Here is a 46557-nt window from a genome sequence, read left to right as displayed (position 1 = left end):
CGATAAATCCCATAGGGATTTACGCTGGTAACGCGGGGTGGAGCAGCCCGGTAGCTCGTCAGGCTCATAACCTGAAGGCCGCAGGTTCAAATCCTGCCCCCGCAACCAAAACTTATATGACTATCAAAGGGCTCCGAGGAAACGCGGAGCCTTTTTTGCTTTCGTTGTGGCTGGTAAAAAATCAATCACGCTATCTACTGCCACGGCCAAATCCATCTTCGGCATTGCCATGGGCTGCAAAACCGTGATGATGCACCATCATCCCACTTCGGACAAAAACCGCCGTGACCGCTGATCCCTTGCATATCCTCAAGACCGTCTATGGCTACGATGCGTTTCGCGGAAGGCAGGCAGACATCATTCGGCATGTAATGGCGGGAAACAATGCCTTCGTTTTGATGCCGACCGGCGGCGGAAAGTCGCTTTGTTACCAGATCCCTGCGCTTGCTCGTAATGGCATGGGATTGATCGTTTCGCCGCTCATCGCACTGATGGTCGATCAGGTCGCTGCCCTGCGTCAGGCCGGGGTGCGGGCCGAAGCCCTCAATTCCGATCTTTCCCCGGAAGAGCGGCGCGCGCTATGGCGGGACATGCGGGCCGGCAAGGTCGATATTCTTTATGCCGCGCCGGAAACCCTGCTCAAGCCGGATGTACTCGATGCGTTGCAATCCATCGACCTGTCGTTGATCGCCATCGACGAGGCCCATTGCCTGTCGCAATGGGGGCATGATTTCCGGCCGCCCTACCGCCAGCTCGACGCGCTGATCGAGCGTTTTCCCGATACGCCGCGCATGGCGCTGACGGCGACGGCCGACGAACCCACGCGCGCCGAAATTCTCGGTCACCTGGGGATTGAAGAACACGATGCCTTCATTGCTGGGTTCGACCGGCCTAATATCCGCTATGCGATCATGGAAAAGGACAATCCGCGTGCGCAGCTGAAGCGCTTTTTGAAGGATCGCGACGGTGAGAGCGGTATCGTCTATTGCCTTTCCAAACGCAAGGTGGACGAAACGGCGGCATGGCTGCGGGAGGAGGGGCGCGATGCGTTGCCCTATCACGCCGGCATGGACAAGGCCGCCCGTGAGGAAAACCAGACCCGTTTCCAGCACGGCGAGGCGGTCATCATCGTCGCGACCGTCGCTTTCGGCATGGGTATAGACAAGCCGGATGTGCGCTTCGTGGTGCATGTCGACCTGCCCGGCAGTATCGAGGCCTATTATCAGGAAACAGGCCGAGCCGGTCGTGATGGTTTGCCGTCGGACGTGCTCATGCTCTATGGCTATGAAGATATTGCCCTGCGCAATCGTTTCATCGAAGAATCTGATGCCGCGGACCAACGCAAATATATGGAGCGCCAGAAGCTCGATGCGCTGCTCGGCCTCGCAGAAACGGCCAGTTGCCGCCGGCAGGTTCTGCTCTCCTATTTCGGCGACCGGTGCGAGCCCTGCGGCAATTGCGATACCTGCGCCGAGCCGCCGGACCTGTTTGACGGGGCCATCGCCGCGCAGAAACTTCTGTCCTGTATTTATCGCACGGGTGAACGTTTTGGCCAGGCCTATGTCATCCGCGTATTGCTGGGTGTCGAGGACGAGCGGATTTCCCGCTTCGGCCATGACCGCATTACCACCTACGGGATAGGGAAGGAGCACGACAACCGCACGTGGCGCGCCATCCTGCGTCAGCTGGTTGCGTTACGCATGATTGAAGTGGATCTGTCCGGACATGGCGGCCTGTCCATCTCCGAGGATGGACGGCGGTTCCTGCGTGAAAAACCGGCATTAATGCTGAGGATACCATCCGCTCCCCGTTCCGCACGGCAGCAGACGCCGCGCAACACGGTATCGACGGTCTTGCCGGAATCCGATCGCAGCCTTTTTGAGGCGCTGCGTGCCAAGCGTATGGAGATCGCCCGGGCACAGAACGTTCCGCCCTATGTGATTTTCCACGACAAGACCCTCATGGAACTCGCGGCGATAAAACCGGCCTCGGCGAAGGAAATGGCTGAGATTCCCGGCGTCGGGGACACCAAGCTGGAACGATACGGGCCTGCCTTTCTGGCGGCGATCATGCAGCACGCCGCTGGCGAGTGACCTGAAGATATCCAAATTGATAGCCTATTCATGAAATCACAGAGCGCTGCGAAGGCTCAGCCGGTCGTGTCCTTGAACAGAACGTTCTGATCGATGAGATAGCGCGAAAATAGGGGCAAGCTGGCGCCGCCGATTGCCCGCGCCTGGCTACCGACCGCGCCTTCGATGATGTCAGGCACCGTGACGCCCTGCAGATCGTGGTGTTTAAGGGCAAGGCGGGTGGCGGCGACGATCCTTGTTCTGACCCAGTCGGGAAAACCGCCATCGATGATGACGCTTGAAAAATCGATGATGGAGGCTGCGGCAATGACGGCCTGCGCCAGCGCCGCGGCGGTTTTCCTGATCCAGCTTTCCAGCGGTTCGCCGAAATCGATCCACTCGTCCGGGGAAAACCACAGGGGTCGCGGATCGATGCCCTTTTCGCGCAACATGTTTTCCAGAACGAAGATCGACGCGATTTTCAGAAGCTGGACGGTATTGCCGTCCTGCCCCTGCACCGGCAGGGGGCCGATGGCGCCGGCCGTTCCCGTCTTTCCGGAAAACAGCGCCGAATTCAAAACGACGCCGCCGCCTATGAAAGAGCCGATGAAGACGTAAAGAAAATCCGGATAGTGCTGGCCTGCACCAAAAACCAGTTCGGCGCCGCAGGCGCTAGTGGCGTCGTTCTGCAGAAAAACCGGATAGCTGACGTTTTCAGCAATTTCCGACCGGATATCGACGCCCCGCCACCGCTCCATTTCAATCTGCGGTGCACCCACTTCCTGCGCCCAGTTCCACAATTCAAATGGAGCGGCGACGCCGACGCCGGCAATTTTCTCCCGCTCCGCAGGGGAAAGCTTCGATTCGAGTTCCGTTATGCCGTCGATCACGAACGGCAATATCCATTCCGGCAGGGGGTAGGGGTAGGTTCTGCGCAGCTTGAGCCTGATCCGGCCGACAAAATCCATCAGCACGAGATCGACGCTGCGTCGGCCGATCTTCACACCGAAAGAAAAAACGGCGTCGGGATTAAGCCGCATCGGCGTCGATGGCTGGCCGACTTTGCCGCGCAGTCTTTCACCGCGAATGAGAAGCCCGTCCTTTTCAAGTGAGCGCATGATAACCGAGACGGTCTGTGCTGAAAGGCCGCAAAGTCTTGATATCTCAGCTTTTGACAGTCCGCCGTGGCGACGAACGAGAGACAGCACGAGCCGCTCATTATAAGCGCGCACGCCGACCTGGTTGGCGCCGCCGCTTATATCCATGGTGGTGGGCGCCGCCGGGGGCGCCGTCTCGACAGATTGTCTCATAATGTCATCCTCCCGCCCGCAATATCCGCCGCGACCGATACAGCAGGCTTTATGGCAATCGTGCTATCGCAACGTTAAACGACGTGGCGATATTCCTCCCTGCCGCATATTAGAATGCCATAGGGAATTAATAATTCAATCGGATTTATTTATTGACAGGCGTTTCCTTTGGTGGTTCCATCTGAGCCAACGGTCGTCGATCTCGGAGGAGACGGGATCGTCGGGTAACCGTCACGGTGCTCAAATATCCATTGGGAGGATCTCATGAAGACCACTGTTTCCGCTCTTCTGGGCGCGCTTGCGCTTGGCGTTTCTTTCGCGTCCGTTGCGTCTGCGGCCGATACCTCGGTTTGCCTCATCACCAAAACCGATACCAATCCCTTTTTCGTCAAGATGAAAGAAGGCGCGACCGCCAAGGCCAAGGAACTTGGCGTGACGCTGAAATCCTATGCCGGGAAGATCGATGGCGATTCCGAAAGCCAGGTGGCCGCCATCGAAACCTGCATTGCCGATGGTGCCAAGGGTATCCTGATTACCGCATCGGATACCAAGGGCATCGTTCCAGCAGTACAGAAGGCGCGTGATGCCGGCCTTCTGGTCATTGCCCTCGATACGCCACTCGAACCCGTTGATGCTGCCGATTCCACCTTCGCCACCGACAATCTTCTTGCCGGTGAACTGATCGGCAAATGGGCTGCCGGTACGCTTGGCGACAAGGCCAAGGATGCGAAAATCGCCTTCCTCAACCTCACCCCCTCCCAGCCGACAGTGGACGTGCTGCGCAACCAGGGCTTCATGAAGGGCTTTGGCATCGACGTGAAGGACATCAACAAGATCGGCGACGAGGACGATCCGCGCATCGTTGGCCATGACGTCACCAATGGTAACGAAGAAGGCGGCCGCGCTGCGATGGAAAATCTGCTGCAGAAGGATCCGACTATCAATGTCGTCCACACCATCAACGAGCCCGCAGCAGCCGGTGCTTATGAGGCGCTGAAAGCGGTCGGCCGTGAAAAGGATGTTCTGATCGTTTCTGTCGACGGCGGTTGCCCGGGCGTCAAGAACGTGGCGGAAGGCGTGATCGGGGCGACCTCGCAGCAATACCCGCTGCTGATGGCGGCTCTCGGCGTCGAAGCCGTCAAGAAGTTTGCCGACACGGGTGAAAAGCCGAAGCCGACCGAAGGCAAGAACTTCGTCGATACCGGCGTGACGCTGGTGACCGACAAGCCGGTCAAGGGCCTCGATTCGATCGATACGAAGGAAGGTCTCAACAAGTGCTGGGGCTGATGCCTCGCCGTTGAAACCCGCGGGGGCATTCGTGCCCCCGCCCTTGGACCGAATGAATATCAGGCACGATCCGGGGGATCGGACAAAGGAACAAACGAGCGCGTCACGCGTCCTGCGGGGATGATAAGGGCCGCTTCACAACACTTTGAAATCTACGCGTCATTCTCTTTGGAGATAGGACCCCGGCGTCAGGGCGGGCGCGATAGAGCGATCGGGAGGAAAATCCATGAGCGATCAACCGGTGCGGCCTCAGCCGCATAATGAATTTGAAAAGGTGCTTTCGGGAAGTTCGACGCAGGTCGCCGCTTTCGATACGCACGACAAGAGTGTGCTGGAAAAACTGCAGCACTTTCTCCATTCCAGCCCGGCGGCCGTTCCGCTTATCGTTTTGGTGCTGTCGCTGATAGTTTTCGGCCTGCTTCTCGGCGGCAAGTTTTTCTCGGCCTTCACGCTGACCCTTATTCTGCAGCAGGTCGCCATCGTCGGTATTGTCGGCGCGGCGCAGTCGCTGGTCATCCTGACGGCGGGCATCGATCTGTCGGTTGGCGCGATCATGGTCCTGTCCTCCGTCATCATGGGGCAGTTCACCTTCCGTTACGGCTTGCCGGCGGAACTCGCCATTCTCTGTGGCCTTGCCGTCGGCGCATTTTGCGGTTTCATCAACGGTATTCTGGTGTCGCGCATGCGGCTGCCTCCCTTCATCGTCACGCTCGGCATGTGGCAGATCGTGCTGGCCACCAATTTTCTCTACTCCGCCAACGAAACAATCCGCGCCCAGGACATTGCCCAGCAAGCGCCTATCCTGCAATTTTTCGGTAGCAGCGTCCGCTTCGGCAGTGCGGTCTTCACCTATGGCGTCATCGCCATGGTCCTGCTCGTCGCCCTGCTTTGGTACGTGCTGAATCGCACCGCCTGGGGTCGCCATCTTTATGCGGTGGGTGACGATCCGGATGCCGCCGAACTTGCCGGTGTCAACGTAAAGCGCATGCTGACGACCGTTTACACCCTGTCCGGCCTCATATGCGCCTTTGCCGGCTGGGCCTTGATCGGGCGCATCGGCTCGGTTTCACCGACGGCTGGCCAATTCGCCAATATCGAATCCATCACTGCGGTGGTTATCGGCGGCCTTTCGCTGTTCGGCGGGCGCGGCTCGATTATGGGTATGATTTTCGGTGCGTTGATCGTCGGCGTCTTTTCGCTCGGCCTCCGGCTTATCGGAACAGATCCGCAATGGACCTATCTCTTGATCGGCGTCCTCATCATCATGGCTGTAGCAATCGACCAGTGGATCAGAAAGGTAGCAGGCTGATGGCAAAAGAACCCATTCTCACAGCACGCAGTCTCGTCAAGCGCTATGGTCGTGTGACCGCCCTCGACCATGCCGATTTCGATCTCTATCCCGGAGAAATCCTGGCCGTGATCGGCGACAACGGCGCCGGCAAATCCTCTCTCATCAAGGCGATTTCCGGTGCCGTGACACCCGATGAAGGGGAGATCAGACTAGAAGGCCAGCCCGTCCAGTTCCGCTCGCCAATCGAGGCGCGAAAGGCCGGCATCGAGACGGTCTATCAGAACCTCGCGCTTTCGCCGGCGCTTTCCATAGCCGACAATATGTTTCTCGGGCGGGAAATCCGTAAATCCGGCATTCAGGGCAGTTTGTTCCGGGCGCTGGACCGCCCGGCCATGGAAAAATTCGCCCGCGAGAAACTGTCGGAACTCGGCCTGATGACGATTCAGAACATCAATCAGGCGGTGGAAACCCTTTCCGGCGGTCAGCGTCAGGGTGTGGCGGTGGCGCGTGCGGCAGCCTTTGGCTCCAAGGTCGTCATCCTCGACGAACCGACGGCGGCACTTGGTGTCAAGGAAAGCCGACGTGTTCTGGAGCTTATCCTCGACGTGCGCTCCCGCGGCCTGCCGATCGTCCTGATCTCGCATAACATGCCGCATGTCTTCGAGGTCGCGGATCGCATCCATATCCACCGGCTGGGCAAGCGCCTGTGCGTCATCAATCCGAAGGACTATTCGATGTCGGATGCCGTCGCCTTCATGACCGGTGCCAAGGAAGCGCCGAAGGAAACGCTTGCCGCATGACGCTGAAGCTTGAAACGATCGCCGAGGATGTTCTTCGGCGGGCAGAAGGTAAATCCCGTTTTATCGTCGCCATTGCCGGTCCCCCTGGGGCCGGCAAATCCACGCTGGCAGATGCGCTTTGTGATGCTTTGCTCGCACGAGGCGAAACGGCCGCCGTCCTGCCCATGGACGGCTTCCATATGGACAATGGCATTCTTGAAGAACGGGGGCTGCTGCCGCGAAAGGGTGCGCCCGAAACATTCGACGTTCGCGGCTTCCTTGATATCGTCTCCGCCGTCCGCAACGGCGGGCAGGAAGTTCTTGTCCCGGTTTTCGACCGCTCCCGCGAAATCGCCATTGCCTCGGCCCGAGCGATTGCGCCGGACACGCGCCTGATCCTTGCCGAAGGCAATTATCTGCTGCTCAATGAGGCGCCCTGGACCGTGCTTTCCGAGAGTTTCGATCTCACCATCTTCGTGGGTCCATCCGTGGCGGTGCTTGAAGAGAGGCTGCGAAACAGATGGGAGGGCTATGGCCTCGATGCCGCTCAAATCCACGCCAAACTGTTCGAAAACGATCTTCCCAACGGAAAAAGGGTGATCGAAAACGCCCGTCCCGCCGATATTCGCATCGATATCTGGGAATAGATTAACGCTTTTCTCTCTTTGAGCGACGGCACGCATGTGCTGTTAAGCCGTTGTTAACCATGTGTTGAATCTTTTTGATCCACAGGGTAGGGCTTTCCTGTGTCTATTCATTGACGCAAAAAAATCCTCATATACTATATGTGGTGTTCGAGGTTCTTCCGATTCGCAAGGATTGGGAGCTAAGACGGGAATTCGGTGCGTGACGCCATCAGGGCGAAGCAAGGCCGAAACTGCCCCCGCAACTGTAAGCGGCGAGCATCGTTCCGATTTGGGTCACTGGAGCTTAGCGCACCGGGAAGGCTGGAATAGATGTTGTGACCCGCAAGTCAGGAGACCTGCCTTGAGCGCAAACGTCCACGGGCGGGGTGTCCGGAGGAAGGTGTCTGACGCAAATGATTTGCGTGCGCCCTTTTCTGCCCCCCTCCAGAACAAGCTTCGGGGTGAAGTCATGCCAGTGCATTTGTTTGAGTTGCTGCGCTCGTCGGCGTAGAGAGTGATTTTACGCGGCTAAAAGCTGCGCACGCCCACCCTAATGAAAGATCCATCGCCGCCCGATTGCGATTGCAATCGGCAATGTTGAGCCGTGTCCGCAACCGGCTTCGAGAGAGGAAATTATGACCGTCACCGTTTACAGCAAGCCGGCCTGCGTCCAATGCACTGCCACTTACCGCGCCCTCGACCGCATCGGCGTTCCCTATGAGATCATCGATATTTCCGAAGATGCTGACGCGCTCGATCATGTTCGTGGCCTCGGTTACATGCAGGTTCCGGTTGTCGTTGCCGGCGAACGCCATTGGGCGGGTTTCCGGCCGGATATGATCGGCGCAATCAGCTGAGGCGGCAGGGCGATGGGCCTGATCGTCTATTATTCCAGCCGTTCTGAAAACACCCATCGTTTCCTTCTGAAACTGGGACGGCGTTTGTTGCGCCTGCCGCTCGGCGCCGAGGATGACGTGCCTCAGGTGTCGGAGCCCTATGTGCTCGTTACCCCCACCTATGGGGGTGGGGGTACCAAAGGTGCCGTGCCGAAACCGGTCATCCGGTTTTTGAACGAACCCTCCAACCGAAATCTCATTCGCGGTGTCATCGCGGCGGGCAATACGAATTTTGGCGCAGCTTTCGCATCCGCCGGAGATATCGTCTCGCGCAAATGCGCTGTGCCGTTTCTCTATCGTTTCGAGCTTCTCGGCACGGAAGAAGATGTCGCCAACGTCAAACATGGATTGGAACGATTTTGGACACGCTGACCTCAAGCGCGCTGCGCAAGGATGCCAAACAGCCCGTAGCCGCAAGCCAGAAACCGGTTGATGCGGCTCTGGACTACCACGCGCTGAACGCGATGTTGAACCTTTATGACGAGAACGGGAAAATCCAGCTCGACAAGGATCGCCTGGCTGCCCGGCAATATTTTCTCCAGCACGTCAACCAGAACACTGTGTTTTTCCATAATCTCAGGGAAAAGCTCGATTATCTGGTGGCGGAGGGATATTACGAGCAGGAGGTACTGGACCAGTACTCCTTCAATTTCGTTCGCGACCTCTATGACGAAGCCTATGCCCGGAAATTCCGCTTTCCGACATTTCTTGGGGCGTTCAAATATTATACCTCCTACACGCTGAAGACTTTCGACGGAAAACGTTACCTCGAGCGTTACGAGGATCGCGTCTGCATGGTGGCGCTGGCCCTTGCGCGCGGTGATGAGCAGCTTGCCCGCAATCTGGTCGATGAGATCATTTCCGGCCGCTTCCAGCCGGCAACCCCAACATTCCTCAACGCCGGCAAGAAGAGCCGCGGCGAGCTGGTCTCGTGTTTTCTGCTGCGTGTGGAAGACAATATGGAAAGCATCGGCCGCTCCATCAATTCGGCGTTGCAGCTTTCCAAGCGCGGCGGCGGCGTGGCCCTGTCCTTGACCAATATTCGCGAAGCCGGCGCGCCGATCAAGCAGATCGAAAACCAGTCATCCGGCGTCATTCCCGTGATGAAGCTGCTGGAAGACAGCTTTTCCTATGCCAACCAGCTTGGCGCGCGCCAGGGTGCCGGCGCGGTCTATCTGCACGCCCACCACCCGGATATCATGCGCTTCCTCGATACCAAGCGCGAAAATGCCGACGAGAAAATCCGCATCAAGACGCTGTCGCTCGGCGTGGTGATCCCCGATATCACCTTCGAACTCGCCCGCAATAATGAGGATATGTATCTGTTTTCGCCCTATGATGTGGAGCGGATCTATGGCGTGCCTTTCACCGAAATCTCGGTCACCGAAAAATACCATGAAATGGTAGCCGACAGCCGCATCCGTAAGAAGAAGATCAAGGCGCGCGAATTCTTTCAGGTGATCGCCGAAATCCAGTTCGAGAGCGGTTACCCCTACATCATGTTCGAAGATACGGTGAACCGCGCCAATCCGATTGCCGGCCGTATCAGCATGAGCAATCTCTGCTCGGAAATCCTGCAGGTCAGCGAAGCCAGCGAGTTCAACGCCGATCTCTCCTATAGCCAAATGGGCAAGGATATTTCCTGCAATCTCGGCTCGCTCAACATTGCTGCGGCAATGGATTCGGCCGATTTCGGCAAGACCATCGAGACCTCCATCCGGGCGCTGACGGCGGTATCGGATATGAGCCACATTTCCTCCGTTCCCTCGGTGGAAAAGGGCAATGATGCGAGCCACGCTATCGGCCTCGGCCAGATGAACCTGCACGGTTATCTGGCGCGCGAACGCATCTTTTATGGCTCCGAAGAAGGCGTCGATTTCACCAATATCTACTTCTACACCGTCACCTATCACGCCATCCGTGCCAGCAATCGGCTGGCCGTAGAACGGGGCCAGAGCTTCAAGGGCTTTGAGAACTCCAAATATGCCTCGGGCGACTATTTCGACAAATATACCGAAAAGGAATGGCTGCCCGCGACGGAAAAGGTCCGTGAGCTCTTCGAAAAGGCCGGCATTGCCATTCCGACACAGGACGACTGGAAGGCACTGAAGCAGAACGTGATGGCATCAGGTCTCTATAACCAGAACCTGCAGGCCGTACCGCCAACGGGTTCGATCTCCTATATCAACCACTCCACCTCTTCCATTCATCCGATCGTCTCGAAAATCGAGATCCGTAAAGAGGGCAAGATCGGCCGCGTTTATTATCCGGCTTCCTATCTCTCGAACGACAATCTTGAATATTATCAGGATGCCTATGAGATCGGCCCGGAAAAGATCATCGACACCTATGCGGCGGCCACCCAGCATGTCGATCAGGGCCTGTCGCTGACGCTGTTCTTCCGCGATACGGCCACGACGCGCGATATCAACCGGGCGCAGATCTACGCCTGGAAGAAGGGCATCAAGACCATCTACTACATTCGGTTGCGCCAGATGGCGCTGGAAGGCACGCAGGTTCAGGGCTGCGTTTCCTGCACGCTCTGATTTGAGGGACAAAAGAATGAATATCGCCGTAAAACCCGCGTCCCGTATCCGCGCGGTCAACTGGAACCGCATTGAGGACGAAAAAGACCTCGAAGTCTGGAACCGCCTGACCTCGAACTTCTGGCTGCCGGAAAAGGTGCCGCTTTCCAATGACATCCCCTCCTGGGGGACGTTGAAGCCGGAAGAGCAGAAACTGACGATCCGTGTCTTCACCGGGCTGACATTGCTCGACACTATTCAGAACGGCGTCGGCGCCGTGCGCCTGATGCCGGATTCGGCGACGCCGCATGAGGAGGCCGTGCTTTCGAATATCTCCTTCATGGAGGCAGTGCATGCCCGTTCCTATTCGTCGATTTTCTCGACTCTGTGCTCCACGCCTGACGTTGACGACGCCTATCGCTGGTCGGAGGAAAACGAGTTTCTGCAACGCAAGTCCGCGATCATCATGCGGGAATATGACAACGGCGATCCGCTGAAGAAAAAGATCGCCAGCGTCTTTCTGGAAAGCTTCCTGTTCTATTCCGGCTTCTACCTGCCCATGTTCTGGTCAAGCCGTGCCAAACTCACCAACACGGCAGACCTCATCCGCCTCATCATCCGCGATGAGGCCGTGCACGGCTATTATATCGGTTACAAGTTCCAGCGGGCGTTGGACCGTCTTGGCGAGGCGCAAAGACAGGAGATCAAGGATTTTGCTTTCGATCTCCTGCTCGAGCTCTACGACAACGAGGCAAAATACACCGAAGACCTCTATGACGGTGTCGGCCTGACCGAAGACGTCAAGCAGTTCCTGCATTACAACGCCAACAAGGCCCTGATGAATCTGGGTTATGAAGCGCTGTTTCCCGCCGAGGCCTGCCGGGTCAATCCGGCGATCCTTTCGGCGCTCTCGCCCAATGCCGATGAAAATCACGACTTCTTCTCAGGCTCCGGTTCGTCCTATGTCATCGGCAAGGCGGTCGCCACCGAGGATGAAGACTGGGATTTCTGAAGCCGGAACTGTCAGCACGAGCCCGCACACTATTGCGGGTTCACCACCTGGCTCGCAAGCCGGAAGGGGCTGGAGACGGTTGCGCCGATTGCATCGAACACGAAGGCGCCGGCGCGACCGAGGCCGTTTTGTCCATTGCTGTTGCGGCTCGTCTCCAGTTGCGGCACGAGCGACGCCAGTGCGGCATAGCGGTCATGATTGAGCGGGTCCGAGGCTTTCAGGTTGGAAATATCCACGAACTGGACACGTTCCTTCAACGCCGCGTCCTGCACCTTGGGATCGGTGACATCAAGTGCGCCAATCCGTGTCACGTCCGCACCCAGGATGGACGAAGCCTTGAGGGCGCGGTCATCCTTGGAGACCAGGACCGTGAGCGGCGGATTGAGCCTTCCGACCACCTCGATCTGCTTGCGGAAAACATCGGCATCGATATCGGGTGCGGCCAGCACCACCTGCAGCTTTGCGATGACGTCGTTTCTGCCCTCGAAGCGCAGCTGTCGCAGCGCCTCCATGACCAGCCAACCGCCCATACTATGGCCGAAGACGACAATGTTCCTGCGCGAAGAGTGGCGCGTGAGATCGGTCAGCAGATTGGCAAGGGCATCGCGCGAATAAGTCGCCGATTCCTTGTCCGCCACATAGCCTGTGACATTGGCCTGCGATGGCCAGGAAAAAACCAACGGTACGCCATCGAGATTGGCATCGGCAGCCATCTGCGCTGCGCGGAAAAGCGCCTCCTGATAGCTGTAGTTATAACCGTGCACAAAAAGCGCGATCTGCTTGCGGGATCGCGTAATATCGCCGAGGTCGCTGTTGAAACTCGCCCTATCCAGCATCTGCGCCTGTGTGACGACGAAATCCTTCTTGGCATCCGGTTTTCCAGTCGACCATTCGATTTTTCCGCTCTTGTGGGTCGGCGGTATCGAAATATCGAAGCGGGCATAATTTGGGTCGGTCGCCCGCAGGGTGCTGAACCCCTTTTTCGCTTCTTCATTTTTCTCACGGGTGCTGGCAACATAGGCGGTCACGATTTTTGTATCTTTGACCTGGGTGTTGACGGCTTGCAGCACGTCCGCTCCCGGCCGTCCGGCGCAGGATGAAAGAAGGCTGACCGTCAGAAGCAGGGAAATAAAGAAGCGCATGGATGATTACCGGTGACAACGAACCGCCCATAAATAGCCGTCCGCTAAAAAAGTTGCCACTACTGAATAATTTGCCTGGTTTTGACGCTCGCTGATGGTCGCGGGACGTTCGCCGCCTTGCTATCCATCTACGTTCGTTTTAGGCCGTAAAAATGACGAACAAGGTGTCGCTTTTACGGCTGAAACTCACGGACTTCCGCAATTATGCGGCGGCTGCACTCACGCTTGATGAACGCCATGTCGTGCTGACGGGCGACAACGGTTCCGGCAAGACCAATCTTCTGGAGGCCGTCTCTTTCCTCTCTCCCGGAAGGGGCCTGCGCCGCGCCACCCTGTCTGATGTGACGCGGGTAGGGGCCGAAGCCGGCTTCTCGATCTTCGCCGATGTCGAGGGCATGGATGGTGAGGTCGCGATCGGCACCGGGATCGAAGGTGATGGCGAGGTGGTATCGCGTCGCCTGCGGCTGAACGGCACGCCGGTGAAGTCCGTCGATGAATTGACCGACCATTTGCGGGTTCTGTGGCTGACGCCTGCCATGGATGGCCTCTTTACCGGTTCGTCATCGGACCGCCGGCGTTTTCTCGACCGGCTGGTCCTGTCGCTCGATCCGGGTCACGGCCGGCGCGCAAGCGATTTCGAAAAGGCCATGCGTGGCCGCAACCGCCTGCTTTCGGAAGGTCGTTTCGATCCGGTCTGGCTGGACGGTATCGAAAAGCAGATGGCCGAACTCGGCATCTCAATGGCGATTGCGCGTTATGAGATGCTTGGCCTCTTGAAGAGCCTGATCGAGGGGCGGGCGGGCGATGCCGTTTTCCCTTCTGCGGCGCTTTCTCTCTCCGGTTTCATGGACGATGGGCTCAATCGCCCCGCCGTCGATCTGGAGGATGAATACAGGCTTATGCTGCGTGATGGCCGGTATCGTGACGCCGCTGCCGGCCGCACACTGGATGGGCCGCACCGCGTCGATCTGTTCGTGCGCCATGCGGAAAAGGATATGGAGGCCGAGCGCTGTTCAACCGGGGAACAGAAGGCGTTGCTGGTGGGGCTGGTGCTTGCGCATGCGCAACTGACCGCCAACATGACCGGCCACGCGCCGGTCCTGCTGCTGGACGAGATCGCCGCCCATCTGGATGAAGGCAGGCGGGCGGCTCTGTTCGATCTCATTCATGCACTTGGCGGCCAGAGTTTTATGACCGGAACGGATACGGCGATGTTCTCCGCCCTCGGCGACAGGGCGCAATTCTTCAACGTTTCCCACGGGAGCATCACCGCATGACGGCTAAGAAATGGAGGGCGATATGGACCCGCTGAGCCCGGAAGAAATCGAACGCTACAAGCGCCATATCCTGTTGCCGGAAATCGGCGGCGTGGGTCAGCAGCGGCTGAAGGCGGCGCGCGTGCTGGTTATCGGGGCCGGCGGTCTCGGCGCCCCTGTGCTGCATTATCTTGCCGCTGCCGGTGTCGGCACGCTCGGCATGATCGATGACGATGTGGTTTCCCTGTCCAATCTGCAGCGACAGGTCATCCACGATACCGGTACGATTGGGGAGTTGAAGACGGAGAGCGCGCGCAAGGCCGTCGCCCGGCTCAATCCGCATGTTCGAACGCTTGTTTATGAAGAGCGCTTTTCGCAGGTCTGGGCGCATGACCATCTGCAATCCTTCGATCTCCTTATAGACGGCTCGGATAATTTCGATACGCGTTATACGGCCGCCGATGCCGCGGAGGCTGCGAAAAGACCATTGGTAACGGGAGCTGTCGGCCGTTTTGATGGTTCGGTGACGGTGCTGAAACCCTATGGGACAAATACCGAGGGCGCTCGGCTGCCCGGCTATCGTGACCTGTTTCCGGAACCGCCGCCGCAGGGCCTCATTCCCAGTTGCGCGGAAACAGGCATTGTCGGCGCGCTGACGGGGGTTATCGGTACGCTTATGGCCATGGAGGCGATCAAGGTTATCACCGGTGCCGGAGAGCCGTTGATCGGCCGCCTGCTCCTCTATGACGCCCTGTCGGCCCGTTTCGAAACCGTGCGATACAAGCGGCGTCCAGGAGGGAAAAAACCATGACGGAGATTGTCAGGATCGGGGAGGAGTTCGATCGCTGGCAGGAATTGCTGGCGCTTATCGTGTCCTCCTTCGCTTATATGGATGGCGTCATCGACCCGCCGTCTTCGGCTCATCGCCTGACGCTGGAAAATCTTGCCGAGAAGGCGAGGGCGGAGATCGCTTTCGTGGCGCTTGATGGCGATGAGATTGTCGGTTGCCTATTTTGCCGACCGGAGCCGCCGGCCTGTCTTTATGTCGGCAAACTCTGTGTTTCCCCCAAAGCGCAGGGAAAGGGTATAGGCGGGATGCTGCTGGAGCAGGCCGAAGCGCTCGCCCGCGAATTGGCGTTACCGGCGCTGCGGCTGGAAACTCGCATCGAGCTTATCGCTAATCATACCAAATTCGCCGCCTGGGGTTTCGTCAAGACCGCCGAAAACGCCCATGCCGGCTATAATCGCACGACCTCGATCGAAATGACCAAATTCATCGGCTGAACCGGCTCAGTTCCGCCCCGGCAGCACCCGGTTCGGCGGACGGTGGCCGTCGAATAGCGTGCGGATGTTGATGATGACCTTATCACCCATCTCGATACGGCCCTCGATTGTTGCAGAGCCCATATGCGGAAGCAGCACGACCTTGCCTTCCTTGGCCAGCTTGATGAGCTTGGGGTTTACGGCAGGCTCGTTCTCATAGACATCGAGACCGGCGCCTGCGATCTTGTCTTCGCGCAGGCACTGGATCATCGCCGCCTCGTCGATAATATCGCCGCGCGCGGTATTGACGATGTAGCTGGTGGGCTGCATCAGGGCCAGCCGCCGGGCCGAGATCAGGTGATAGGTCGCGGGCGTCGAGGGGCAATTGACGGAGACGATATCCACCCGCGCCAGCATCTGGTCGAGACTGTCCCAATAGGTCGCTTCAAGCTCTGCTTCCGTTGCCGGATTGACGCGTTTGCGATTGTGATAATGAATGGAGAGGCCAAAGGCCTTGGCGCGCCGTGCCACCGCCGTTCCGATGCGGCCCATCCCGACAATGCCGATGCGCTTGCCGGAAATGCGCCGTCCCAGCATCCATGTCGGCGACCAGCCGAGCCACTCGTCCGCGCCATTGGCAAGCACCCGCGTGCCTTCGATCATGCGGCGCGGCACGGCGAGCACGAGAGCCATGGTGATGTCGGCGCTGTCCTCAGTCAGCACATTGGGCGTGTTGGTGACGGTAATGCCCTTTCGGGCCGCGGCATCCACATCCACATGGTCGATACCGTTGGAGAAGCTGGCGATGAGTTTCAGTTGCGGTCCTGCCTGCTCAATCATCGCTGCGGTGATGCGGTCGGTAACGGTGGGCACGAGCACGTCTACCCTTTGCATGGCGGCGACAAGCTCCGTCTCGCTGCGCGGCGTATCGTCTATATTCAGTTCGGCATCGAAGAGTTCGCGCATTCTGGTTTCGACGACGTCAGGCAATTTGCGGGTTATATAGACTGTCGGTCTCTTCTTGTGGGTCATCGTTTGCCGCTGCCTTGTTCAGAAGTCATTAACCAGAAAGAGCGATAATTTCTTTCAATCAGGGCGTTTCTACCAGACCCACCGGCGAAGACAAACAAAACTCGCTGAAGCTTGAGGCATGTGGAAACGAGCCTCCTTAAATATCATCCGGTTTGCAGAAGGCGGGAAACGGAAATGGGCATGCGCAGTGTGGTTTCTATCGTTTGCATTGCATTGTCTTTGGGCCTCTTCGGTGCGGCAACCGAAGTCATGGCGCAGGGCGCCGCCAAAGGCGCAAGCGGCCTGCCGCTGCCGCGTTTTGTCAGCCTGAAATCAAAGCGCGTCAATATGCGCATCGGCCCGAGTACGGATTATGCCGTGTCCTGGATGTATTTGAAATCGGGAATGCCGGTCGAAATCATCCAGGAATATGAAAACTGGCGGCGCATCCGCGATGCCGATGGTACGGAAGGCTGGGTCAATCAGGCCCTGCTCTCCGGTGAGCGAACGGCCGTTGCGGCCCCGTGGATGCGTGGCAAGGGCAAGGAAGTTTACGTGAACATGCGCCGCGAGGCGCAGTCGGGCGCTGCCGTTGTGGCGCGGCTTGAGCCGGGCGTCGTCTTCAGGATCGGCGAATGCAATGGCGACTGGTGCCGCGCCGAGGCCGGTCAGGCCTCGGGCTGGGTTTCGCAGGGCGAAATCTGGGGCGCTTACCCGGGCGAGGCCTTTAAATAAGGCCGTGCTTTTCGCCAAGCGCCTTGAGCGATGACATGGGGCGCGGGCCGATCTGCTGAATGACGGCGGCAGCCGCAAGGCAGCCAAGCTTGCCGCAATCTTCGAGCGAACGGTCCTGCGTATAGCCGAACAGGAAGCCTGCGGCGAAAAGATCGCCGGCGCCCGTCGTGTCGACAACGTCATGCACCGGATAGGCTTCAACCTTCACACGTTCCGTTCCGCGCAGGATGACGGCGCCTTCTTCGCTCATCGTCACCGCGGCGATCTTGCAGTCGGCGGCGATTCTGGTCAGTGCAAGCTCGAAGTCGTTGGTTTCGTAAAGCGAAAGCGCTTCCTGCTTGTTGGCGAAAACGATGTCCACCGTGCCGGAGCGCATCAGGTCCAGAAACTCGTCGCGATAGCGGCCGACGCAGAAGCTGTCGGAGAGAGTCATGGAGACTTCACGGCCATTCTCATGCGCAATGCGGGCGCATTCGCGAATGGCGTCCTTGGCACGCGGCGGGTCCCACAGGTAACCTTCGAAATAGGTAACCTTTGTCTCAGCCACCACATCTTCTTCCACGTCTTCCGGGCCGAGATCGACACAGGCGCCGAGATAGGTGTTCATCGAACGCTCGCCGTCTTCGGTCACGAAGATCATTGAGCGGGCGGTCGGCGGGAACGTGCCTTCCGGCTTGGTTTCGAAATAAACACCCTGTGCGCGGATATCGTGCTGGAAAATTTCCCCGAGCTGGTCTTCGGCCACCTTGCCGAAATAGGCGGCTCTGCCGCCGAAATTCGCCACGCCCGCCGCCGTGTTGCCAGCACTGCCGCCGGAGGCTTCAAGAGCCGGCCCCATCAGCGAATAAAGCAGCTCCGCCCGTTCCGCATCGATGAGGTTCATCGCGCCTTTGGTAATGGCGTTGTCGTTGAGAAAGCGATCGTCGCAGCGGGAAATGATGTCGACGATGGCATTGCCGACAGTCAGTACGTCGAATTTCGTCATAGGCCCTATCCGTTTCGCACGGGGTGTGCGTATTTTTCGAAAGGTCTTAAACATTTCTGGCGGCAAGAAAAGCCCAAACAGAAAATATGTGGTTCCGCGCGAGGAGCGAAAACGCGTCATCTGCTTGTAATGTAGGTAGGTTATTTCATTTGTCAGAGCAAAAGGTGTGTGAATGCATACCGGAATGGAAGACATGATGGTCTTCTGGCTCAACCGTTATCTCCGCCACGGATGTACTGGCGGCATATAACGGACATAAAAGGCGGGGGTGACCCCGCTTTTTCTTTTTTAGTAACGTTAGGCCTTGCGGATTTTACGGGCCAAGATGAGCTTTCTACCCAAAGCGGCTCAAGAGTTTTGTCTTTCTTGGGCGCCATGTGGAGAAAACAAAGAGTGGGAGCGTTTTCGCGATTCCATTCCCGTGGAAAACGCTCTAAAGCGGATTATCTCCCGCAAAAGCCGCGAAAGCTTTCCCTCCATGTCTGCCGTTGCCGCGAATGTCGCCCCGATTTTCATTCTCATCCTTATCGGGTGGCTCACCGTCAAGGCGGGTCTGTTCAGGGCCGATGCCGGCGATATTCTCAGTGACTTCGTGTTCAAGATCGCGGTGCCGACATTGATCTTCCGCACGCTTGCGGAAGCGAATTTTCACGGCGCATCGCCGTTCCGGCTCTGGATCACCTATTTCGCCGGCGTGACCGTCACCTGGACGGTCGGGCATATCGTCACCCGTTATGTCTTCAGGCAGGATATGCGCATTGCCGTCATTGCCGGCATTTCCTCAGCATTTGCGAACAATATCTTCATCGGCCTGCCGTTGGTCGGACGCTCCGTCGGCGATGAGGGGCTGGTGGCTCTCTCCATCCTGCTCGCCATTCACCTGCCGGTGATGATGATCGCCGGCACGATCCTCATGGAAAACGCCACACACAAGGCGGTCGGCGGCGAAAGGCGCAGCATGGCTGCGGTGTTCAGGCAGGTGGGCCGCAATCTCATCACCAATCCGCTGGTGATCGGCCTTGTCATCGGGCTTTCGACCAATGTCTCCGGCGTCGCATTAACGCCCATTCTGAAAACCGTGGTCGATCAGATCGCGTCTATGGCGGGGCCGGCGGCGCTTATTTCGCTTGGCATGGCGCTGACCAAATACACCATTCTCGGCAATATGGGTATTGCCGTCACCATGACGGTGTTCAAGCTCCTGCTGCTGCCCGCCTGTGTGTGGGCAATGGGTCATGCGCTCGGTCTCAGCCGGGAATGGACGGCGGCGCTCGTGCTCACCTCGTCGGTGCCGACGGGAGTGAATGCCTGGCTTATCGCCAACCGCTTCGGCATCGGCCACAGCGTTGCCGCCTCCACCATCAGCATTTCCACAGCGACCGGCGTTCTTTCCGTGTCGCTATGGGCATGGCTGTTGAGCTGATTATTCCGCGGCCTTGATTATTTCTGGGCGCTCAGAATCTTGAAGCGGGCGTTGCGGCACACTTCAGTGCTGGTGCGGAATTCAGCCGCGAGCACCGGCTCATAGGGCATGCCGCGATTGGCGACCATCAGCAGCTTGCCGCCGCTGCGCAGCGCGCCGGCGGCAGCCTTGATGAAGGCCTGACCGAGGGCAGGTTCTGCTGCCTGTCCCGCCGCATGGAAAGGCGGGTTCATGATGATGAGGTCGTATTTTTCCTTCGGCGGCTCGTTTGCCAGATCCTGCCAGAAGAAGCGCGCCGTCAGCCGCGGATTGTTTTCGAGAAGATTGGTCTTTGCAAATTCCAGCGCGTTCCAGTCTGCTTCGAACAGATCGATACGGGCCGTGCGCGGCGATTTCTCGGCCAGCATGACGGAGAGGTAACCCCAGCCCGCGCCGAAATCGGCGGCGTTGCCGTCAAAATCGGTCGGCAGGCGCGATGCGAGCAGTTCCGAGCCGTCATCCACGCGGTCATGGGAAAACATGCCGGGGAGGGCGGTGAAGCGGCCTTCAACCGTTACCGGCCTCTGGGCGAGCTTCGATACGACGGCCGCAACATCGTCCGGTCGTTTGAACCAGAGCGCGACGCCATGGTATTTTGGTGTCGATTCCGCTTCGATGCCAAGTTTCGCCAGCGTCTTGCGCAGCGTCACGATACCGTCTTCTTTCGATCCGGCGGCGACGATGAGGCCGCCGGCCTTTACGCGCGAAAGCGCTTCGGCGACGCGGTTTTCATTCTCGCCGCGATGTTTGCCGCAAAGCAGCAGAGCCACATCGTAATCTTCGCCCGAAATATCAGGAGTCACTTCTGCGCCTTGAGCCTGCAGAGCACGATAAAGCGGACGTAGATGTTGAACCGCGACGATCTCCGCGTCGAATCCATCCAGCCGCGGACCGGCTTCCGCTCCCAGAAACAGAACGCGTTCGCCCTCCTTCGGCATGGAAAGCATGTCCGAGGCAAAGGGGTGGAAAAGGGTTTTCACGGCGTCACGGCTCATGGGAGCATCCTCAAGGTCAAATAGAAAAAAGGCGCGGGCAAAACCCGCGCCTCGATAGGGTCTTGCGGGGCTGCCTTATTCGGCAGCGGCTTCGCCGTCTTCCTTCTTCTTGTCTGCAACGACTTCCTTGCCGGTCGCCTGGTCGACAACCTTCATGGACAGGCGAACCTTGCCGCGCTCGTCGAAGCCCATCAGCTTGACCCAGACCTTGTCGCCTTCCTTGACGACGTCGGAGGTCTTGGCAACACGCTCGGAAGCGAGCTGCGAGATGTGGACGAGGCCGTCACGCGCGCCGAAGAAGTTGACGAAAGCGCCGAAGTCAGCGGTCTTGACAACAGTGCCTTCATAGATGGCGCCGACTTCCGGTTCCGCAACGATCGAGTGGATCCACTTGCGGGCCGCTTCGATTTCCTTGCCGGAAGAAGAGGCGATCTTGACGGTGCCGTCGTCTTCGATGTTGATCTTCGCGCCGGTCTTTTCGACGATTTCGCGAATGACCTTGCCGCCGGAGCCGATGACTTCACGGATCTTGTCGACCGGAATGTTCATGACTTCGATGCGCGGTGCAAATTCGCCGAGCTGGCCGCGGCTCTCGGTGATGGCGTTGGCCATTTCGCCGAGAATGTGCTTGCGGCCACCCTGTGCCTGCTCGAGAGCGATCTTCATGATCTCTTCGGTGATACCGGCGATCTTGATGTCCATCTGAAGCGAGGTGATGCCGTCGGCCGTACCTGCGACCTTGAAGTCCATGTCGCCGAGGTGGTCTTCGTCACCGAGGATGTCGGAGAGAACCGCAAAGCGCTCGCCTTCGAGGATCAGGCCCATGGCGATACCGGCAACCGGCTTTGCCAGCGGAACGCCGGCGTCCATCAGTGCAAGCGAGGTGCCGCAAACGGTTGCCATCGACGAGGAGCCGTTGGACTCGGTGATTTCGGAAACAACGCGTAGCGTGTATGGGAACTGCTCTGCAGTCGGCAGCATCGGGCGGATAGCGCGCCATGCGAGCTTGCCGTGACCGATTTCGCGACGGCCCGGGGAACCCATGCGGCCTGTTTCGCCGACCGAGTAGGGCGGGAAGTTATAGTGCAGCAGGAAGCGTTCCTTGTACATGCCGGTGAGGCTGTCGACATACTGCTCGTCTTCGCCGGTGCCGAGGGTCGCAACAACGATCGCCTGGGTCTCGCCGCGGGTGAACAGCGCCGAACCGTGGGTACGCGGCAGCAGGCCAACTTCCGAAACGATCGGACGAACGGTCGACAGGTCGCGGCCGTCGATGCGGCTCTTGGTGTCCAGAACGTTCCAGCGAACGATCTTGGCCTGAAGGTGCTTGAAGACAGCGCCGATTTCTTCCGGCGTGTACTTGGCTTCGCCTTCTTCCGGCAGGAAGTGTGCCTTCACCTTGGCCTTGACGGCGTCGACGGCGGCGTAACGGGCGGCCTTTTCGGTGATCTTGTAGGCGGCGCGCAGTTCGGTTTCAGCAAGACCGAGCATTTCGTTTTCGAGAGCGGAAAAATCTTCCGGTTCGAATTCGCGCGGTTCCTTGGCGGCAACTTCGGCGAGCTTGATGATCGCGTCGATAACCGGCTGGAAGCCGCGATGACCGAACATGACGGCGCCGAGCATGATTTCTTCGTTGAGTTCCTTGGCCTCGGACTCAACCATCAAAACGGCGTCCTGCGTACCGGCAACGACGAGATCGAGAACAGACTCGTCCATTTCGTCCAGATGCGGGTTAAGGACATATTCACCGTTGATGTAGCCAACGCGCGCGCCGCCAACCGGGCCCATGAAGGGAACGCCAGAGAGCGTCAGCGCTGCGGAAGCCGCAACCATCGATAGGACGTCCGGATTGTTTTCCAGATCGTGCTGGATAACGGTGACGACGACCTGCGTGTCGTTCTTGTAGCCTTCAGGGAAGAGCGGGCGGATCGGGCGGTCGATCAGGCGCGAAACGAGGGTCTCGTTTTCGCTCGGGCGGCCTTCGCGCTTGAAGTAGCCGCCGGGGATCTTGCCGGCTGCGTAGGTCTTTTCCTGGTAGTTGACGGTGAGCGGGAAGAAGTCCTGGCCGGGCTTCGGAGACTTTGCGGAAACCACGGTCGCGAGAACCATCGTCTCGCCGTAGGTTGCGATGACGGCGCCGTCAGCCTGACGGGCAACCTTGCCGGTCTCGAGCTTCAGCGGGCGGCCTGCCCATTCGATTTCCACGGAGTGTTGATTGAACATATCTTGTCCTTGGTTGTGGCTGCCGCACCGGTATCGTGCCGGCGGTGGCAGCGCGGTGACGCAATCACGGGCAAGACAGCGGGAGGCTTTCGACAAGCAAGCATCCGGCAATCCTGCCCCATGACAGGTCTGCGGTTGAAAAAGGCGGCACCGGCCCATCCGGGTCACCCTTATCGTCCGGGGGCCACATCAGCGGCAAGCGCCCGGAAATTCATGTGGCCTCAAAAGACCGGATATAAAAACCGGCGGGCATCGTTGCGAAACCCGCCGGAGAAGTTATTAGCGGCGAATGCCGAGAGCACCGATCAGCTTGGAGTAACGGGCTTCGTCCTTCTTCTTCAGATAGTCGAGAAGCGAACGACGGCTCGAAACCAGCGTCAGAAGGCCACGACGGGAGTGGTTGTCCTTCTTGTGGTCCTTGAAGTGACCGGTCAGGTTGTTGATCCGCTCGGTCAGGATAGCGACCTGAACTTCCGGAGAACCGGTGTCGCCTTCCTTCGTGGCATATTCCTTGATGAGGGCGGCTTTGCGCTCTGCAGTAATCGACATCGGACGATCCTTTCTATTTTAAGGAAAAATGGGACGCCAAAGAGCCGGGATGTCGTCCAGCTCTGGCCATTCAGTAGCGCAGGCAAAGCCTAAGCTGGCGCTGCCTATAAACTATTCCGGGTGCAATGGAAAGAGGCGATTGATTCCCGCCCGCGCCGCCCGGCTCAGCCGAAAACCCGCTTCGGCCGGAACTCGCCTTCGCCGATCTCGCCAATGGCGACGAGCTTGCCATGCGCAGTGGCATAGGCTTCCGGATGGTTGGCGGGCGCGTCGCGCCCGCGCAGCAAGATGGGGTTGCCCATCTTCAGCCGGTGCGCCTGGTCGTCGTTGATGATGAGGCGGGGAAGGGCGGAAAGCGCCTCCGCCGTATCGATCAGATAGGCATCCAGCGCTTCCAACCGCTCGTCGCGGTCTTCCATGGCTTCCAGTGCCGTCAGCGTTTCGAGCGGCACCATCATCTCTTCGCCGAAGGGTGCGACCATGGTGCGGCGCAGTTCCGAGATATGGCCGAAACAGCCGAGATCGCGGCCCATGTCGCGCGCCAGCGCCCGCACATAGGTGCCCTTGCCGCACTCCACTTCAAAATGCGCTGTATCGGCATCGGGGCAGGCCAGCAGCGTCAGGCGATGGATTTCCACCTCGCGTGCGGGAATTTCCACGGTCTCGCCGTCTCGCGCCAGATCATAGGCACGCTCGCCGGCGATCTTGATGGCGGAAAATTGCGGCGGAGTCTGCATGATCACGCCGGTATAATGGGGTAGAATATCGCGGATTGCCTGTTCGTCCGGGCGCCGATCAGAGGAATCGACCACCTCGCCTTCCAGATCGTCGGTCGCGCGTTGCTCGCCCCAGGTCACGGTGAATTCGTAGATCTTCCGGCCGTCCATGACGTAAGGCACCGTCTTGGTGGCGTCACCGAGCGCGATCGGCAGCATGCCGGACGCGAGCGGATCGAGCGTGCCGGCATGGCCGGCCTTCTGGGCGTTGAACAGCCACTTGATCTTGGAAACGGCCTCGGTGGAGCCGAAATCGAGCGGTTTGTCGAGGATCAGCCAGCCCGAAATCGGACGGCCCTTGGGTTTGCGGTTCTGCTGTTTGCGTGGTTTGGACATGCTTCAGTTCTGTTCGTCGTCTTTTTCGTTTGAAGGCCCAAGATCGCGCTGCACTTCGGGTGAGCGCAGGAGCGCGTCGATCTTCTGGTAATTGTCGAAACTCGTATCGTCGCGGAAACGCAGTTCCGGCATGTATTTCATCTGCCGAAGCTGCGGTCCGAGGCGACCACGCATGAACTTGGCGTGGCGGTTGAGTGCCGTGATGATGTCGGTGTGATCGGCAACGCCAAGCGGCGTCACGTAGGCGGTAGCGATCTTGAGATCGGGAGACATTCGCACTTCCGAAATGGAAATGACGGTGCTTTCGATCAGATCGTCGCGGACTTCGCCGCGCTGGAGAATTTGTGTCAGGGCGGCGCGCACCTGTTCGCCAACGCGCAGCATGCGTTGGGAAGGGGCCGATGATGTAGCTTTTGCCATGGGTTATGCCTCAAACGGAGCGAGCGCCGGTTAAGCCGGCGCCCGACAGTAAAGTCCTGTTTTGCGGCGAGAACGCTCTTTGTTCTATCGCATTTCCGGACGGAAAACCGGGGGTCCACTTTTCCTGGAAATGCTTTAGAGCGTTCTCGTGATGTGTTCGACGCGGAAGCACTCGATGGTGTCGCCGGCGCGGATGTCTTCGTAGTTTTCGAAGGCCATACCGCATTCCTGACCGACCGGCACTTCTGCCACTTCGTCCTTGAAGCGCTTGAGGGTCTTGAGCTTGCCTTCGTGGATGACGACGTTGTCGCGAACCAGACGAACACCTGCACCACGCTCCACCTTGCCTTCGACGACGCGGCAACCCGCGACCTTGCCGACCTTCGTGATGTTGAACACCTCGAGGATTTCGGCATTGCCGAGGAAGGTCTCGCGACGTTCCGGCGAAAGCAGGCCCGACATCGCCGCCTTCACGTCATCCACCAGATCGTAGATGATGTTGTAGTAGCGGATTTCGATACCGGCGCGTTCGGAGGCCGTACGGGCCTGTGCGTTGGCGCGAACGTTGAAGCCGATGATCGCGGCGTTGGAGGCCTCGGCAAGCGAGATATCCGATTCCGTGATGGCACCAGCGCCCGAGTGAACGATACGAGCGCGGACCTCGTCGGTGCCGAGCTTGTCGAGCGAAGCGATAATGGCTTCGACCGAGCCTTGCACGTCGGCCTTGATGACCAGCGGGAATTCCTTCATTCCCGAAGTCTGCAACTGGCTCATCATCTGTTCCAGCGAACCGCGCTGGCCCGTCTGACGGGCGACAGCCTTGTCGCGTGCCAGACGCTGGCGGTACTCGGAAATCTCGCGAGCACGGCTTTCGTTTTCGACAACCGCGAAACGGTCACCGGCAGATGGCGTGCCGGAAAGACCGAGAATCTCGACAGGCATAGCCGGACCGGCTTCCTTGACGTGTTCGCCCTTGTCGTTGACGAGGGCGCGAACGCGGCCCCACTGGTCACCGGCCACGATGATCTGACCGGGCTTCAGCGTGCCCTTCTGCACGAGAACTGTAGCGACGGCGCCACGGCCGCGGTCGAGTTCCGCTTCGATGACGGTGCCTTCCGCGGTACGGTTCGGATCTGCCTTGAGGTCGAGAATTTCAGCCTGCAGCAGGATCGCTTCGAGCAGTTTGTCGAGACCAAGCAGTTTCTTGGCCGACACTTCCACGTCAAGCACTTCACCGCCCATCGATTCCACGAAGACTTCGTGCTGCAGGAGCTGCTGACGAACCTTTTCAGGGTTTGCCTCGTGCTTGTCGATCTTGTTGATCGCCACGACGATCGGAACACCCGCCGCCTTGGCATGGTTGATGGATTCGATCGTCTGCGGCATGACGCTGTCGTCTGCGGCGACCACCAGAACGGCGATATCCGTCGCCTGTGCACCACGGGCACGCATGGCCGTGAAGGCGGCGTGGCCGGGGGTGTCGATGAAGGTGATCTTCTGGCCGTTCTTCTCGACCTGATAAGCACCGATATGCTGGGTGATGCCACCGGCTTCACCGGCAACCACATTCGCCTGACGGATGGCGTCGAGCAGCGAGGTCTTGCCGTGGTCGACGTGACCCATGATGGTGACGACGGGCGGGCGGGAAACCATTTCGCCTTCATCGTCCGTCTGGTTGAAGATGCCTTCTTCGACGTCGGATTCGGAAACGCGCTTGACGGTATGGCCGAATTCGACCGCGATCAGTTCCGCCAGATCGGCGTCGATCACGTCGCCCGGCTTCATCATCTGGCCTTCCTTCATCAGGAACTTGATGACGTCGACGGCGCGTTCGGACATGCGCTGTGACAGTTCCTGAATGGTAATGGTTTCCGGCAGGATCACTTCGCGCATAACCTTTTCACGGGTTTCCTGCATCTGGCTGCGGCGGAATTTCTCCTGACGGCGGCGCATGGATGCCATGGAGCGGCCGCGCGGTGTGCCGTCTTCATCCAGATTGGACGAGGTGACCGTAAGCTTGCCGCGACGGCGTTCTTCTTCGGTCTTCAGGCGGGCGGCGGGCTTCGCAGGTGCAGGTGCTGCAACCTTGCCACGGACCGGCAGGTTACCACGGCGTGCACCGCGATCATCCTCATCGTCGCCATCGGTGCGACGCCCACGCGGAGCGACGGTTTCCGTGGTTGCGCGACCAGGTGCGGCAGCGGCGGACTGAGGGCGAGCATCCGAGCGCGGCGCCGGCTGAGTGGCGACTGCCGGCTTTTCAGCGGCCTGTTCGGATTTCGCTTCCACGGCCGGCTGGCTTGCCGCCACCTTGGCGGCTTCGGCTTCCTCGGCGGCACGGCGCGCAGCTTCTTCCTTTTCGGCGGCAATGCGGCGTTCTTCCTCGACCTTGCGGCGGGCTTCGTCTTCGGCCCGCTGCTTGGCTTCGATCACGTCACGAGCCTGCGCTTCCATCAGCGCGCGGCGGCGGGCTTCCATCTCGCCTGCGGACAGATCGTGCAGGACGTTCCCGCGCGGACGCTCAGGCTGGCGCTGCTGCGGTGCGGACGAGCCGGGACGCTGCTGCGACTGGGAGGAACCTGGACGTTGCTGCTGGCCGCTGGGCTGGTGGATGCGCGGCTGCGGAGCCTGCGGACGCGGTGCTGCCGCAGGGGCAGGGGCGGCCGGCTTCGGAGCGGGCGCTGCGGTCGAATGAACCTGCTTCTCGTCTTCCGGACGCAGGGGGCGGCGCTTGCGTGTTTCCACGACAACCGCGTTCGTGCGACCTCGACCCATATCCTGCCGCACGGTGCCCTGATTCATCCCGCCCGGCTTGAGGGTGAGAGTCTTCTTAGGCTGTGCGTTAAGTGTCTTGTCGTCGTTGTTGTCGGTCATTCCGTTCCCGTTCCTTCGGACGAGAACCGGATGACGTCCATCAGGTCTCGTCGTTCAATTGCTGCATCGGAACGCGGCGACCGTTGATGTCGGTTAACCGCGTCATTGTTCTGTCCGGGCAGCGTCGCGTTCCGCCTGAGATTGGCCGCCAAGGCGGTACTGCTCAAGCATCGTTGCGCGCTTCACTACACCCTCACCCGCCTGCCCTGCAAGCGCGCAGGCATGGATAAAAGCATTCTGGCCCATCAACTCGTCCATTTCGGCTTCGCTAAAGAGCCGGAAGGACGGAATTTCATTGCCGGCATCGCTGCCGAGCGCCCAGGCCTTGCGGGCCTGGTCCAGTTTTCTGACGCCATCGGCCGCAGCATCGGTCGCGTGAAACACGGCAATCGCGTTCCCGGACCGGACGGCAGCATCGACCTTCGTCGCGCCGCTGATGAACTGGCCCGCCTTGCGCGCCATATTCATCATACCAGCCACATGCTGCGCCATCAGCCGGTCGAGAAGAGTAAGAAGCTCGGCCCCGGCCTTGACGTCGCGTTTGAGAGCCCGCGCGAAGAGCTTCTTCGCGATGGCCTTCTCGATCAGGGCGCGCTCGGGTGTCACCCAGCAACCGCGCCCCGGCAATTGGCGTTTCAGGTCCGGCACGACGTTGCCGTCCGGTCCTGCGACGAAGCGGATCAGCTCATCCGGCGATCCGCTCTGCCTTGTCACAATGCACATACGTCCATTGACGTCGCCCTTGATCCGCCCGTCGTCATCCGTTTCGGGCAGATCGTCCGGCTCATGCGCCTGCGATGTCATTCCTGTTCGGCGGTATCCGCCTCCTCGGCAGCTTCCGCATCGGCTTCCTGTTCGGAAGCGAGCTCTTCGGCGGTGATCCAGCCTGCCAGAAGGCGAGCCTGCACCACCATGTTTTCGGCCTCGACGCGCGAAACGTCGAGCTTGGAGAAGATGCCTTCGAACTTCTTCGTCTCGCCGTCCTTGCGCTCGCTCCAGCCAACCAGATCGTCCGCTGCACAGCCGGCAAAGTCCTCGATGGTCTTGATGCCGTCTTCACCGAGCGCAACCATCATCTGCGAAGTCAGGCCATCGATCTGGCGCAGCTCGTCGGAAACGCCGAGTTCCTTGCGCTTGGCATCCATTTCGGCTTCCAGGCGCTCCAGATATTCGCGGGCGCGGGTCTGGATCTCATCGGCGGTGTCTTCATCGAAGCCATCGATCGAGGTAATTTCGTCGAGATCGACATAAGCGAGTTCTTCAACCTGCGCGAAGCCTTCCGAAGCCAGAACCTGGCCGACCATTTCGTCGACGTCGAGGGCTTCCATGAAGAGGGCCGTGCGCTCGTTGAATTCCTTCTGGCGACGCTCGGATTCTTCCTGCTCGGTCATGATGTCGATATCCCAGCCGGTCAACTGCGATGCCAGACGCACGTTCTGACCGCGGCGGCCGATGGCGAGCGACAGCTGCTCGTCGGGAACAACCACTTCGATACGCTCGGATTCTTCATCCAGAACGACCTTGGCGACTTCCGCCGGCTGCAGGGCGTTGACGATGAAGGACGCCGGCTCCTGGCTCCACGGAATGATGTCGATCTTCTCACCCTGAAGTTCGCCGACAACGGCCTGGACGCGCGAACCGCGCATACCGACGCAGGCGCCGACCGGATCGATCGACGAATCGTTCGAGATGACGGCGATCTTGGCGCGCGAACCCGGATCACGGGCAACCGACTTGATCTGGATAATGCCGTCGTAGATTTCCGGGACTTCCATGGTGAAGAGCTTCACCATGAATTGCGGATGCGTACGCGACAGGAAAATCTGCGGGCCACGCTGTTCGCGGCGAACGTCGTAGACATAGGCGCGCACACGGTCGCCATAACGCATGTTTTCGCGCGGGATCATCTCGTCGCGACGGATGATGCCTTCGCCACGGCCGAGATCGACGATGACATTGCCGTATTCGACGCGCTTGACGGTGCCGTTGACGATTTCGCCGATACGGTCCTTGAATTCGTCATACTGACGGTCGCGCTCGGCTTCACGTACCTTCTGCACGATCACCTGCTTGGCGGACTGGGCGGCGATACGGCCGAAATCCATCGGCGGCAGCGGATCGGCGATGAAGTCGCCGAGCTTGGCGTCGGGGTTGCGGTCGCGGGCGAGCTCCAGCGGGATCTGGGTCGAATAGTCCTCAGCCGCTTCGACCACTTCCAGAAGACGCTGCAGGCGGATTTCGCCGGTCTTGGAGTTGATGTCGGCGCGGATGTTGGTTTCCGAACCATAGCGCGAGCGGGCGGCTTTCTGGATAGCGTCGGCCATTGCGGCAAGCACGATTTCGCGGTCGATGACCTTTTCGCGCGCCACAGCATCGGCGATCTGCAGAAGCTCAAGCCGGTTAGCACTCACTGCCATTTTTTTATCTCCGTAAGTCGCATAATTGCGGGGATCGCCCGTTTCCCGGGCTTTACGTTGGAATTAGTCTTCGTCTGCTTCGTTTTCGTCGTTCTGGTTTGCGGCGGCGGCCTTTGCCGCCTTGTCTGCCCGCAGCGCATCACGAATAAGGTCGTCCGTCAGAATGAGCTTCGCATCCGAAAGCGCGGTGAACGGAACAATGACTGTCGGCTCTTCGCCATAAGCGATCTGGTCGCGTTCCAGCTTGAAACCGTCAGCATCAACCTCAACGATCTTGCCGCGAAACCGCTTGCGGTTCTCGACCAGAATGGAGGTTTCGACCTTCACCAGATGGCCCTGCCAGCGGGTGAAATCCGATTTGCGAACCATCGGCCGGTCGATACCGGGCGAGGAAACTTCGAGATGATACGCTTTATCGACCGGATCTTCCACATCAAGAACCGGTGAAATCGCCATCGAAATGGCTTCGCAGTCCTGAACGGTCATGGTTCCGTCTTCGCGCTCGGCCATCACCTGCAGCGTCATGCCGTTCTGGTTGGAGAGCCGCACGCGCACCAGAAGATAGCCCATGCCCGTCAGAACAGGCTCGATGATCTCGGCAATGCGCTGGTCGATGCCTGTTTCGGTTATCAGTCGCGGTTCTTGTGCGGTATCTGCCATCTGGCCTTCCGGTCTTTGATGTTCATCGGGCAGTCAGCCCGTGGTTTCCGGTTCGCCTAACGAAAAAGAGCGGAGCCTTGCGGCCCCACTCTTCATCAAGCGATCAAGAATTTCAAAGGTCATATAGACCTATTGGGGCAGGATTGCAAGGTTTTCGCAGGCGTCTGCGTTTCAGTAACGGTCCGGCCACATTTTCACCCTTACCATGCCGGAAAGGCTGGCATGATCGCCGGCGCTGTCTATAGTTGCCGTTTGACAAATCGCAGTTGCATCAAGTGGACAGAGCGTGCCTGACCGTAAATCGCCACTCGCGCCTTTAAGGCATTTGACTTACAGACGAATCTGGATCGCCAGCCTCGCCTCGAATTTCGGCGGACTGATCCAGGCGGTGGGTGCCGCATGGATGATGACCTCGCTTTCGAGTTCGGAAAACATGATCGCGCTGGTGCAGGCCTCCACCTCTTTGCCGATCATGCTGTTCTCGCTGATTTCAGGCGCGCTGGCCGACAGTTTCGACCGTCGCCGCATTATGATTTCGGCGCAGCTGCTGATGCTGACGGCCTCCGTGCTGCTCACCGTCTTTGCCTGGTCTGGCTGGCTCACGCCCTGGCTGTTGCTGTTCTTCACCTTCATGATCGGTTGCGGCACGGCGCTCAACAATCCCTCTTGGCAGGCGTCGGTCGGCGAAATGGTGCCGCGTGAGGATCTGCCCGCCGCCGTGACGCTGAACAGCGTCGGCTTCAACATCACCCGCAGTGTCGGCCCGGCCATCGGTGGTATCATCGTCGCCGCCGCGGGTGCGGCTGCCGCGTTTTTCGTGAATGCGCTGAGCTATTTCACCCTGATCTACGCACTATTTCGCTGGCAACCGCCCAATTATGCCTCAACCCTGCCGCGTGAGCAGCTTCTGGCCGCCATCTCCGCCGGCATGCGGTATGTGGCGATGTCGCCCAATATCGGCAAGGTGCTGGTGCGCGGTTTTCTCTTCGGTCTTTCCGCCAGCGCCATCCTTGCCCTGATGCCCATTGTCGCCCGTGATCTGGTCGAGGGCGGCCCGCTGACCTACGGTGTCATGCTTGGCGCTTTCGGCGTCGGCGCGATTGGTGGAGCCCTTATCAGCGCCAGATTGCGCGAAGTCCTGTCCAGCGAATGGATCGTGCGCGTCGCCTTTTTAGGCTTCGCTTTCAGCGCTGGCGTAACGGCGGTCAGCACGAGCGCCATCATCACGTCGATTGTACTGACCATTGCCGGTGCGTGCTGGGTGCTGGCCCTGTCGCTCTTCAACACCATCGTCCAGCTCTCCACCCCACGCTGGGTGGTGGGCCGGGCACTGTCGCTTTATCAGACGCTGACCTTCGGCGGCATTGCGGTAGGCAGCTGGCTGTGGGGCGAGTTGGCGGAAGATTACGGCATTTCCTATTCACTTCTCTGTTCGTGCGTTTTGATGCTGCTCGGCGTTCTCGTCGGCCTCAAGCTCGCCATGCCGGCTTTCGCCTCGCTCAATCTCGATCCGCTCAATCGTTTCGTGGAGCCGCCGCTGAGACTGGACGTCAAACCGCGTAGTGGACCCATCGCCATTCTCATCGATTATGAAATCCATGACGAAGATCTCGGTGAATTCCTGCCGCTGATGGCGGAACGCCGCCGCATCCGTCTGCGCGATGGCGCACGGAACTGGAACCTGATGCGCGATCTCGAAAACCCCGACATCTGGACGGAAAGTTACCATGTGCCGACATGGGTGGAATATGTCCGTCACAACCACCGCCGCACCCAGGCGGATGCGGAAGCCTGGGACCGGCTGCTGGAGCTTCACCGCGGCAAGACGCGGCCGCGGGTGCACCGGATGATCGAACGGCAGACCATTCCGCCGACCGACGATATCTTCCACAAGCCGCATACCGACCAGCATTGAGACACGATGGGCCGAAGGCGGATTATTTCAGCTTCGCCTTCAGCGTGGCATCGGGAAAACATGTCGGTGTGAGGCCGTTTTTCGACTGCCAGTCGCCGAGTGAGCGGCGCGTCTTGAAGCCCGCCAGCCCGTCCGCCTTGCCGACATCGTAACCCTTGGCGACCAGCGCCTTCTGCATGGCCAGCACGTCGGAGCGCAGCATCGACCCGACATTGCCCCAACCACCCTTGAACGGCCCTGCGCCATGGGCGATGCGATCGGCGAGATTGCCGATGAAGAGCGCGTAGAGATCGGAATTATTATATTCCTTGATGACGTAGAAATTCGGCGTCACCACAAATTCCGGCCCATGCCGCCCGGCCGGCACCAGCATCATGCCATCGGCGGTCAGGTCATTGGCAGGAAAGGCTTTTCCGGAAATACGGGTAATGCCCATCTTCGCCCAGTCGGCCACCGGGCGGGCAAGGTCAGGGCCTTCCTGCGCGCAGGAGACATTGGCGGGGATGGAGACTTCGAAACCCCAGTCGCGATTGCGCTGCCAGCCGCGCTCGGAAAGATAGTTCGCTATGGATGCCAGTGCATCCGGCACGGAATTCCAGATATCGCGGTGGCCATCACCATCGAAATCCACGGCATATTTCAGATAGCTTGATGGCATGAACTGCGGCTGGCCAAGCGCGCCGGCCCAGGAACCCATCATGCGTGATGCCGCGATATCGCCGCTTTCGACGATCTTCAGCGCGTCGATCAGTTCCGTTCGGAACATCTCCTTGCGGGTCGACATATAGGCTTTCGTGGCCAGCACATCGACCACGGAATGCGGCAGTTTCGCCCGGCCAAAACCGGATTCGCGGCCCCAGATCGCAACGACGATCTCGCCAGGCACACCATATTTCGCTTCTATCCTCCGCAGCGTCGCCGCATGCGTTGCCGCAAGCGAGCGGCCGGTGCCGGCAAGTCCCTGTAGTCGCTTTTCGGAGAAATAAGCGCCGGGCGATGAAAATTCCGCCTGGCTCTGGCTCTGCTCCTTTGGCGGCTTCTGGCCGGGAATGACAAGATCGGGCAGGCTCCAGCTGATGGAGAGGCCGCTGAGCGTGGCTTCAAGCGTCTTTTGCGAAATGCCGGCCTTGCGGGCTTCCGGCCAGATTTCCTTTTTCAGCCAGGCATTAAATTCGGCGTCATATCGGGCTGCCGCTGCTCCTGTCGGCGCCGACTGCGCCAAGGCCGTCGTTGCTGAAAAAACGGAAAGAAGTGCAGCCAGTACCTTCGGGGCAAAATGGTTTCGCATTCGGTCTCCTCTTTGAATGACGGGAGGGAGGTAGGCCTCAGATCGTCGTTCGCGCCCGAAGCGCCGCGGTCAATGTGCCCTCGTCGAGATAGTCAAGCTCGCCGCCCACAGGCACGCCATGTGCGAGCCTCGTGATCTTGATGCCGAGGTCGGAGAGGCGGTCGGTGATGTAATGGGCGGTCGCCTGCCCCTCCACCGTCGCATTAACGGCGATGATAAGCTCGCGAATGCCGCCGGCGCTCACGCGGTCGATCAGGCCCTTGATGTTCAGATCCTCGGGTCCAACACCGTCGAGCGGTGACAGCGTGCCGCCCAGAACGTGGTAGGCGGTGTTCATCGCGCCCGCCCGCTCCAGCGCCCAGAGGTCAGACACGTCTTCCACCACGATGATGACGGACTGGTCGCGGCGGTCATCGGCGCAGACGGTGCAGGGATTGATCGTATCGACATTGCCGCAGCAGGAGCAGATCTTCACCTTGTCATAGGCTTCGCCCATGGCATGGCCGAGCGGCCCGAGGAGCTGTTCCTTCTTTTTGATGAGATGCAACGCCGCCCGCCGCGCCGAGCGGGGCCCAAGCCCCGGCACTTTTGCCAGAAGCTGGATCAGTTTTTCAATTTCGGGACCGGTGACTCGTTTTGCCATGAGCGCTTTCTACTGCATAAATCGGGAAACGGGAATCATGAAGCTTGAAGGGCAGTCGATGAAAATCAGGGCGGTGTGTCGGGGCGAGGCAAAAAGCCTGCCGGGAAAGACGACGAAGACGGGCATCTTTAAACATGCCGTGAATGGCCCGGTCATGGTCGACGCGGAAGGCATTGTCAGCGACGCCGTCTGCAATCGCAAACACCATGGCGGGCCGGATCAGGCGATTTACGTCATGGGCTCGGTCGATCTCGACTTTTGGTCGAGCACCCTGGGTGTTAGGGTTGAACCCGGATTTTTCGGCGAGAACCTCGTGCTTGATGGTGTCGACAGCGCGAGACTGCATGTGGGCGACAGGTTTACGGCCAACGACATCGTGCTGGAGGTGACCGCTGCCCGCATCCCCTGCGCCACGCTGTCGGCCCGCATCGGCGATCCCGATTTTGCCCCGCGTTTCCGAGAGGCGGGCCAGCCGGGTTTTTATTGTCGGGTGCTGAAAGGTGGAATGCTTGCGGCCGGTGAGGAGGTGATGTTCGAACCCTATTCGGGAACGAAACTGCCGATACCGACTATCCTGCAGCGCTTCCGTCCCATGCAACTCAACGAAGCCGAACGCATGGCCTATCTTGAAACACCGATCGCAAGCCGGTTTCGTGCGATGCTGGAATCTTAAGGTCGCGTCGGGAGGATGGCGAAGGCTCAACGCCATCCTCTTCAGTTGGAATATCTCAGAAAGGCAGCTTCATGCCAGGCGGTAGCGGCAGACCTGCGGTCAGATCGGCCATCTTTTCCTGAGCCTGCGCTTCGCCCTTTTCTTTGGCGTCTTTATGGGCGGCAACAATAAGGTCCTCAAGGATTTCGACCTCGTCTTCTTTAAACAGCGAAGGATCGATTTTCAGGCCGCGCATTTCGCCCTTGCCGTTCAAAATGACGGTCACCAGACCGCCACCGGCCCGGCCTTCGATTTCGAGGGCGGCAATTTCCTGCTGCACCTTCTCCATCTTGGACTGCATTTCCTTGACCTTGCCCATCATACCCATGATGTCGCGCATGTGCCAATCTCCTGTTCTTCTTGTTTAAAACTCGATGTCGTCGCCGGGAAGGATGTCTCCTTCGCTCGATTCGGCAACCGATGGCGGGGCGATCTCTTCGGCCTCATCCTGTGCGGCGACGCGGATGCGCACGTCGGTGATTTTTGCGCCAGGAAACTGCGCCAGAATGGCGGCAACGTCAGGATCCTGACGCGCATCGACCAGGCGCGCATCGCGGGCATTGCCCTCCGCCTCGACCAAGGTCGGCTCACCTTGCTCCTTGCTGAGGCTGACGATCCAGTGGATACCAGTCCATTCCTTCAGCTTGACGCCAAGTTCACCGGGCAGCGAGCCGGGCGCACCTTCGCCGAGGCGCATATCGAGCCGGCCGGGCTCCAGCCGCACCAGCCGCACGAAGTTGCGTACCTTCGCCCGCATAACGGGATCGCGGTTTTTCTGGCAGAGATCGGCAATATCCTGCACCGAATTGACGGGAACCTTCGGCTCCGGCCGCTCTTCGGTTTTCGGGGTCGCGACCTGCATCTCCTGCGGCCGGCTATCTGGAACAGCGCGTAGCATGGTGGAGGGCTGCGGGCCCGCCTGCCTCGGGGCGGCAAAGTCTGCGGGTCTTGCCGCTGCCACGGTCTGCGCCGACGAATAGGCACGCGCGCCGCCGCCATTGCCACCGCCGGAAGGTGCGCCATTGGCGTAACCGCCGTCACCGCTGGAAAGCTCAAGCAGGCGCCGCGCCGCATCTTCCGGTGCCGGCAGGTTGGCGGCATGCGAAAGCCGAATCAGCACCATTTCAGCGGCACCCGCCGGGCGTGAGGCGTTTTCCGTTTCAGGAATGCCCTTCAGCAGCATCTGCCAGATGCGCGACAGCGCCGTCACCGCGATGGTTTCGGCAAACTCCGCGCCACGCACGCGCTCGATCTCGGAAAGCGAGGGATCTTCCGCCGCGTCAGGCACATATTTCATGCGGGTAACGAGATGGGTGAAATCGGCAAGATCGTTCAATACGACGACGGGGTTCGCGCCCGCCTCATATTGTCCGTTGAATTCCGAAAGGGCTGCCGCAACATCGCCTTTGACGACATGCTGGAAGAGATCGACAATGCGCGCCCGGTCGGCAAGGCCGAGCATGCCGCGCACCGCTTCGGCCTCCACACGGCCGCCGCCGTGGGCAATCGCCTGATCGAGCAGGGAAAGGCCGTCACGCGCGGAACCTTCGGCGGCGCGGGCGATCATCGACAGCGCCTGCGGATCGGCTTCGAAACCCTCCTTGCCCGCAATGGCGGTGAACAGTCCGACGAGATCGGCGGCGCTGATGCGACGCAGATCGAAGCGCTGGCAGCGCGATAGAACGGTGATCGGCACCTTGCGGATTTCGGTGGTCGCAAAGATGAATTTCACATGCTCCGGCGGCTCTTCCAAGGTCTTCAGAAGACCGTTGAAAGCCTGCGTCGACAGCATGTGCACTTCGTCGATGATATAGACCTTGTAGCGCGCCGAAACCGGGCGATAGCGAACCTGTTCGATGATCTCGCGAATATCGTCGATGCCGGTATGGGAGGCGGCGTCCATCTCGATCACGTCGACATGCCGGCCTTCCATGATCGCCTGACAATGTTCGCCGGGAATGCGAAGGTCGATGGTCGGCTTGTCGATGGTGTCGGTCTTGTAATTCAGCGCGCGGGCGAGAATGCGGGCCGTGGTCGTCTTGCCCACGCCGCGAACGCCGGTCAGCATATAGGCCTGCGCGATGCGTCCGGTCTCGAACGCATTGGTCAGCGTGCGGACCATCGGTTCCTGGCCGACCATCAGATCGGAAAAATCCTTGGGGCGATATTTGCGCGCCAGTACCCGGTAGCCGGTCCCGACCTGGGATTCGCTTGATGTGGGGGGTACGGTGTCGCTCATCGCCTCGCCAGTTTGTTTTGCCAGTTATCTTGGGGCGCTGAACTGGCCCGGCGAAAGCTGAGCACGTCTTTTAAAAAAGGTGGGAGGCTGGCACGGCGACCCGTGCCGGGCTCGTTAGGGCTGCTTCCTTCCGGACCTGACCCGGTTGGCGAGTGGCTCGTCCACCACCAACCTCCCGGGCCACATATCGGCAATATCGAAAGCAAATGCAAGCCAAGCCTTCAAAAAACTGCTATCACAATGAAAACAAACATGGAGGACGCCTTGGAGACATTCCGGCTGGACGAGAGACTGGCGCGCGACAGCGTGCTTGTGACGCGTTTGGGACTATGTGAGCTGCGTTTGCAAAACGACAAACGCTGGCCCTGGCTGGTGCTGGTGCCGCAGCGGGACGGCGTCAGCGAATTGTTCGATCTCACCCCGCTTGATCAGGCCGTGCTGACATTCGAGACCAATCTCGTCGCCTCCGCCTTGAAAGAAGTTACCGGAGCCACCAAGATCAATGTCGGGGCGTTGGGCAATATCGTCCGGCAGCTGCATGTCCATATTATCGCCCGCAACGAAGGCGACACCTGCTGGCCGGGTCCCATCTGGGGTCACGGAACGCCTGTGCCCTATGCCGCGGGCGAAAAGGAAACTTTGATGAAAAAAATCTCCGGCGCGCTCTGATGATGTCAATGAAAATTTTTGAATCCACTGCCCCGCATCCCGAAGCAAGCCTGCTGACGGCCTTTTCCAAAAACGCCCTCGACCGTTTCGCTGAAAAGCGGACGGAGGAGTGCGTGGCCGATGCGCTGAAAGTCGACGGCACTCATATTTTTGCCTTCTCGGGCAATCGGCTTGTTCTGAAACATGACGAGCAGGTCATCGATCCCCTGTTTTCCGCCTATGAACTCGCCGAGTTGCAGCCGGATTTCGACAATGCCGTGCTGCTCGGATATCGCGAAACCGGCGAGCCGAGAATTGCGGTGCCGGTCGCCGTGGCCGAGGATGAGCTCGCGAGCCACTATAAACTCGCCGACGCCCGTACCCTTTATCGCGATCATCTTCTCGATGAGGAATTGCTGAGCGAGGTTGCCCAGGCCGTCAGCCTCACCCACTGGAACGCCGACAATCGATTTTGCGGTAAGTGCGGCGGTGCCATGGAGCTGCGCATCGGTGGCTACAAGCGTATCTGCGCCGCCTGCAACCACACGATTTTTCCCCGCACCGATCCTGTCGTCATCATGATGACGATCGATATCGAGCGTGATCTCTGCCTGCTTGGCCGCGGTGCGCATTTTGCACCGGGCATGTATTCGTGCCTTGCCGGTTTTGTGGAGCCGGGCGAAACCATCGAGCAGGCCGTCCGCCGCGAAACGCATGAAGAATCCGGTGTTGAAGTCGGTCGCGTGCGTTATCACGCGTCGCAGCCCTGGCCGATGCCGCATACGCTGATGATCGGCTGTTATGCAGAGGCGCTGTCTTTCGATATTGCCCGCGATGAGATCGAACTTGAGGATTGCCGCTGGTTCACACGGGCGGACGTCGCAAAGATGCTGGAGACTGCAACGGGTGAGGGCTTTTCCGCGCCTCCCGGCGGCGCCATCGCGCACCGCCTGATGCGCGACTGGGTGGAATGGACGAAATAATCGCGTTCGGCAGGCTCAACCCTGGTTGAGCTTGCCGCGCATCGCATGGCCCTTGTAGACGCCGAGAATGCGAACTTTTTCAGAGAAGAAGCGCAGCTCGTCCAGCGCATGCCGCACCGGCTCGTCATCGGGATGGCCTTCGATATCGGCATAAAACTGCGTCGCCACGAATTTACCGCCGAGCTGGTAGCTTTCGAGCTTCGTCATGTTGATGCCGTTCGTCGCGAAACCGCCCATGGCCTTGTAGAGCGCGGCCGGAATATTGCGAACATTGAAAACGAAGGTGGTGACGACGATTTCGTCGCTCGATTGACGCTTGGCCCAGTTTTCATCACGGGAAAGCACAACGAAACGCGTGACGTTGTTTTCCGAATCCTCGACGTTTTCAGCGAGAATATCGAGGCCGTAGAGGCTGGCGGCAAGGCGCGGCGCAAGGGCTGCCATGCTGCGGTCGCCCTTTTCAGATACCAGTCTCGCGGAGCCCGCCGTATCGCCGGCGATGACGGGCTTCCAGCCGTTCGAGCGGATGATTTTCCGGCATTGGCCCAGCGCGTGAATGTGGCTGTGGACGGTTCGGATCTCGTCCTTTTTCACGCCCGGCATCACCATCAGCTGAAAGCGGATCGGCATGAAATATTCGCCGATGATGTGCAGGCGCGATTCCGGCAGCAGGTGATGAATATCCGCAACGCGGCCGGCCAGCGTGTTTTCAATCGGGATCATGCCGAGATCGGCTTCGCCGTTTTCAATGGCGTTGAAGGCATCCTCGAATGTCGGGCAAGGCAAGGGTTCCATATCCGGGAACATGTCACGGCAGGCCATATCGGAATTCGCACCGAATTCGCCCTGGAAGGCAATGCGATTTGTGCTCAAGGTCATGGGACTTTCCGTTAGAGAGTTCTGCTTGCGAGGATTTGGCGGGCTTTTTCCAGATCGTGCGGCGTGTCGACACCGAGCGGCACGGAACTGACGATTTCCGCATCGATGCGCATGCCCGCTTCCAGCGCGCGCAGCTGTTCCAGCCTTTCGCGCTTTTCCAGCGGCGAAGGCGGCAGGCTGACGAATGTCTCAAGTGCTGCACGGCGATAGGTGTAAAGCCCGATATGATGATAAAGCGGGCCATCGCCGTAAGGGGCGGTGGTGCGGGTAAAATAAAGCGCCCGCAGCCGTGTGTCGGAAAGCGGGCTGCCAACGACTTTCACGACGTTCGGATTGGTTTTTTCTTCCTCGTCGGTGATTTCGACCGTCAGTGTCGCAATATCGACGGCGGCATTTTCCAGCGGACGCAGCGACGCGCGGATCGTCTCCGCCTCGATGGTCGGAAGGTCGCCTTGGACATTGATGACATATTCCGCCTTGCCATAGGGGTCGGCCTTTTGCAGCGCTTCGAAAATGCGGTCCGAGCCGGACTGGTGGTCGTCGCGTGTCATCATCACGTCAAAACCGGCATTCTGAACGGCGGAAAATACCTGCTCGTCATCGACCGCAACGACGATTCGTTCGGCGCCGGCCTCGCGCGCCCGAAGGGCCACCTGCACGATCATTGGCTTGCCGCCAATGTCGGCGAGCGGCTTGCCCGGCAGGCGCGTGGATGCCATCCGCGCCGGTATGAGGACGACAGCTTTCTCGAATTCCCGATTCTTCATCCGACACCCTTCAAATCCCGCCCGAAAAGTGTCAAAACGTCACGGTGTGGGGACCATTATTCAAGTTGCGCAGGCTGTGCAAAAGCCATAGCTTTCGAGTAATTTCAAGATGCCCGGTTATATGGAGCGGATGCGAGGGAGCGCATATAGATGAATTCTTATGTTAATATGGGCGTTGGGGCGTTGCTGGGCACGGTTTTCGTTCTGATGTCGGTGTCGATTGCCTCTGAGGGCATTTTTCATGCGCCGGCGCCCGAGAAGGAAGGTTACGCCATTGCTGCGGCAGAGGGTGGCGGCGAAGCAGCCGGCGGAGAAGCCGCGGCAGCCGCGACGCCGATCGCGCAATTGCTTGCGAGCGCCGATGCCGCCAAGGGCGAGACGGTCTTCAAGAAATGTACGAGCTGTCATACCGGAGAGAGTGGTGGTGCAAACAAGGTCGGCCCCAATCTCTTCGATGTCGTCAACCGGCCGATCGCCAGCCACGAAGGTTTCAGCTATTCCGCAGGGATGAAGGATTTCTCCAAAGGCGGTTCCGTTCACTGGGATTACGATCATCTCAACTACTTCCTCGAAGCTCCGAAGAAACACGTTCCCGGCACGGCCATGGGCTTTGCAGGCGTGAAGAAGGAAACCGAAAGAGCCGATCTCATCGCTTATCTGCGCTCGCTGTCGGCAAACCCGGCACCTCTTCCGGATCCGAATGCAGCGCCCGCACCGATGAACTGATCGCCATGATGTTCAATGATAAAAGCCCGGCATCGCTGCCGGGCTTTCGTTTTTTTACGACTGGACGAATGGCTCGTGAAAATCAGAAACCCTTGCCGCCGCGCAATTCGGAAATCACCGTTCCGACCATGATCTTGATATCCAGCCAGATCGAAAAATTGTCGACGTAATAAAGATCGGAGACGATTCGGGCGCGGGCCTTGTCGCTGCGATCCGTCGGGCCGCGCAATCCTCGCATCTGGGCAAGGCCGGTAATGCCCGGCCGCACCCTGTGCCGCATATGGTAGTGTGGCACAAGCTCTTCATAAAGACGACCGGCCGCCAGCATGCCGATGGCATGGCAGCGAGGCCCGACCAGTGACATATCGCCTTTCAGCACATTCAGAAGCTGCGGCAGTTCATCGATATTGGTGCGGCGAAGAATTGCGCCGATCCGGGTTATTCTGGGATCGTTCTTCACCGTCTGCGCCACACCGGTGGCATCACAAAGGTCGGTTCTCATGGAGCGGAATTTATAGACACGGATTTTCCGCCCGTTCATACCCCAGCGGACCTGCGAAAACAGGACCGGCCCCTTGCTGTCGAGTTTGACCATCACTGCGACGGTGAGCAACACCGGCGCGAGCGCGACAAGGGCGATGGACGCCCCTGCAATATCCATCGTTCTTTTGAGCGCGAACTGGCCGCGCAAAAATGCGGAGACGGTTTTTTCCGAAGAGGAAGGTTGCGTTTCCGGCGATTCGAAAGTTGTGGCTGCGGAATAGGAGGCACCGTAAAAAACGGCATGCGATGAGCCTTTAGTACCCAGCATAATATAGAGCCCTGAAAAGTTATTTTGATAGAAGAAAATTAATTTATATGAAGGATTAATAATTCATTTACCGTAAAAAGTCATGCGAAATGTCACCGCTCTGGCGCAAATGGCAATCTACGGTTAATGCGACTGCACGCGGATGTTGTAAGGGCTAGCATCCTCTCCGCTCGTGGCTGCGGAGAGGGCCTGTTGCATGGAACCAAACCCTGTAAAATCGGGAGTTTTCTGCAGCGATGGCGACATTGCCATCGACCCCGCGACCAGCGCCTGCCGCGTGTTCTAAATCGTTAGTTTCCCATGAGAATATCGAGCAGGGTCGTCTGCTTCGGTCGGGATGGCCTCTGATCGCCGATTTCGGCGGGTGGCACAGGCCCGTTGCCGGCTGAATAGCCGGGTTCGATATCGCGGGAAGGGATATTTGCCGGCGGCATCGGCACGCCCGGCTGATTTGGGTTTGGCGCAACCGGGGCCTGGGGGTAGGCATGGTTATCCGCAGTCCCGCCGCCGAGCGCATTGGAAATGATATCGCCGATGGAGGAGGGCGCGCTTTCCGGCGCCGGTTGCTGCATTTCCCCGAGCGGCGGAACACCCGATGCACCGAGGCCGAAGAGCGGCGAAGGCGACAGCCCCGAATGGGCGGCGGTCATGAAATCTTTCCAGGCCTTTGCGGGAAGGCCGCCGCCGGTGACCTTCTTCATTGATGTGCCGTCGTCATTGCCGAACCAGACACCTGTGGTCAGGTTGCTTGTATACCCGACAAAAAGGGCGTCGCGGAAGGACTGGGTCGTGCCCGATTTTCCAGCCGCCTGCCAGCCTTGAAGGCGCGCGGCCTTGCCGGTGCCTTCGGTGATGACGCGGGACAACATGCCGTTCATGGTCGCGGCGATCTCTTCGCTCAGCACACGCGGCGGATTGTCGTATTTGTTTTCGTAAAGCACCTTGCCGTCGGCATCGGTGATGCGTTTGACGATATGTGGTGTCGCCTTGTAGCCACCATTCATGAAGGGAGCATAGGAGGCCGTCAGCTCCATCAGCGACACTTCCGAGGTGCCGAGCGCGATGGAAGCATTGTTCTGCAGCTCGGATTCGATGCCCATGCGATGCGCCACCTGTGTCACACGATCAGGGCCGACTTCCATCACCAGCTGTGCGGCGATCGTGTTCAGCGAATTGGCAAGCGCAGTGGCGAGCGTGACTTCGCCGCGATATTTCTTCTCGTAATTTTCCGGTGTCCAGTTGCCGATGCGTACCGGTGCGTCATTGCGGATCGTGTAGGGGGTAAGCCCCGCTTCGAGTGCGGCGACGTAAACGAAAGGCTTGAATGCGGAGCCGGGTTGCCGCTTTGCCTTGACGGCCCGGTTGAACTGGCTCGCGGCATAATCCGCCCCGCCCACCACTGCCCGGATCGCGCCCGTGCCATCGATGGAAACCAGCGCCGCTTGTGAGGCGCTCTGCTTCTTTCCGTCACCTTGCAGCACATGGGTCAGCGCCTTCTCGGCGTCGCGTTCGAGATTGGGGTCGATGGTGGTATCGACAACGATGTCCTGCTTGACCTCGCCGACCAGGCTGCGCACTTCTTCCAGCACCATATCGGCGGCGTAATGCTCGGCGCCCGACCAGAAACGTTTCGCCTTGGTCGGGGGCTGCGACATGGCGGTCTTGATTTCGTCATCGGTGATGAAGCCGACATCGCGCATGGATTGCAGCACGACCTGCGCCCGTTCTTCCGCCGCCTGCGGATCGCGCGCCGGTGAAAGGCGTGAGGGGGCTTTGAGAAGCCCGGCGAGCATAGCCGCCTCGCCCAGATTGACGTCGCGCGCGGATTTGTTGAAGTAGCGCCTAGACGCCGCCTCGACGCCATAGGCGTTGGAGCCGAAATAGACGCGATTGAGATACATCGCGAGAATCTGGTCCTTGGTGAACTTGTGTTCCAGCCAGAAGGACAGCAGCACTTCCTGAACCTTGCGTTCCAGCGTCCTGTCCGGCGAAAGGAACAGGTTTTTCGCGAGCTGTTGCGTCAGAGTCGAGCCACCCTGCACGGCGCGCCCCGTCAGCACATTCGTGACGATGGCGCGTCCGAGGCCGAGCGGATCGACCCCGAAATGCGAATAAAACCGCCGATCCTCGATCGCCATGACGGCCTGCGGAATATAGGGCGACATATCTTCCAGCGCGAGCGCCTCGCCGCCGGTCGTGCCGCGATTGGCAAGCACGCTGCCGTTGACCGAAACGATCTTCACATTCGGCGGACGTTCGGGAATGGACCAGCTGCTGGCGCTCGGCATGCGCGCACCATAATAAAGGACAAGCCCGGCAACGCCGATACCGCCCCAGATGCCTAGCACGATGCACCAGTAGAAGAGGGAGCGGATGAAGCCCATGACGCCGCGACCGGAATTGCTGCTGCGCTTTTCTTTCTTGCGGGAGGTGGTGCGACTGGATGCCGGCTTCGGGTTTTTGGCCTGCTGTTTTGTGGTTCCGCCAATGCGCTCGCTGGCGTCAAGACGCAGGTCATCGCCGGACTCGTGGAAATCCCCGAAGGAGGGTTCTACCCGTTCGCGTGATTTACCTTTGCCTGCCATCCAGCCGAAGTCGCTCCTATTTGCGAAACCGTGCACATCCCGTTCGGGTTTAAGGCGTCTATGCCTGCGCGATTCTTAATCCAGGATGAAGAGTTTAAATGCGGCAATTTAAGGCGGGGTTAAGTCTTGGCCGGATCACATCGGCGTCATTGGCAGACGTCGACCCATTCCGCTCCAGTCAATTCGGCCATAACCTCCGGCGAAATCTTCACCGCCGCATTGGTGGCACCGGCCGCGGGAACCACCTCGCGATAGTTTTTCAGCGATATGTCGCAAAACACCGGAAGCCGAGAAGGCAGGCCGAAAGGGCACACGCCGCCGATGGGATGGCTGGTCACGGCAACAACCTCTTCCGGGTCGAGCATGCGCGGCTTTACGCCGAAATGATCGCGGAATTTGCGGTTGTCGAGCCGCTTCGTGCCGGCGGCGACGACGAGAAGAATGGTATCACCCGCCTTCAGGCAAATGGTCTTCGCAATCTGGTCAGGGTCGACACCATGCGCTTCGGCGGCCAAAGCGACCGTCGCCGAACTCGCTTCCGTTTCAATCACGGCAACCTCGGGTGACTTTTCGGTGAAAAAAGCTCTGACGGATTCGATAGACATGCGTGTTTATTAGGCGTTACGCGGAGAAGCTTCAAGTCGCCCCGGAATAGCTATGCAATATGCGCAATGCTGCGCTGCGATGAAACGTCTGTTTTTTAAGCTGGTATCCTGTATCTTCAAATCATCGAAGCGACGCACTCCTCCTCCCAGCGTCGCTCGATTGGACTGACAATACTCCTCCTCCCAATTGTCAGTCAGTTTCAAGAACCCGGCGCACCTCCTCCCGCGCCGGGTTTTTGCGTTCCTGGCCTGGCCCCTACTTAACCCTGACCAGTTGGCCGTGTTCAAAGAAACTTGACTTTCAGCCCCTTCCCACCTAGGTACTTCGCCATCGATATTTGTTTGACGACCAGAGCTTCGGCGTCTTTTTAGACGCTCACGACGATCTTTTCCTTCAAATTCGACCCAAGTCCGCACTGCTTGCAGTGCAAATACAATTGCCAACGGAAGGAAATCGTTATGGCGACTGGTACAGTAAAGTGGTTCAACGCAACCAAGGGCTACGGCTTCATTCAGCCTGACGACGGTTCGCAGGACGTATTCGTTCACATCTCCGCTGTTGAGCGTGCGGGCCTCACCGCCCTCAACGACGGCCAGAAGCTCTCCTACGAGCTGATGCAGGACCGCCGCTCGGGCAAGATGTCCGCAGGCAACCTCGTTGCTGCCTGATACGCGCTTTGGCCCGCAAGGGTCACTCGCATGAATGGAAAGGCCGGATTTTTCCGGCCTCAGACTGCTGACAAACCCCTGGCGTGAGCTGGGGGTTTATGATTCATTGGGACATGTTGAAGAAACCTGCTCCTGAACAGACCGCTCTCGAGATGGTGACGCTCGATAGCCTGGTCCCGAAAGAT

The 46557-nt window shown here is 59.2% G+C and carries 42 protein-coding genes, 1 tRNA gene, 1 other RNA gene and 1 riboswitch; of the genes, 21 read left to right on the top strand and 23 right to left on the bottom strand.

What is annotated here, in order from left to right; genetic code table 11:
- Positions 1–31: 31 nt before the first annotated feature.
- Positions 32–108 (top strand) — tRNA-Met (locus PL599_RS21955).
- 176 nt (positions 109–284) lie between these two features.
- Positions 285–2093, top strand: a complete 1809-nt coding sequence (recQ, locus tag PL599_RS21950) for a DNA helicase RecQ (RefSeq protein ID WP_269825321.1) — start codon at positions 285–287, stop codon at positions 2091–2093.
- 56 nt (positions 2094–2149) lie between these two features.
- On the opposite strand, the gene PL599_RS21945 is transcribed toward recQ, so the two are convergent.
- Positions 2150–3382, bottom strand: a complete 1233-nt coding sequence (locus PL599_RS21945) for an ROK family transcriptional regulator (protein WP_077983296.1) — start codon at positions 3380–3382, stop codon at positions 2150–2152.
- A gap of 264 nt (positions 3383–3646) precedes the next feature.
- Between PL599_RS21945 and PL599_RS21940 the strand changes: the two genes are divergently transcribed.
- The 8 genes from PL599_RS21940 to nrdF all read left to right on the top strand — a co-directional run bounded on the left by PL599_RS21940 (position 3647) and on the right by nrdF (position 11798).
- Positions 3647–4669: a sugar ABC transporter substrate-binding protein gene (locus PL599_RS21940; RefSeq protein WP_077983295.1), complete on the top strand. Its 1023-nt coding sequence runs from the start codon at positions 3647–3649 to the stop codon at positions 4667–4669.
- 226 nt (positions 4670–4895) lie between these two features.
- Positions 4896–5978, top strand: a complete 1083-nt coding sequence (locus tag PL599_RS21935) for an ABC transporter permease (RefSeq protein WP_269825322.1) — start codon at positions 4896–4898, stop codon at positions 5976–5978.
- The gene (locus tag PL599_RS21930; RefSeq protein ID WP_077983293.1) at positions 5978–6760 is read left to right on the top strand and encodes an ATP-binding cassette domain-containing protein; all 783 of its coding nucleotides are present in this window, start codon (positions 5978–5980) and stop codon (positions 6758–6760) included. Before PL599_RS21935 ends, PL599_RS21930 begins: the two co-directional genes overlap by 1 nt.
- A complete protein-coding gene (locus PL599_RS21925) occupies positions 6757–7386 on the top strand; it encodes a nucleoside triphosphate hydrolase (RefSeq protein WP_271359878.1) in 630 nt (209 codons plus the stop codon). Before PL599_RS21930 ends, PL599_RS21925 begins: the two co-directional genes overlap by 4 nt.
- Before the next feature lie 133 nt (positions 7387–7519).
- Positions 7520–7743: riboswitch (cobalamin riboswitch) on the top strand.
- 257 nt (positions 7744–8000) lie between these two features.
- Entirely contained in the window at positions 8001–8222 is a 222-nt protein-coding gene (gene nrdH, locus PL599_RS21920; RefSeq protein ID WP_020011298.1) for a glutaredoxin-like protein NrdH, read from the top strand.
- Positions 8223–8234: 12 nt separating this feature from the next.
- Positions 8235–8633 carry a class Ib ribonucleoside-diphosphate reductase assembly flavoprotein NrdI gene (gene nrdI, locus PL599_RS21915; RefSeq protein WP_004439016.1) on the top strand — a complete coding sequence of 133 codons (399 nt, stop codon included), beginning with the start codon at positions 8235–8237 and terminating at the stop codon, positions 8631–8633.
- Positions 8621–10807, top strand: coding sequence for a class 1b ribonucleoside-diphosphate reductase subunit alpha (gene nrdE, locus PL599_RS21910; RefSeq protein ID WP_269825325.1), 2187 nt, complete (start codon positions 8621–8623; stop codon positions 10805–10807). Before nrdI ends, nrdE begins: the two co-directional genes overlap by 13 nt.
- 16 nt (positions 10808–10823) lie before the next feature.
- Positions 10824–11798 (top strand): class 1b ribonucleoside-diphosphate reductase subunit beta, encoded by a 975-nt coding sequence (gene nrdF, locus PL599_RS21905; protein WP_269825326.1) that lies wholly within the window; start codon positions 10824–10826, stop codon positions 11796–11798.
- 29 nt (positions 11799–11827) lie between these two features.
- On the opposite strand, the gene PL599_RS21900 is transcribed toward nrdF, so the two are convergent.
- Complete coding sequence (locus PL599_RS21900) at positions 11828–12940, bottom strand: alpha/beta hydrolase (protein WP_271359877.1); 1113 nt, start codon at positions 12938–12940, stop codon at positions 11828–11830.
- A 152-nt stretch (positions 12941–13092) separates the two neighbouring features.
- On the opposite strand from PL599_RS21900, the gene recF reads away from it, so the two are divergent.
- From recF to PL599_RS21885, 3 genes are read left to right on the top strand one after another with little or no spacing between them, the layout of a single operon-like run.
- Positions 13093–14217: a DNA replication/repair protein RecF gene (gene recF / locus PL599_RS21895; RefSeq protein ID WP_269825328.1), complete on the top strand. Its 1125-nt coding sequence runs from the start codon at positions 13093–13095 to the stop codon at positions 14215–14217.
- 22 nt (positions 14218–14239) lie between these two features.
- Positions 14240–15007 carry a molybdopterin-synthase adenylyltransferase MoeB gene (locus PL599_RS21890; protein WP_269825329.1) on the top strand — a complete coding sequence of 256 codons (768 nt, stop codon included), beginning with the start codon at positions 14240–14242 and terminating at the stop codon, positions 15005–15007.
- On the top strand, positions 15004–15480 hold the full coding sequence (locus PL599_RS21885; protein WP_142914234.1) for a GNAT family N-acetyltransferase: 477 nt from the start codon (positions 15004–15006) through the stop codon (positions 15478–15480). Before PL599_RS21890 ends, PL599_RS21885 begins: the two co-directional genes overlap by 4 nt.
- Positions 15481–15486: 6 nt before the next feature.
- Here the strand turns inward: PL599_RS21885 and PL599_RS21880 are convergent, their stop codons facing one another.
- The gene (locus tag PL599_RS21880; protein WP_077983282.1) at positions 15487–16491 is read right to left on the bottom strand and encodes a 2-hydroxyacid dehydrogenase; all 1005 of its coding nucleotides are present in this window, start codon (positions 16489–16491) and stop codon (positions 15487–15489) included.
- A 180-nt stretch (positions 16492–16671) separates the two neighbouring features.
- On the opposite strand from PL599_RS21880, the gene PL599_RS21875 reads away from it, so the two are divergent.
- On the top strand, positions 16672–17205 hold the full coding sequence (locus PL599_RS21875) for an SH3 domain-containing protein (RefSeq protein WP_169538602.1): 534 nt from the start codon (positions 16672–16674) through the stop codon (positions 17203–17205).
- Here PL599_RS21875 and PL599_RS21870 read toward each other — a convergent pair.
- On the bottom strand, positions 17198–18190 hold the full coding sequence (locus PL599_RS21870) for an adenosine kinase (RefSeq protein WP_269825330.1): 993 nt from the start codon (positions 18188–18190) through the stop codon (positions 17198–17200). The genes PL599_RS21875 and PL599_RS21870 overlap by 8 nt on opposite strands.
- A 478-nt stretch (positions 18191–18668) precedes the next feature.
- Between PL599_RS21870 and PL599_RS21865 the strand changes: the two genes are divergently transcribed.
- Entirely contained in the window at positions 18669–19613 is a 945-nt protein-coding gene (locus PL599_RS21865) for an AEC family transporter (RefSeq protein WP_271359879.1), read from the top strand.
- A gap of 17 nt (positions 19614–19630) precedes the next feature.
- On the opposite strand, the gene PL599_RS21860 is transcribed toward PL599_RS21865, so the two are convergent.
- The 9 genes from PL599_RS21860 to rimP all read right to left on the bottom strand — a co-directional run bounded on the left by PL599_RS21860 (position 19631) and on the right by rimP (position 30902).
- Complete coding sequence (locus PL599_RS21860) at positions 19631–20647, bottom strand: class I SAM-dependent methyltransferase (protein WP_077983280.1); 1017 nt, start codon at positions 20645–20647, stop codon at positions 19631–19633.
- A gap of 75 nt (positions 20648–20722) precedes the next feature.
- Complete coding sequence (gene pnp / locus PL599_RS21855; RefSeq protein WP_077983279.1) at positions 20723–22870, bottom strand: polyribonucleotide nucleotidyltransferase; 2148 nt, start codon at positions 22868–22870, stop codon at positions 20723–20725.
- 279 nt (positions 22871–23149) lie between these two features.
- Positions 23150–23419 (bottom strand): 30S ribosomal protein S15, encoded by a 270-nt coding sequence (gene rpsO / locus PL599_RS21850; RefSeq protein WP_003492949.1) that lies wholly within the window; start codon positions 23417–23419, stop codon positions 23150–23152.
- Positions 23420–23583: 164 nt separating this feature from the next.
- Positions 23584–24531 (bottom strand): tRNA pseudouridine(55) synthase TruB, encoded by a 948-nt coding sequence (gene truB, locus PL599_RS21845; protein ID WP_077983278.1) that lies wholly within the window; start codon positions 24529–24531, stop codon positions 23584–23586.
- Between the two features lie 3 nt (positions 24532–24534).
- Positions 24535–24951 (bottom strand): 30S ribosome-binding factor RbfA, encoded by a 417-nt coding sequence (gene rbfA, locus PL599_RS21840; RefSeq protein ID WP_004439055.1) that lies wholly within the window; start codon positions 24949–24951, stop codon positions 24535–24537.
- A 135-nt stretch (positions 24952–25086) separates the two neighbouring features.
- Positions 25087–27825 carry a translation initiation factor IF-2 gene (gene infB, locus PL599_RS21835; RefSeq protein ID WP_077983277.1) on the bottom strand — a complete coding sequence of 913 codons (2739 nt, stop codon included), beginning with the start codon at positions 27823–27825 and terminating at the stop codon, positions 25087–25089.
- 102 nt (positions 27826–27927) lie between these two features.
- Entirely contained in the window at positions 27928–28629 is a 702-nt protein-coding gene (locus tag PL599_RS21830; protein WP_077983275.1) for an RNA-binding protein, read from the bottom strand.
- The gene (nusA, locus tag PL599_RS21825) at positions 28626–30242 is read right to left on the bottom strand and encodes a transcription termination factor NusA (protein ID WP_077983274.1); all 1617 of its coding nucleotides are present in this window, start codon (positions 30240–30242) and stop codon (positions 28626–28628) included. The genes PL599_RS21830 and nusA overlap by 4 nt, the downstream gene beginning before the upstream one ends.
- A 63-nt stretch (positions 30243–30305) precedes the next feature.
- On the bottom strand, positions 30306–30902 hold the full coding sequence (gene rimP, locus PL599_RS21820; protein WP_077983273.1) for a ribosome maturation factor RimP: 597 nt from the start codon (positions 30900–30902) through the stop codon (positions 30306–30308).
- 286 nt (positions 30903–31188) lie between these two features.
- On the opposite strand from rimP, the gene PL599_RS21815 reads away from it, so the two are divergent.
- Entirely contained in the window at positions 31189–32817 is a 1629-nt protein-coding gene (locus PL599_RS21815) for an MFS transporter (protein ID WP_269825331.1), read from the top strand.
- A gap of 22 nt (positions 32818–32839) precedes the next feature.
- Here the strand turns inward: PL599_RS21815 and PL599_RS21810 are convergent, their stop codons facing one another.
- Together PL599_RS21810 and recR are read right to left on the bottom strand one after the other, a co-directional pair.
- Positions 32840–34105, bottom strand: coding sequence for a lytic murein transglycosylase (locus PL599_RS21810; protein WP_269825332.1), 1266 nt, complete (start codon positions 34103–34105; stop codon positions 32840–32842).
- Between the two features lie 37 nt (positions 34106–34142).
- Positions 34143–34748 (bottom strand): recombination mediator RecR, encoded by a 606-nt coding sequence (gene recR / locus PL599_RS21805; protein ID WP_269825333.1) that lies wholly within the window; start codon positions 34746–34748, stop codon positions 34143–34145.
- Positions 34749–34785: 37 nt separating this feature from the next.
- Here recR and PL599_RS21800 point away from each other — a divergent pair, with 37 nt between their 5' ends.
- Positions 34786–35421 (top strand): MOSC domain-containing protein, encoded by a 636-nt coding sequence (locus PL599_RS21800; RefSeq protein ID WP_269825334.1) that lies wholly within the window; start codon positions 34786–34788, stop codon positions 35419–35421.
- Positions 35422–35476: 55 nt separating this feature from the next.
- Here the strand turns inward: PL599_RS21800 and PL599_RS21795 are convergent, their stop codons facing one another.
- The 3 genes from PL599_RS21795 to ffs form a co-directional block, all read right to left on the bottom strand.
- Complete coding sequence (locus PL599_RS21795; RefSeq protein WP_006309920.1) at positions 35477–35800, bottom strand: YbaB/EbfC family nucleoid-associated protein; 324 nt, start codon at positions 35798–35800, stop codon at positions 35477–35479.
- 24 nt (positions 35801–35824) lie between these two features.
- Entirely contained in the window at positions 35825–37699 is a 1875-nt protein-coding gene (locus PL599_RS21790) for a DNA polymerase III subunit gamma/tau (protein ID WP_173987808.1), read from the bottom strand.
- A 79-nt stretch (positions 37700–37778) separates the two neighbouring features.
- Positions 37779–37875: signal recognition particle sRNA small type (gene ffs, locus PL599_RS21785), an RNA gene on the bottom strand.
- A gap of 64 nt (positions 37876–37939) precedes the next feature.
- On the opposite strand from ffs, the gene PL599_RS21780 reads away from it, so the two are divergent.
- Positions 37940–38368: an HIT domain-containing protein gene (locus PL599_RS21780; RefSeq protein ID WP_162520627.1), complete on the top strand. Its 429-nt coding sequence runs from the start codon at positions 37940–37942 to the stop codon at positions 38366–38368.
- A 2-nt stretch (positions 38369–38370) separates the two neighbouring features.
- The gene (nudC, locus tag PL599_RS21775) at positions 38371–39330 is read left to right on the top strand and encodes an NAD(+) diphosphatase (RefSeq protein WP_162854311.1); all 960 of its coding nucleotides are present in this window, start codon (positions 38371–38373) and stop codon (positions 39328–39330) included.
- A 15-nt stretch (positions 39331–39345) separates the two neighbouring features.
- On the opposite strand, the gene PL599_RS21770 is transcribed toward nudC, so the two are convergent.
- On the bottom strand, positions 39346–40209 hold the full coding sequence (locus PL599_RS21770; RefSeq protein ID WP_080791958.1) for a prephenate dehydratase: 864 nt from the start codon (positions 40207–40209) through the stop codon (positions 39346–39348).
- Between the two features lie 11 nt (positions 40210–40220).
- Positions 40221–40976 (bottom strand): 3-deoxy-manno-octulosonate cytidylyltransferase, encoded by a 756-nt coding sequence (locus PL599_RS21765; RefSeq protein ID WP_269825335.1) that lies wholly within the window; start codon positions 40974–40976, stop codon positions 40221–40223.
- A gap of 150 nt (positions 40977–41126) precedes the next feature.
- Here PL599_RS21765 and PL599_RS21760 point away from each other — a divergent pair, with 150 nt between their 5' ends.
- Positions 41127–41702 carry a c-type cytochrome gene (locus PL599_RS21760; RefSeq protein WP_080791954.1) on the top strand — a complete coding sequence of 192 codons (576 nt, stop codon included), beginning with the start codon at positions 41127–41129 and terminating at the stop codon, positions 41700–41702.
- Between the two features lie 82 nt (positions 41703–41784).
- Here PL599_RS21760 and PL599_RS21755 read toward each other — a convergent pair whose 3' ends face one another.
- From PL599_RS21755 to PL599_RS21745, 3 genes are all read right to left on the bottom strand, one after another.
- Positions 41785–42513, bottom strand: coding sequence for a sugar transferase (locus tag PL599_RS21755; protein WP_080791952.1), 729 nt, complete (start codon positions 42511–42513; stop codon positions 41785–41787).
- A gap of 290 nt (positions 42514–42803) precedes the next feature.
- Positions 42804–45098, bottom strand: a complete 2295-nt coding sequence (locus PL599_RS21750; protein WP_269826201.1) for a transglycosylase domain-containing protein — start codon at positions 45096–45098, stop codon at positions 42804–42806.
- 146 nt (positions 45099–45244) lie between these two features.
- A complete protein-coding gene (locus PL599_RS21745; RefSeq protein ID WP_269825337.1) occupies positions 45245–45703 on the bottom strand; it encodes a YbaK/EbsC family protein in 459 nt (152 codons plus the stop codon).
- A gap of 459 nt (positions 45704–46162) precedes the next feature.
- On the opposite strand from PL599_RS21745, the gene PL599_RS21740 reads away from it, so the two are divergent.
- Positions 46163–46372, top strand: coding sequence for a cold-shock protein (locus tag PL599_RS21740; RefSeq protein ID WP_003492998.1), 210 nt, complete (start codon positions 46163–46165; stop codon positions 46370–46372).
- Positions 46373–46557 lie beyond the last annotated feature (185 nt).

It is taken from the genome of Agrobacterium sp. ST15.16.055, assembly GCF_027956555.1.
GTDB classification, from domain to species: Bacteria; Pseudomonadota; Alphaproteobacteria; order Rhizobiales; family Rhizobiaceae; genus Agrobacterium; species Agrobacterium salinitolerans.
This window is presented reverse-complemented; position numbering and strand designations above follow the sequence as displayed.

Coding starts and splice junctions, on each gene's coding strand:
- PL599_RS21800 (WP_269825334.1), top strand. CDS start 34,786: ATGAAGCTTGAAGGGCAGTCGATGAAAATCAGGGCGGTGTGTCGGGGC.
- PL599_RS21795 (WP_006309920.1), bottom strand. CDS start 35,800: ATGCGCGACATCATGGGTATGATGGGCAAGGTCAAGGAAATGCAGTCC.
- nudC (WP_162854311.1), top strand. CDS start 38,371: ATGTCAATGAAAATTTTTGAATCCACTGCCCCGCATCCCGAAGCAAGC.
- PL599_RS21760 (WP_080791954.1), top strand. CDS start 41,127: ATGAATTCTTATGTTAATATGGGCGTTGGGGCGTTGCTGGGCACGGTT.
- infB (WP_077983277.1), bottom strand. CDS start 27,825: ATGACCGACAACAACGACGACAAGACACTTAACGCACAGCCTAAGAAG.
- rimP (WP_077983273.1), bottom strand. CDS start 30,902: ATGGCAGATACCGCACAAGAACCGCGACTGATAACCGAAACAGGCATC.
- PL599_RS21890 (WP_269825329.1), top strand. CDS start 14,240: ATGGACCCGCTGAGCCCGGAAGAAATCGAACGCTACAAGCGCCATATC.
- PL599_RS21885 (WP_142914234.1), top strand. CDS start 15,004: ATGACGGAGATTGTCAGGATCGGGGAGGAGTTCGATCGCTGGCAGGAA.
- PL599_RS21755 (WP_080791952.1), bottom strand. CDS start 42,513: ATGCTGGGTACTAAAGGCTCATCGCATGCCGTTTTTTACGGTGCCTCC.
- recF (WP_269825328.1), top strand. CDS start 13,093: ATGACGAACAAGGTGTCGCTTTTACGGCTGAAACTCACGGACTTCCGC.
- PL599_RS21935 (WP_269825322.1), top strand. CDS start 4,896: ATGAGCGATCAACCGGTGCGGCCTCAGCCGCATAATGAATTTGAAAAG.
- PL599_RS21745 (WP_269825337.1), bottom strand. CDS start 45,703: ATGTCTATCGAATCCGTCAGAGCTTTTTTCACCGAAAAGTCACCCGAG.
- PL599_RS21780 (WP_162520627.1), top strand. CDS start 37,940: ATGAAAACAAACATGGAGGACGCCTTGGAGACATTCCGGCTGGACGAG.
- PL599_RS21750 (WP_269826201.1), bottom strand. CDS start 45,098: ATGGCAGGCAAAGGTAAATCACGCGAACGGGTAGAACCCTCCTTCGGG.
- PL599_RS21860 (WP_077983280.1), bottom strand. CDS start 20,647: ATGAGCCGTGACGCCGTGAAAACCCTTTTCCACCCCTTTGCCTCGGAC.
- rbfA (WP_004439055.1), bottom strand. CDS start 24,951: ATGGCAAAAGCTACATCATCGGCCCCTTCCCAACGCATGCTGCGCGTT.
- rpsO (WP_003492949.1), bottom strand. CDS start 23,419: ATGTCGATTACTGCAGAGCGCAAAGCCGCCCTCATCAAGGAATATGCC.
- PL599_RS21770 (WP_080791958.1), bottom strand. CDS start 40,209: ATGACCTTGAGCACAAATCGCATTGCCTTCCAGGGCGAATTCGGTGCG.
- PL599_RS21945 (WP_077983296.1), bottom strand. CDS start 3,382: ATGAGACAATCTGTCGAGACGGCGCCCCCGGCGGCGCCCACCACCATG.
- PL599_RS21870 (WP_269825330.1), bottom strand. CDS start 18,190: ATGACGAAATTCGACGTACTGACTGTCGGCAATGCCATCGTCGACATC.
- recR (WP_269825333.1), bottom strand. CDS start 34,748: ATGGCAAAACGAGTCACCGGTCCCGAAATTGAAAAACTGATCCAGCTT.
- PL599_RS21765 (WP_269825335.1), bottom strand. CDS start 40,976: ATGAAGAATCGGGAATTCGAGAAAGCTGTCGTCCTCATACCGGCGCGG.
- PL599_RS21810 (WP_269825332.1), bottom strand. CDS start 34,105: ATGCGAAACCATTTTGCCCCGAAGGTACTGGCTGCACTTCTTTCCGTT.
- nrdF (WP_269825326.1), top strand. CDS start 10,824: ATGAATATCGCCGTAAAACCCGCGTCCCGTATCCGCGCGGTCAACTGG.
- nrdH (WP_020011298.1), top strand. CDS start 8,001: ATGACCGTCACCGTTTACAGCAAGCCGGCCTGCGTCCAATGCACTGCC.
- PL599_RS21930 (WP_077983293.1), top strand. CDS start 5,978: ATGGCAAAAGAACCCATTCTCACAGCACGCAGTCTCGTCAAGCGCTAT.
- PL599_RS21865 (WP_271359879.1), top strand. CDS start 18,669: ATGTCTGCCGTTGCCGCGAATGTCGCCCCGATTTTCATTCTCATCCTT.
- PL599_RS21875 (WP_169538602.1), top strand. CDS start 16,672: ATGCGCAGTGTGGTTTCTATCGTTTGCATTGCATTGTCTTTGGGCCTC.
- PL599_RS21790 (WP_173987808.1), bottom strand. CDS start 37,699: ATGAGCGACACCGTACCCCCCACATCAAGCGAATCCCAGGTCGGGACC.
- nrdI (WP_004439016.1), top strand. CDS start 8,235: ATGGGCCTGATCGTCTATTATTCCAGCCGTTCTGAAAACACCCATCGT.
- PL599_RS21940 (WP_077983295.1), top strand. CDS start 3,647: ATGAAGACCACTGTTTCCGCTCTTCTGGGCGCGCTTGCGCTTGGCGTT.
- PL599_RS21925 (WP_271359878.1), top strand. CDS start 6,757: ATGACGCTGAAGCTTGAAACGATCGCCGAGGATGTTCTTCGGCGGGCA.
- PL599_RS21830 (WP_077983275.1), bottom strand. CDS start 28,629: ATGACATCGCAGGCGCATGAGCCGGACGATCTGCCCGAAACGGATGAC.
- pnp (WP_077983279.1), bottom strand. CDS start 22,870: ATGTTCAATCAACACTCCGTGGAAATCGAATGGGCAGGCCGCCCGCTG.
- PL599_RS21900 (WP_271359877.1), bottom strand. CDS start 12,940: ATGCGCTTCTTTATTTCCCTGCTTCTGACGGTCAGCCTTCTTTCATCC.
- PL599_RS21880 (WP_077983282.1), bottom strand. CDS start 16,491: ATGACCCACAAGAAGAGACCGACAGTCTATATAACCCGCAAATTGCCT.
- PL599_RS21740 (WP_003492998.1), top strand. CDS start 46,163: ATGGCGACTGGTACAGTAAAGTGGTTCAACGCAACCAAGGGCTACGGC.
- truB (WP_077983278.1), bottom strand. CDS start 24,531: ATGTCCAAACCACGCAAACAGCAGAACCGCAAACCCAAGGGCCGTCCG.
- nusA (WP_077983274.1), bottom strand. CDS start 30,242: ATGGCAGTGAGTGCTAACCGGCTTGAGCTTCTGCAGATCGCCGATGCT.